This is a genomic window from Brachymonas denitrificans (genome assembly GCF_907163135.1).
Lineage (GTDB): Bacteria > Pseudomonadota > Gammaproteobacteria > Burkholderiales > Burkholderiaceae_C > Brachymonas > Brachymonas denitrificans_A.
Window position 1 is genome coordinate 1,821,725 of sequence record NZ_CAJQUA010000001.1, and the last position, 54,994, is coordinate 1,876,718.

Genomic DNA, 54,994 nt, shown 5'->3' on the forward strand with positions numbered 1-54,994 from the left:
CTGGTGTGCCGGCGGGGGAATGTCCTGCGCACCATTGTGCGGTTGCCCGAAGATTTTCCGTCAGCGCTTCGCTTGTCCGAAAAACCGCAGTTCTACAATGAACTGTTCGCCCCCCCGGAAAGTGAAATCCCCCATGAACTCCCATGCCCTGATGCTGATGGCCATTCCTGCGCTGGTGGCGCTGGCTGGCGGGGTTCTCGCGGCGGTCTGGGCCCCGAGCCACCAGACGCGCAGCATGATCCAGCACTTTGCGGCAGGCGTGGTGCTGGCAGCGCTGGCCGTCGAGCTGCTGCCGGAAATCGCACGCGAGCATCCGGCCCCCTGGCACGTATTGGCGGCCTTTGCAGCCGGCAGCATGTTCATGTACGGACTCAAGCTCTGGACCATGAAGCTGGAACATGCCGAAGAGCAGCGCGCGATTGCCAGCGGCCAGGCCGCTGCCGGCATGGCCACCGGCCTGCTGCTGGCCACCTTCATCGACGTGGCGGTGGACGGCTTCATCATTGGCGCCGGCTTTGCCGCGGGCGGCGAAACCGGCATGATCCTGGCGCTCGGTCTGTCGGTGGAACTGCTGTTCCTCGGCCTGGCGCTGGCCTCCGACAGCATCCGCGGCTGGAAGATCATTGCCGTGTCCGGCGCGCTGGGGCTGACGGTGCTGTGCTGCGCCCTGGCGGGCAGCCTGCTGCTGGCGCAGGCTTCGCACGACACCATCGGCACAGTGCTGGCCTTCAGTGCGGCCGCCCTGCTCTACCTGGTGACGGAAGAGCTGCTGATGGAGGCGCACGAGGTGGAAGAAAAACCGTTCTTCACGCTGGTGCTGTTTGCAGGCTTCCTGGTGTTCTGGGCCATCCAGTTGTTCGGGCAAGGCTGAACCCCGCCTCAAGAGGGCGCAACGGCGGCTGGCGTTCGGCCAGCGTGCGCGCGGAGGCCTCCCGTCGCCAGTGGGCGTTTAAGACTCGGCCAGCAGCGCTTTCACATCCGCTGCCACCAGTTCCGGTTTGGCGCCGTAGTTGCTGTGCAGGCGCATGCGGCCCTGCTTGTCGATCAGCAGCGTGCCGGCGGTGTGGTCCATGGTGTAGTGCTCGGGCTTGCTGCCCGGCACTTTCTTGTAGTACACGCGGTAGCCGGGCGCAATGGTCTTGCGCAGCTCTTCCGGCGTGGGCACCAGCGCCAGAAAATCCGGGCCGAAGTTGGCCATGTATTCCTTGAGCAGCGCCGGCGTATCGCGCTCGGGATCGACGGTGACGAAAATGACCTGGAAACGGTCGGCATCGGCGCCGAGCAGCTGCTTGACCTGCACCATTTCGGTCAGCGTGGTCGGGCACACATCCGGGCACTGCGTGTAGCCGAAGAACATGCCGATCACCTTGCCGCGGAAGTCGGCGACGCTGCGGCGCTGGCCGTTCATGTCCAGCAGCGAGAAGTCCTTGGCGTATTTGCCGCCGCTGATGTCCAGGCTGTTGAACTTGGCATTGGGCAGGCCGCCGGCCTTGCCCAGCTCGCTCACGCTGCCGACATCGCAGGCAGCCAGCAACAGGCCGCCGGCACCGGCGCCGATCCAGCGCAGCGCAGCGCGCCGTGGCTGCCCCGCGGCAGGGGCGCTTGGGGAATGGAGGCTTTGCATGCACGCATTGTACGGGCGGTGCCGGCTCCCTGCCGCCGGCCCCGCGCGCAACCGTGTTAAGGTATGCCGTTTTCTTGATCAGGATTGCCTTGCCATGTCCCAGCAGCCAGACCTTCCGCCAGCCGCTCCGGCCCCGGTGCACCAGCCCCATGCACCGTTGACCGCCTATTACGGCGACGAGAACGAACGTGCCGGCTTTCTGCGCGGCATCTTCGACAGCACAGCTGCCGATTACGATCGCGTGGAGCGCATGCTGGCCTTCGGCACCGGCCCCGGTTACCGCGGCAAGGCACTGGAGCGCGCCGGCCTGCAGCGCGGCATGCAGGTGCTCGATGTCGGCTTCGGCACCGGTCTGGTCGCGGCGCAGGCCATCCGCATCGTGGGCGATCCGGCCCTGGTGACCGGCGTCGATCCCAGTCCCGGCATGATGCAGGCCAGCCCGCTGCTGGAAAAGGTGCGCCTGCTGCAGGGCAAGGCCGAAAAACTGCCCGTGCCCGATGCCAGCGTGGATTTCGTCAGCATGGGCTATGCGCTGCGCCATGTGGGCGATGTGGAGGCCGCCTTCAGCGAATTCCACCGCGTGCTGCGCCCGGGCGGGCGCGTGTGCATTCTGGAGATCACCAAGCCGGAAAGCGCGCTGGGCACCGCGCTGCTCAAGGGCTATATGCGCGGCTGGGTGCCGACGCTGGCCTGGCTGAGCCGCGCCAGGGCACATACACCGCGCATGTGGCGCTACTACTGGGACAGCATCGAGGCCTGCGCGCCGCCAGCGCAGATTCTGGCGACCCTGCAGGGCTGCGGCTTTGCCGGTGCGCGCCGGCATGTGGAACTGGGGATCTTCTCGGAATACCAGGCCATCAGGGACTGACTCGCAGCGACGGCGCGGGAGCCGGTTGGGGGCCGTTCCGTACAGGCACCCTGCATCGCCGTTGCCCCAGCCGGATCAGCCGCGCGGCTTGCGCAGCATCTGCTGCATCTGGTCCAGCGGGATGGCAGTGGTGCCTTCCACCACCTTGTGGCGCGGCTCCGGCTGCAGCGCGTGGCCGTAGATCACCTCGAAGGTCAGCGGGATGCTGCCTTCGCGCTCCAGCGTGCGCAGTGCCTGGTGCAGCTCGCGCAGCCAATGGCGCCCGCGCGTGAGGCTGCCGCGTTCCACCGACACGTTGCGTCCCAGCTCGCGCAGCTCCTGCAGCAGCCGCTCGGGCGAATTGAACGTCAGCGTGATGCGCTCCATGTCCATCACCGGCTCCGCAAAACCGGCCTGCACCAGCATGTCGCCCCAGTCGTGCATGTCGGTGAACTGGTGCGTGGGCGCCGGCCAGCCGAGGCGCTGGTACAGATCGCGGATTTCGCGCAGGGTATCAGGGCCGAGCGCAGAAAACATCAAGAAACCGTTCACCGCGAGCAGGCTGCGCCATTGCGCCAGCAGCGCTTGCGGATCGGCAGCGCCATGCAGCGCCATGTTGGCCCAGAGCATGTCGATGCTGCCGGGGGCAATCGCATCGGTCCGGGTGCCCAGACGCTGGCCACGCAGGCGCGACAGGGTACGTTCCAGCCAGCCGGATTGCCCCTGGGAGGACTCCAGGCGCTGCTGCAGGAGGGACTGCACGTCAGGAGCCGCGTCGGGCTCGATCGCCCAGGCCGTGGCTTGCGGGTAGCGTTGCTGCAGCAGCGCATGCGCCTGCGTGCCCCCCTTGAGCGGCTGCCAGTGCAGCCAGCTGGCAGGTTGCAGCGTGATCCACTGCAGGCGCTCCTCCATGCGGCGCGCGACTTCCTCATGCAGCCAGGGGCTGTGCGGCAGGGATAACTGCTGCCAGCGGCGGGCAGCGACGGGGTCGATGGAAGGGGGCGTGGTGCTCGGTTTCACTGATCGCGGAGTATATAGTTCGGGCATGAACATTGTTCCAGAAAAGGATGAAAACTCCCGCCCGCTGCGCCTGCACCCGGCCGCGCGCAAGGGCTGGCTGCAGCGCCTTGCCGGCGAGTTGCGGCTGCCCGCACGCTGCGCGGTCTGCCATGGCTGGCCGCGCGAGCTGATCTGCAGCGAGTGCATTGCCGGACAGGGACAGCCAGTGTTGCGCTGTGCCGGGTGCGCCATCCGCTTGCCCGCTGAGGCTGCATCGGCTGCATCGGCTGCATCGGCTGCATCGGCTGCGTCGGCTGCGTCGGCTGCGTCGGCTGCGTCGGCTGCGTCGGCTGCGTCGGCTGCGTCGGCTGCCATGATGCCCCCACTCTGCGACGACTGTCTGGCCGAACCTCTCGATGGTCTGGATGCCGTGCACGCCGCCCTTTCCTACCAGTGGCCCTGGCAGGGCTGCATCGACGCCTTCAAGTTCGGCCGGCAGCCCGGCTGGGCCCCGGCGCTGGCCGAGCGCATGGCGGCCCAGCCAGGCATCGCGGCAGCGATCCGGCAGTGCGACGTGCTGGTCCCGCTGCCGCTGCACCGCGAGCGTCTGGCCGAGCGTGGTTTCAGCCAGACGCTGTTGCTGGCCCGCGCCCTGCGGCGCCAGATTGCACGCAGATACGGACTGGCCCCGGAGCTCGCCCGCCTGCGTCACGACTGGCTGGTGCGTACCCGGCATACGGTGGCGCAAAGCACACTGCCGCTGGAAGAGCGCCTGCGCAACCTGGAAGGCGCCTTTGCCGCCAAGGCACTGCACGCACCGCGCCTGTATGGCGCACGGGCCGTGCTGATCGACGACGTGATGACCAGCGGCAGCACGCTGCAGGAAGCCGCGCTCGCCCTGCAGCGTGCCGGCTGTGCGACCGTGGTGGGCGTGGTGCTGGCGCGCACCGAAAAGCCGGGCTTCGAGCGCCCGCCGCCACAACCCGGCGCCAGCCCGGCCGTGGTGCCACTCCCCTGAACCGGGTCTCGCCTCAGGAAACGATGTAAGAGGCCGTCCCCAGCGACAGCACCTTGCCCTCTTCCGACAGAAACTCCATGCGCGTGCTGGCCAGCCTGGCCCCCAGCCGCAGTACCTCGGCACGCATGCGGAAGCGCGTGCCGATGCCGGGATGCAGGTAGTCCACGCGCAGGTCGATGGTGCCCAGGCGCGAGAAGTGCTGCAGGCGCTGCTCCACCGGCTCATGGGCATAGCGCGCACCGATGGCATTCATCACCGCCAGGCCGGCCACCGTATCCAGCGAGGCACTGATCACGCCACCGTGGATGCGATTGTGGCCATAATGTCCGATCAGCTCGGGGCGCATCTCCAGCACGGCTTCGCTCACCAGCGGGGTGCAGAGCGTGGCGCGCAGGCCGAGCACCTTGTTGAAGGTGATCCGCTCCTCGAAGATCTCGACCGAGGCACGCACAAACGCGTCCTCCAGCTCCACCTGGGCCAACTGGTCAAAGGAAAGGGGTCGGAGGCTCGTGGTCATGGTGGAGATGTCCTGCATGGGTATGATTGCCATTGTGTCAAATTGTAGGCGGCGCGTGCGCGGCCTTTCCTGTTCGCTGCCTTGGCGGCCTGTTTCATGAAACGTATTCTGATCACCTGCTCCACTGTCGATGGCCATACGCTGGAAATCGGTCGCCGCCTGCACGCGCAGCTGGCAGCCAGCGGCCATGCGCCCGAGCTGATCCGGCTGGAAGAAACGCCCGCACTGCCGCTGGCTGACTATGACCAGATCGTGATCGGCGCCAGCATCCGCTACGGCCATTTCCGGCCGGCGCTGTACGCATTTGTCGAGCGCCATGCCGCCCTGCTTGCCAGCAAGCCGACGGCCTTCTATGCCGTCAATGCCGTGGCGCGCAAGCCGGCCAAGCAGACCGCCGAGACCAACCCCTACACGCGCAAGTTCCTGGCCAAGGTGCCGTGGAAGCCGGCGCTGGTCGGCGTGTTCGGCGGCAAGATCAACTACCCGCAACTCGGCACGCTGGACCGCAACGTGATCCGCTTCATCATGTGGATGACCAAGGGCCCGACCGACCCGCGCTCGGTGACGGACTTTACCGACTGGGCGCAGGTGGAGGCCTTCGGGCGCAAGCTGGCGGAGCAGTAAGGATCAGCACTTGCTGAAATCGGGTGCGCGCTTCTCCATGAATGCCGTGAACGCCTCCTTCGCCGCCGGCTCCTGCAGCATGCGGCCGAAGCTGCTGGCTTCCTCCGCCATGCGCACCTGAATGTCCCTGGCCTGCGTCTGCTTGAGCAGGCGCTTGGTTTCCAGCAGCGAAGACATCGGCTTGCCGGCCAGCTTGGCGGCCTGGCGCTGGGCCAGTGCATTCACTTCGGTCGGCGGCACGATGCGGTTGACCAGGCCCATTTCCAGCGCGGCTTCGGCCTGGAACGGTTCACCCAGCAGCAGTGCCTCGGAAGCGCGCGCATGGCCCATCAGGCGCGGTGCGAGCAAGCTGGAGCCGGCCTCCGGGCACAGACCCAGGTTCACGAAGGGCATGGCAAAGGCCGCGTTGTCGCCGGCGTACACCAGATCGCAGTGGAACAGCAGCGTGGTGCCGATGCCCACCGCCGGGCCGGCCACGGCGGCCACCACCGGCTTCGGAAAGGCGCTGATCTGCTGCAGGAACTGGAACACCGGTGCCTCCGGTGTGGAAGGCGGATTGTGCAGGAAGTCGGCAATGTCGTTGCCGGCCGAAAACACCGTGGGATGGCCCTGGAACACCACCACGCGCACGGCGTCGTCCTGCGCGGCCTGCTCGAGGAACTGCGCCATGGACGCATACATGGCGGCAGTGAAGGAATTCTTCTTTTCGACGCGGTTGAAGGTGATGGTGGCCAGGCCGTTTTCGGTATGGAACAGGATGTCGCTCATGGAATTGCTTTCTGGGAAGACAGACAACAACGCCCCGCCTCCAGCCCGTGCCAGATGCGGGGCGCGTACAGCCAGTGTACTTACACGCGCTCGAAAATGCCCGCAGCACCCTGCCCCATGCCCACGCACATGGTGACCATGCCGTATTTGAGCTTGTTGCGGCGCAGCGCGTGCACCACGGTGGCAGAGCGGATGGCACCGGTGGCGCCCAGCGGGTGGCCCAGCGCAATCGCGCCGCCCATCGGGTTGACCTTGGCGGTGTCCAGGCCCAGCGTGTTGATCACGGCCAGCGACTGCGCGGCAAACGCCTCGTTCAACTCGTACCAGTCGATGTCTTCCTGCTTCAGGCCGGCATAGCGCAGCGCCGCCGGAATCGCCTCGATCGGGCCGATGCCCATGATGGCCGGCGGCACGCCCTTGCTGGCGAAGCTGACGAAGCGCGCCAGCGGCTGCAGGTTGTACTTCTTCACCGCGGCTTCGCTGGCCAGAATCAGCGCACCGGCGCCATCGCTGGTCTGCGAGCTGTTGCCGGCCGTGACGGTGCCACGTGCGGCAAACACGGTGCGCAGCTTGGCCAGGCCTTCCAGGGTGGTATCCGGACGGGCGCCCTCGTCCAGATCGACGGTGCGCGTGCTGATATTCACCTTGCCGCTGGCCAAGTCCAGATTGCGCTCTTCGATCTCGATCGGGGTGATTTCGTCCTTGAACTGGCCGGACTGCATGGCGGCGATGGCGCGGCGGTGCGACTCGACCGCGAAGGCATCCTGCGCCTCGCGGCTCACTTTCCACTGCTGGGCGACCTTCTCGGCCGTCAGGCCCATGCCGTAGGCAATGCCCACGTCATCGCTCTTGAAGATGTCCGGGTGCAGCGACGGCGCGTTGCCCATCATGGGCACCATGCTCATGCTTTCCACACCGGCGGCGATCATCACGTCGGCTTCACCCACGCGGATGCGGTCGGCTGCCATGGCCACGGCGCTCAGGCCGGAGGCGCAGAAGCGGTTCACGGTGATGCCGCCCACGCTGGTCGGCAGGCCGGCCAGCACGGCGCCGATGCGGGCCACGTTCAGGCCCTGCTGGGCTTCGGGAATGGCACAACCGCAGATCACGTCCTCGATGCTGTTCGGATCCAGGCCTGGCGCCTGGGCCAGGGCCGACTGGATTGCCTTGACCAGCAGCGTCTCGGGACGGGTGTGCTTGAAAAAGCCCTTGTGCGAGCGGCCGATGGGGGTACGGGTTGCCGCAACGATGTAAGCGTCTTGCATTTGCTTGCTCATGGTGATTCTCTGTCCTCGCTCAGTTGCGCAGCGGCTTGTTGGTGTTCATCATGTACATGATGCGATCCTGCGTCTTGGGATGACCCAGCAGCGTGGTGAAGGCCTCGCGCTCGAGCTGCATCAGGTAGTCCTCGTTCACCAGCGTGCCGGGGTCGACGTCGCCGCCGCAGACGATGTGGGCGATCATGCCGGCAATGTCGTAGTCGTGCTGGCTGATGAAACCGCCGTCACGCATGTTGACCAGCGAGCCCTTGATGGTTGAGATGCCGTCGCGGCCGGCGACCTTGAACAGGCGCTTGTGCGGCGGGCGGTAGCCCATCTGGAACATGGCCTTGGCCTGCTGGATCGCCACGTAGAGCAGCTCGTCCTTGTTGGCCACGATCACGTCGCTGTCCAGCACGTAGCCGAGCTTGCGGCTTTCCAGCGCACTGGTGCCGACCTTGGCCATGGCGGCGCTGGTGAAGCCCTCGGTCAGGAAGGGCAGCAGGTCCTTGCCGGTGCTCTTTTCGGCCATTTCGGCGGCGCGGCGGGCGATGTAGGTCAGGCCGCCGGCACCCGGGATCAGGCCCACGCCCACTTCCACCAGGCCGATGTAGCTTTCCATGGCGACCACACGGGCGCTGCTGTAGACGGCCATTTCGCAGCCGCCGCCCAGCGCCAGGCCGCGCACGGCGGCAATGGTCGGCACCTGGGCATAGCGCAGGCGCAGCATCAGTTCCTGCAGCTCCTGCTCCATGCCGTTCACGGTGATGGCACCGCCGGCCATGAAGGCGGGCAGCACGGTCTGCAGGTCGGCGCCGGCGCTGAACCACTCGTCGTTGGACCAGATCACCAGACCCTGGTATTCCTTCTCGGCCAGTTCCACCGCCTGCGCCAGGCCCTCGCCCACGTCGGGGCTGATGGTGTGCATCTTGGTCTTGATGGTGGCAATCAGCACCTCGTCATCCAGCGTCCACAGGCGCACGGCGCCGTCTTCGTGGATGGTCTTGCCTGCGGTGGCCGGATCGGCCGCCTGGCTGCCCAGCACGTTCTCGGGGAAGTGCTGGCGCTGGTACACCGGCAGGCTGGAGCGCGGCTCGAAGGCGCCCGTGGTCGGGTTGAATGAGCCTTCGGGCTGGTGCACGCCGCCACGCTCTGCCACCGGGCCGTTGAACACCCAGTCCGGCAGCGGCTGGCTGCTCAGGGTTTCGCCCTTCTCGATGTCTTCCTGGATCATCTTGGCCACGTCGAGCCAGCCGGCTTCCTGCCACAGCTCGAACGGGCCCTGCTTGCTGCCGTAGCCCCAGCGCATGGCAAAGTCCACGTCGCGGGCGTTGTGGGCGATGTCCTTGAGGTGCACGGCGGCGTAGTGCATCTGGTCGCGCAGCACGGCCCAGACGAACTTGCCCTGGTTGCCCTCGGCATTGCGCAGCAGCTTCAGGCGCTCGGCGGCAGGCTTCTTCAGCATGCGGCCATACACCTCGTCGCTCTTCTCGCCGGCCGGCACATACTCGTCTTCGGCCAGGTCGTAGCGCAGGATGTCGCGGCCGACCTTCTTGAAGAAGCCGGCCTTGGTCTTCTGGCCCAGGTTGCCCTTCTCGATCAGCTTGGCCACCACGCCCGGCGTGCCGAAGTGGCGGTAGAAGGAGTCGCTCTCTTCCGAGAGGTTGTCCTGCATGGTCTTGATCACGTGCGCCATGGTGTCGATACCCACCACGTCGGCGGTGCGGAAAGTGCCCGAGGCGGCGCGGCCCAGCTTCTTGCCGGTCAGGTCATCCACCACGTCATAGGTCAGGCCGAACTTCTCGGCCTCGACCATGGTGCTCAGCATGCCGAAAATGCCGACGCGGTTGGCGATGAAGTTGGGGGTGTCCTTGGCGCGCACCACGCCCTTGCCCAGCACGCTGACGGCAAAGGTTTCCAGGTCGTCCAGAATCTGCGGTTGCGTGCCCGGGGTGGCGATCAGCTCCACCAGATACATGTAGCGCGGCGGGTTGAAGAAGTGGATGCCGCAGAAGCGCGGGCGGATGCTCTCGGGCAGCGCCTCGCTCAGCTTGGTGATGGAGAGGCCGGAGGTGTTGGAAGCCAGGATGGCGTGCGGCGCCACGTGCGGCGCGATCTTGTGGTACAGGTCCGTCTTCCAGTCCATACGCTCGGCGATCGCCTCGATCACCAGGTCGCAGTCCTTGAGCAGGCCCATGTGTTCTTCGTAGTTGGCCGGCTGGATCAGCTCGGCATCGTCGGCCACGCCCAGCGGCGAGGGCTTGAGCTTTTTCAGGTTCTCGATGGCCTTGAGGGCGATGCCGCTCTTCGGGCCTTCCTTGGCCGGCAGGTCGAACAGCACCACCGGCACCTTCACGTTGACGAGGTGGGCGGCGATCTGCGCGCCCATCACGCCGGCGCCCAGTACGGCGACTTTCTTCACTTGGAATCGGGACATGGCTCTCTTTCTGATCCGCCGGGCGGGCTGTCAGCCCATGCTGCAGCACCGGCTCCGGCAGTCGGTTGTCGGTTGTGTCAGGGGCGCGGCCTTACTTCACACGCACCCAGGTCTGCGTACGGCCGATGCCCAGCACCGAGCCACGCACATCCAGCTTGCTGCCGCCGTCCTTCGGGGTCAGGCGCAGCGTGTAGTTCTTGCCGCTTTCGGGGTCAAGAATCTTGCCGTCTTCCCACACGTCCTTGCCCTCGGCCTTCTTGGCACCGCGGATGATCTCCAGGCCCACCATGGGCTTGCCCTTGCGGTCATCGGTGCACTTCTCGCAGACGGCGTTCGGGTCAGCCTCCTTGCGCAGCAGCTTCTCGATGCGGCCGGTGAGCACGCCGCCCTTGTCGCTGATGACAATCTGGGCCTTGGCCGCGCCGGTCTTGTCGTCGACGCTGCGCCAGGTGCCCACGGGCGTCATGTCGGCAGCGAAGGAAACGCCGGCCAGCAGCAGGCCGAGTGCGAAAGTGGTGATCTTTTTCATCCTTGTCTCCTGGAAATATGTCTGTGGTGTGGTGGGGGATGGAAAGGGAAAGGGGAAGCGCTCCGCAGGCAGGCGTGCGCCCGCCTGCGGCAGTGATCGATCAGGCCAGGGCCGCGTCGGTATCCAGCAGCACCTTCACGCCGTTGCGCGCCGTCTTCATCAGCGTCAGCGTTTCGGGGAACAGCTTGGCGAAGTAGAAACGTGCCGTCTGCAGCTTGCCCTGGTAGAACGGATCGGTATTGCCTTCGGCGATCTTCTGCAGGGCCACCTGGGCCATGCGGGCAAACATGTAGGCAAACACCAGATGGCCGGCGACCTTCATGTAGTCGAATGCCGCACCACCCACTTCGTCGGCGTTCTGGAAGCCGCGGAAGCCGATCTCGGTGGTGAACTTGGTCATCTGGTCAGCCAGCATGGCGAGCGGGTTGATGAACTCGGCCATTTTCTCGTTAACGCCTTCGGATTCGATGAACACGGCGATTTCCTTGCCGAACTTCTTCAGCGTGGCGCCCTGGTTGCCCAGCACCTTGCGGCCCAGCAGGTCCAGCGCCTGCACGGTGTTGGTGCCTTCGTAGATCATGTTGATGCGGGCATCGCGCACGAACTGCTCCATGCCCCATTCCTTGATGTAGCCGTGGCCGCCGAACACCTGCTGGCATTCCACCGTGGCCTTGAAGCCGTTCTCGGTCAGGAAGGCCTTCACGATCGGAGTCAGCAGGGCCAGGATTTCGCCGGAGTCCTTGCGCACCTTCTCGTCGGGGTGGTTGTGCTCCTTGTCGAGCAACATGCCTGCGTACACGCTCAGGGCACGGCCGCCTTCGGCATAGGCCTTGGCCGTCAGCAACATGCGGCGCACATCGGGGTGCACGATGATCGGGTCGGCCGGCTTGTCCTTGGCCTTCACGCCAGACAGGCTGCGCATCTGGATGCGGTCCTTGGCGTAGGCCAGGGCGTTCTGGTAGGCCACTTCGGTCAGGCCCAGGGACTGGTTGCCCACGCCCAGACGCGCCGCGTTCATCATCACGAACATGGCCTGCAGGCCCTTGTTCGGCTGGCCGATCAGGGTACCGCGTGCCTTGTCCAGCACCAGCTGGGCAGTGGCGTTGGAGTGGATGCCCATCTTGTGCTCGAGGCCGGCACAGTAGATGCCGTTGCGCTCGCCGATATTGCCTTCGGCATCGACATTGAACTTGGGCACGGCGAACAGGCTGATGCCCTTGCTGCCGGCCGGCGCATCGGGCAGGCGGGCCAGCACCAGATGCACGATGTTGTCCACCATGTTGTGCTCGCCGGCGCTGATGAAGATCTTCTCGCCACTGATCAGGTAGCTGCCGTCGGCCTCGGGCTCGGCCTTGGTGCGCAGCAGGCCCAGGTCGGTACCGCAGTGGGGCTCGGTCAGGCACATGGTGCCGGTCCACTCGCCGCTCACCAGCTTGGGCAGATAGACCTTCTTCTGCCAGTCGGTGCCGTGGGCCAGCATGGCTTCGTAGGCGCCGTGGCTCAGGCCGGGGTACATGGTCCAGGCCTGGTTGGCGCCGTTGAGCATCTCGTAGAAGCAGCCGTTGATGGTGGCAGGCAGGCCCTGGCCGCCGAATTCGGGATCGCAGCTCAGCGCCGGCCAGCCGCCTTCGACGTACTGCTGGTAGGCTTCCTTGTAGCCCTTGGGCGGCGTCACCTCATGGGTCGCCTTGTCCAGCGTGCAGCCTTCGGTGTCGCCGCTGATGTTCAGCGGCTGAATCACCTGGGAGGCGAACTTGCCGCCCTCTTCCAGCACGGCATTGATGGTGTCGGCATCCACCTCGGCAAAGGCAGGCATCTGCCGGAAGTCTTCGGTCACGTTGAAGACCTCGTGCAGCACGAATTGCATGTCGCGCAGCGGCGGGTTGTAAGTAGGCATCGTTCAGTCTCCTGTTGCTGTATGCGGGTCGATCAATCCAAACGTGGTGCCATCCGGCCAGCCCGGCTGCACGCACGCACTGTCAGGTGCCGCTGCCAGGGGCAGCAGCGGGCGAGGCGTAATACGCCACGATTCGTTCAAAGCCGCGATGGATGCGGTCGATGGCAGCCGGGTTCTGCAGGAAGCGGGCTTCGTAGTGCGCGGACAGAATCAGTCCGTGCACCTCGAAGACCATCTGCAGGGCATCGGCATCGGGGCGCAGGTGGCCCTCCTGCTTGGCCTGCTCGACGGCGCGCTGCAGGGCGGCAAGCCAGGTATTGATGGCGCGCTGCAGCGCGTCATGCACCGGGCCCTCGCGGTCATCGAATTCCACCGCACCGCTGATGAAGATGCAGCCGGACTGCACTTCCTCCTCGGTCACGCGGCGGATCCAGTTTTCGAACATGGCGCGCACGCGCGGCAGGCCGCGCGGCACTTCCAGCGCGGGCTGGAACACCTCATGCTCGAAACGGCGGTAGTACTCGTCCACGATGGCAATCTGCAAATCTTCGCGCGAGCCGAAATGGGCAAACACGCCGGACTTGCTCATGCCCACCATTTCCGCCAGGGCACCAATGCTGATGCCCTCCAGGCCGAGCTGGCTGGCCAGCGACAGGCCTGCGTCCAGCAGCACCGCACGGGTCTGCTGACCTTTTTGCAGGACGCGTCGCTTGGCGCCGTCGGCGCTGTCAGCGGTTTGCGAAGAAAGGTGCTTGGGGTTGGACATGGCTGGAGACTATAACAAAGAATGCGAACGGTCGTGCTATTTATGAACGCCAACCGCGAAATTCAGGGTTTGTCCCGATCTGCTCGCGTTGCATCGGGATGACGTCCAGGACACTGCCCACGGCTTGTGCAGATACAACATGCGAGATGTAACAGTGATCCAGGATGCGATGGTAAAGCACGTACGGCCGTGCGGGGGATGGGGTTAGCCCACCCTTTTGGTCTACATCACCGGCTGGCGTACACTTGCGGCCCATGTTCCACATCGTCCTGGTCCACCCCGAGATTCCGCCCAACACCGGCAACGTGATCCGCCTGTCGGCCAACACGGGCTGCCAGCTGCACCTAATCGAGCCGCTGGGCTTCAGCATGGAAGACAAGCAGATGCGCCGGGCCGGGCTGGACTACCACGAGTACGCCAGCGTGCAGCGGCATGCGGACTGGAGCAGTTTTCTGCGGGATGCGCAGCCCGATGCCGCACGCCTGTTTGCGCTCACCACCAAGGGGTCGCAGCCGGCGCATGACGTTCACTTCCAGCCGGGCGACTGGTTGGTCTTTGGCTGCGAAACGGCCGGTCTGCCGCCGGAAATCCGCGATCAGTTTCCCGCCGGACAGCGGCTGCGCCTGCCCATGCTGCCGGGGCAGCGCAGCCTCAATCTGAGCAATGCGGTGGCGGTGGTGGTGTATGAGGCGTGGCGGCAGTGCGGATTTGCCACGCGCTGACAGACAAGCCTGGCGCCCGGACACGCTGTGACCGTTCGCCTGCCTCAGCCGCAACGCGCGAAGCAATGGCGGATCACCCGATCAGATGTTTCGCGCCATCCCACACCAGCTTGCAGCCGGTCAGGAACATGCCCGCGTACACCAGCCGGTAGAACCACAGCGGATCAATGCGGTGCGCGATGCGCACGCCGATGAACACGCCGATCGGCGCAAACGGCAACAGCGCCAGCGAGGTGCCCAGATTCTCCCAGTTGAGCAGGCCGAGAAAGCCGTACGGCACCCACTTGCTCAGGTTGATGATGAAGAACATATAGGCCATGGTGCCGGTGAACAGCAGCGGCGGCAGCCTGAGCGGAATCACGTAGGCATTGAGCGGCGGCCCGCCGGCGTGCGCCACGAAGCTGGTGAAACCGGATGTGGTCGTCAGCAGATGGCCCAGCCAGTGCGGGGGCGCCGGGCTGTCGGCACGCGGCGGGAACAGCAGGCGCTGCGCCAGGAACAGCAGGGTCAATATGCCGACGATGCCCGCCACCACCGGCGCACTCAGATAGCCGAACAGCACGGTGCCGATGACCGTGCCCAGTAGCGCCCAGGGAATCAGCCGCCTGAACAGCGGCCAGTCCACATGACGCCGGAAGGCGTGGATGCCCATCAGGTCCATCACCAGCAGCAAGGGCATGAGAATGGCAGCCGCCTTGGGCACGCTCACGCTCATGGCCATCAGCGGCACGGCGAGCGAGCCGAAGCCGGCGCCGAAGCCGCTCTTGCTGATGCCGAGCAGCAGCACGGCGGGGATGGCGAAGGCGTAGAAATGCCAGTCGGTGATCAGGGGCAGCGGCATCGCAGCAAACCGGTCACAGCACCTGACAGGCGTCGTCGAAGCTCAGGCGCGGGTTGCGCGGAAAAGTCTTGCTGTTGTCGATATGGCCCAGGTTGAGCAGGAAGTTGGCCTGGAAGCGGCCATCCGGGAAGAACTCGCGGTTGACGCCGGCGGCGTCGAAACCGCTCATCGGGCCGCAGTCCAGCCCCAGGGCGCGTGCGGCCAGCATGAAGTAGGCACCCGAGAGCGTGCCGTTGCGCTGTGCCGTGGCGGCAGCCAGCGCCTCGTTGCCGGCGAACAGCTGCTGGCCGGACGGGTCGTGCCAGGTCTTGTCCATGTGTGCATGGAACCGTGTGTCGGTGGCGACAATCACGCAGACCGGGGCCGCCAGCGTCTTGGCCTTGTTGCCCTCCATCAGGAAGGGCAGCAGGCGCTGGCGTGCCTCGCGCGTGGTCAGGAACACATAGCGCGCGGGCTGGCAGTTCATCGAAGTGGGCCCCATCTTGGCCAGATCGTAGATCTGCTGCAGCAACTCGGGCGCTACCGGCTCATCGGTAAAACCGTTGGCGGTGCGGGCATCCAGGAACAGTTGCGCCAGGGCGGCGTCATTCAGGCGGTTGGAAGACATGGGTCGTGCGGAATCAGTGACAAAACCTGCAGTATGCGCAGGGGCTTCGCGCTTGCGCACGACGCCCTGCCGACATCCCCGCAGCGGCGTAGGGGCATCCGGGCGATACGGCTGCGGAACCGGCCAGCGCCGGACGCCGTATGCCGCCCTGCCCGCCTGCCGCAATCAGTACCAGGCGTTCGGATCCGAGGCGTGCTTGCCCGTGCCCGTTTGCGGCCGGGCCGGCTCGTCCAGCCAGCGCGTGATCGGCCCCCACTGTTGCAGGTCGCGCTGCACGCGGCCGGGCGTCACGTCGAACAGGGTGAGGCCCTGGGCGGCCAGGTGCACGTAGTTCTGCGTATCGCGCACGGCACCCAGCAGCGGGAACGGGAGCTCCTTGCAGAAGTCCTGCAGGTGCTGGAAGGAATGCGTGTTGTCCTTGACGCGCATGGCCAGCAGGCCGATGTCGATGCGGGCGGCCTTCTTGTAGTCGGCCAGGTCGCGCAGGAATTCGTGCGTGGCGTGCATGTCGAACACGCTGGCCTGCAGCGGCACGATGGCCTTGGTGGCGAGCTTGAGCACTTCCTTGAGTGCCTTGCCGTCCAGACCGGCGGGGGTGTCGAGCACCACATGCGTCACGCCCTTGGGCACTTTCAGCTTGTGCTCGTCGTCGATGTCCCAGGGAAGGATGGGGTTGGCATGGGCCGGGCGGTGTTCCAGCCACCAGCGCGAGGTCTGCTGCTTGTCCACGTCACCCAGCATCACCTGGGCGCCCTTGGACGCAAAATACCCCGCCACGTTGGTGGACACCGTGGACTTGCCGACTCCCCCCTTGGGGTTGATCACAACGACGACTGGCATGGAAACGACCTCCTCGTGAACACGGCACCCGCGCCTGCGTGCCGGCCATGGACAACGGCACCCGAACCGGCCGGGCGTCGCCCCTGCGGGGCATCAGCGCACTGTACCCCCTAAACGGCGTTGTCATCTACCGCAAAACGGTCGTTCGGGATTGCTTTTTGCTGTTTTTCGTTTCTGCCGGCAGAAAACAGGCCAGCCGCCGCCGCTGTCGCGCCCTGCACAGCCTGCGCAAGCATGTAAGAATAGACGCAGAACCCATTGCGAGAGCCGTTTCCCATGTTGATGCAACCCAGCCAGACCGATGTGCGCCGCTACTTCTGCGCCACCTACGCCAAATGGCGCGCCAGCCAGCCGCTGGACGCCATGGAAACGCTGATTGCCGGCTGGATGGACGAACATCCCGAATACCACGCCGACTTTGCCGACGTGGACGCCGCCATCGCCAGCATGCACCAGCCCGACGAGGCAGGCAGCACCAATCCCTTTCTGCACCTGTCCATGCACCTCACCATCAGCGAGCAGTGCAGCATCGACCAGCCGCGCGGCATCCGCCAGGCCGTGGAGCTGCTGGCCGCGCGCCGCGGCGATCTGCACGATGCGCACCACGCCGTGATGGACTGCCTGGGCCGCATGCTGTGGGAAAGCCAGCGCGCCGGCCGCCCGCCGGACGGGCAGTCGTATATCGACTGCGTGCAGCGCAAGGCCACGCAGGACTGATTTATTGTGAGCACAAGGACATTCACCATGGCCAACAACAAGAACGGCAAGCTGCTGAAGGAATGGCAACCCGCGCCCGCCAAGGGCGGTGATGCCGGTGAAGGCTACGGCGCCTATGCACAGGCCAGGCCGGTCAACCTGAAGGATTACGACCCCGGCGCCAAGCCCTACTCCAGCGGCGACAAGGAGATGGACAAGGCGCAGGTCGAGGTGCTGGCCGAGGAGATCAACCAGCTGCAGGACGTACTGCTGGCCTGCCGCTGCCACAAGGTGTTGGTGGTGCTGCAGGGGCGCGATGCCGCCGGCAAGGACGGCACGCTGCGTGGCGTGTTCGCCCGTACCAGCCCGCTGGGCGTGCACACCGTGGGCTGGAAGGCCCCCACCGAGGAAGAGCGCGCCCACGACTACTTGTGGCGCATCCACCAGGCCATGCCGCGCGCCGGCGACATCGTGGTGTTCAACCGCAGCCATTACGAAGACGTGCTGGTGCCGGTGGTCAAAGGCTGGATCGACGAGAAGACCACGCGCCAGCGTTTTGCCCAGATCAACGACTTCGAGCGCATGCTGACCGAGACCGGCACCGTCATCATCAAGTGCATGCTGCACATCAGCAAGGAAGAGCAGCGCGAGCGCCTGCAGGAACGCGTGGATGATCCGACCAAGAACTGGAAGTTCAACTTCGACGATCTGGAAGCGCGCAAGCAGTGGAATGCCTACAGCGATGCCTACGGCGCCCTGCTCGGCGCCACCAGCACGCCCTGGGCGCCCTGGACCATCATCCCTTCGGACAGCAAGACGCACCGCAACCTGATGATCGGCACACTGGTGCGCGACCGGCTCAAGGAGCTGAAGCTCGACTATCCGCCGCCGAACAAGGAGCTGAAAGGGCTGACAATCGAATAAGCCTGCGCTGCCGCCGTGCGGCACCATGCCGGCAAGCGGTGTGCAGCATCGTGCGGGGCAGCTTTCACTACCGTGCGAATGGCAACACGTACCGACACACCGCGATGCCTTTCCTCACCTAACCCATTCTTATCGCCTGATCAACGGATTCTCCACCATGCAGAAATTCCAGGGTTCTTCCCACTACGTCGCCACCGACGACCTGAAACTCGCGGTCAATGCCGCCATCACTCTCAAGCGCCCGTTGCTGGTCAAGGGCGAGCCCGGCACCGGCAAGACCATGCTGGCCGAGGAAGTCGCCAGCGAGCTGGGCATGCCGCTGCTGCAGTGGCACATCAAGTCCACAACCAAGGCGCAACAGGGCCTGTACGAGTACGACGCGGTCAACCGCCTGCGCGATTCGCAGCTGGGCGACGACCGCGTCAAGGACATCCAGAACTACATCGTCAAGGGCGTGCTGTGGCAGGCCTTCACCGCCGACCAGCCGGTCGCGCTGCTGATTGACGAGATCGACAAGGCCGACATCGAATTCCCGAACGACCTGCTGCGCGAGCTGGACCGCATGGAGTTCTACTGCTACGAGACGCGCGAGCTGATCAAGGCCAAGCACCGCCCGCTGGTGTTCATCACCTCCAACAATGAAAAGGAATTGCCGGACGCCTTCCTGCGCCGCTGCTTCTTCCACTACATCCAGTTCCCGGATACGCCCACGCTGGAAAAAATCGTGGAAGTGCACTTCCCCAACCTGCGCCAGGAACTGCTGGGCGCGGCAATCGAATCGTTCACCACGCTGCGCAGCATTCCCGGCATCAAGAAAAAGCCTTCCACTTCCGAGCTGCTGGACTGGCTCAAGCTGCTGCTGGCCGAAGACGTGCCGCCGGCGGCGCTCAAGGCGAGCGAAGGAGGCAAGATGCAGGTGCCGCCCATGCTGGGCGCGCTGCTGAAGAACGAGCAGGACCTGGCCCTGTTCGACAAGCTGGTGGCGATGCAGAACCGCAACCGCTGAGCCGCGCAGGCGAAGCAGGCGGCTGCGTCACAGAACCGTCATCGCTGCTCAGCAGGATGCGCTGACCAGCAACCCGTTTCGCCATCACCGGAGCCGCGCCATGAACAACGCCACGACCTGGACCTTTCCCATCACGCTGCGCCGCAACGGCGTGCGGCTGGAACCGCTCGAACCCCGGCACGCCGAGGGACTGGCTGCTGCTGCCCGCGACGGGGAGCTCTGGAAGCTGCGCGTCACCAGCGTGCCCGCTCCCGGCGAGGAAGCGGCCTACATCGACACCGCCCTGCAAATGCTGCAGGCCGGCACGCGTCTGCCGTTTGCCGTGGTGGATGAGGCCAGCGAACGTGTGCTCGGCACCACCAGCTACCACGACATCGACGCCCCCATCCGCCGCCTGTGCATCGGCCACACCTGGTACGCGCGCAGCGTACAGCGCAGCCATGTGAACACCACCGCCAAGCTGATGCTGATGGAGCATGCCTTCGAGACGCTCAAGGCCGCCATGGTGGGCTGGCGTACCGACAACTTCAACTTCGCCAGCCAGCGCGCCATCGAGCGCCTCGGCGCGAAAAAGGATGGCGTGATCCGCCACCACGCGCTGCGCCGCGACGGCACCGTGCGCGATACCGTCATGTACAGCATGGCGGCCGGCGAATGGCCCGAGGCCAGGGCGCAATTGCTGTACCGCCTGGCCTTCTACAAGGATTCCCCATGCTGATCCCCTTTTTCCAGGCGTTACGCAACGCCAAGGTACCGGTGTCGGTACGCGAATTCCTGACGCTGCTCGAAGCGCTGCAGGCCAATGTGGTCGGCCCCGAAAGCGACGCCTGCAGTATGGACGACTTCTACTTCCTGGCCCGCACCTGCCTGGTGAAGGACGAGCGCCATTTCGACAAGTTCGACCAGGCCTTCGGGATGTATTTCAAGGGCATCGAGCATGTGGGCGAGATCCTGAAAGAGATCCCCGCGGACTGGCTGAAGCAGACCTTCGAGAAGCTGCTCACGCCCGAGGAAAAGGCCAAAATCGAGGCCATGGGCTGGGACGAGCTGATGGAAACGCTGAAGAAGCGGCTCGAGGAACAGAAAGAGCGCCACGCCGGCGGAAGCAAGTGGATCGGCACCGGCGGCACCTCGCCCTTCGGCCACGGCGGCTACAACCCGGCCGGCATCCGCATCGGCGGCGCCAGCCGCAACCGCAGCGCCGTCAAGGTCTGGGAAAAGCGCGCCTACCGCGACTACGACGACAGCCAGGAACTGGGCACGCGCAACATCAAGATGGCCCTGCGCAAGCTGCGCAAGTTCGCGCGCCAGGGCGCGCACGAGGAACTGGCGCTGGACGCCACCATCCGCGCCACCGCGGCCAATGCCGGCTGGCTCGACATCCGCATGCAGCCCGAGCGCCACAACACCGTGAAGGTGCTGCTGCTGATGGACGTGGGCGGCACCATGGACGACCACATCCAGCGCGTGGAAGAGCTGTTCAGCGCGGCCAAGACCGAGTTCAAGCACCTGGAGTTCTACTACTTCCACAACTGCGTCTACGACTACATGTGGAAGAACAACCACCGCCGCTATGCGGAAAAGTTCCCGACCTGGGACATCATCCGCAAGTACAACAAGGACTACAAGCTGATCTTCGTGGGCGACGCCACCATGAGCCCGTACGAGATCCTGCAGCCGGGCGGCAGCGTGGAGTACAACAACGAGGAAGCCGGCGCGGTCTGGCTGCAGCGCCTGCTGCAGGCCTTCCCCAAGCACATCTGGATCAACCCCGAGCCGCAGGGCGTGTGGCAGTACCGGCAGAGCATCGACATCATCCAGCAGATCGTCGGGCACGGAAAGATGGTGCCGCTGACGCTGCAGGGGCTGGAAACGGGGATGAAGACGCTGTTGTGAGCGCGGGGGCCTTGGGCCCTCCTGGCTCAGAAGTGGTATTCCGCGCTCACGTAGGGCGTTTTCGCGGTCGCGCCCGGCACGCTGACGGGGTTGCCGAACTTGGCGCGCCAGTATTCATAGCCGAAACCGGCCTTGAGCTGGCCCTGGCGCAGGCCGAATTTCGGGCCGAGGTCATACATCAGGTTCGCATTGACATGGGTTTCGGGCGAAGTCGGGCCGCCGAACTCGTTCTGCCCCTTGGCCGCGATGTACTGCCCGTAGCCCCCGAACTGCCAGTTGCTGTTGCCCAGCGGAATGCCCCAGGACAAGTCCAGCACCGGGTGCGTCTTGTACCAGTAGCGGCTGGGCAGCTTGGCTGCGGCCGGGTCATTGCTTTCCCACATCGCCAGCACGCTCAGGTTCAGAAAGCCCTGCGGCACGTCCATGATGAAGGTCGGGCCGGCCACGAAGGTGCGCGTGCGTGAGCCGTATTCGGGGCTGTTCTTGGTGTTCAGGTCGAAACCCACCGTGGCGCCCACGCTCTTGACCGGGCCGAAGCTCAGGTCCTTCTGGCTGATCTTGCCGAAATCGAACAGGCGGCGATAGATCAGATAGGCCTCGGTGGCCTTGTTGTCGACCGCGTCGGATTTCAGCAGGTCGAGGTTGACGAAGTTGCCGCCCCAGCTGTCGCCATCCACATAGCGGGCGGTGACGATGTTCTTGGCGATGGGCGCGCCATCGGCCACATAGGGTTCCTTTTAGCGCGTGCCGTAGGTATAGGTGAGCGAGAAATCGCTCCATTCGGCGGCGCTGGCGGCCAGCGTGGTCATGCTCAGGGCGGCAGCAAGCGCTGCTCGCGTGGGGGTAAAGAGGGACATGGTGTGTTGAGGGAAAGAAAACGGGGCATCCGCATGCCCCGGTGAATCGCGCCGGGCATTGTGCCAGCCGGCACCTTGCGCTTGTCTGCTTCGTCAGACAAATTGCGCTGTCAGGACGCTCGCCCTATCGGGCAAGCAACAGGCAAGGAGTCCGTCAGCGCGGGCAGAAGCCTGGTCCGCGGTCGGCACCGCCACTGCCGCCTGCGTAAACGGTGACTGAAAGGATTCCTGTTTACATCTGGGCACCAGACAGGCACGCAGAATGCGCTACAGTGTGCGTTGCCCCGAGGCAGGGTCGCGCGTGCGTGCTTTTTTCTTGCAGCGCGCTCGATGGCCACTGCTCCAGCCACTGCCCGCCTGTCCAGTCCCTTGCAATCCACGCTTTCGTCCTGCCGCTTTCTGCCCTGGCCCCTGCCCCTCCCCTTGCTGGCTGGAGCCGTGCTGGCGGGTGCGTGCACGGGCGCTCATGCCCAGGCGGCCACGGCCAGCGAACTGGCGCCACAGCCCGCCAGCACAGAAAGCACCCGTTCCGCCCAGCCGCAGCCGGCTGCCGATCTGGCGCAAACCGGTGCGGAGGGCACGACGCCCGCGAGCGAAGACCCTGCCTTCTCCCCCGTTTCGCAAGGCAAGTCCTTCGACATCCGCATCGAATCGCCCGACGACGATATCCGCACGCTGCTGGAGCGTCATCTGGAACTCAAGCGCTACCAGAAGGTGTCCGACCTGGACGATGCCGAACTGCGCCAGTTGCTGAGCAACTCCGAAACCAATATCCGCCAGCTGCTGGGCACGCAAGGCTATTTCACGCCCGAGATCCGGCAGGAACTGCAGGCCCACGTGGCCAGTACCACCGCCGAAGCGCGCGGCCCGCTGCCCGAGGTCGTGATCACGGTCGAGCCCGGCCCGCGCACCGTGGTGCAGCAGGTCGACCTGACCTTTGGCGGCGCCATCACCAATTACCCGCCCGCCCTGCCCCAGCTCGGCGAGATCTACAACGGCTGGGGCCTGCCGCAGGGCGACCCGTTCACGCAAACGGCCTGGAGCGATGCCAAGACGCTGGCCCTGCGGGGTCTGCAGGCTGAGCGCTTCCCCACCGCCAAGCTGGCCGAGAGCCAGGCCGTAATCGACCCCGATACCAGCAGCGCCAACCTGCGCATCGACTACGACTCCGGCCCGGTGTACAAGTACGGCCCGGTGCAGATCAAGGGCGCCGAGCGTTACGATCCGGTCATCATCGAACGCCTCACGCGCGTGCGGCCCGGCGCCGACTACAAGCAGCGCGACATGGTCGATGCGCAGCAGCGCCTGCTCGACAGCGGCTACTACACCGGCGCCTTCGTCAGCATCGACACCACCCCCGAATCCAACCCGGAAAACGCCCCGGTTCTGGTGCAGGTGCAAGAGGCCAAGCTGCAGAAGCTGGTGCTGGGCGTTGGCTTCAGCACCGATCGCGGGCCGCGCGTCTCGATCGACCACACGCACAACAAGGAGCCGGTTTTCGGCTGGCGCGGCATCAACAAGCTGCAGGTGGACAAGGTGCGCCAGGCCTTCAGCACCAGCCTGCTGGCGCCGCCCGATGACAAGCTCTGGCGCTGGCTGGCCAACGCCTCGGTCACGCGCGAGAAGTACGACGACATCATCTTCAATACGCAACAGCTGCGCTTCGGCCGCACCAAGCTCGAGAAGAGCATCGACCGCACCTACTACCTGCAGTACGACCACGGCAGCACCCGCTTCAGCGATGGGGAGAAGGAAGCGTCGCAGGCGCTCAGCGCCAACTATGTGTGGACCTACCGCCGCTTCAACAGCCAGACCTATCCCACCAGCGGCTACGGCATCGGGCTGGAGGTGGGCGGCGGCTTTACCCTGCAGCCGCAGCGCACACCATTTGGCCGCTTTGCCGCACGCTACCTCGGCTTCCTGTCGCTGGACGAGGGCCTGCGCGAAGGCGTGGGCAAGGCACTGCCGCTGCGTCAGGACCTGAAGGCCATCGCCACCGGCAATGCCGCAGGCCTGAGTGCGCAACCGCTGCTGCAGGCGCCGACAGCTTCCAGCGTGCTAAAGCGCCGCAACGGCGAACTGGTGGTGCGGCTGGAAGGGGCAGGGCTTTATGCCAAGCAGGACGCCGTCATCCCCTACAACCTGCTGTTCCTGACCGGCGGTGATGCCACCGTGCGCGGCTATGGCTACCAGGATATCGGGGTGGACTCCGGCGACGGCTACGGCGAACCCGGCCGCTACATGGTGGCCGGCAGCCTGGAATACCGCCGTCCGCTGTTCCTGCGCGGCAAGCCGTCGGACTGGGATACGGTGGTCTATATGGATGCCGGCTCGGTCGCCAACCGCCCGCAGGACCTGCGCCCGCTCAAGGTGGGCGTGGGTGCCGGTGCGCTCTGGCGCAGCCCGGTGGGGCCGGTGCAGATGTCGGTGGCCTACGGCATCCAGAGCAAAAAGGTGCGGCTGCACATGAACCTGGGATTCACGTTCTGATGGCAAAGGCGCCTCTTCCTCCCGTCGACCCTGCAGCTGCCAGCGACGCACCGCCCGCGCTGACGCGCCGCCAGCGTCTGGGCCGCGCCGCCCGGCGCACCGCGCGCTGGAGCGCCTGGTCCATCTTCGGCCTGATCCTGCTGATCGGGCTGGTCGGCACCGGCGTCTGGTACTGGTCGGCACGCGACCAGTCGCTGGCTACCGTACTGCACATCATCCAGGGCTACATGCCCTCCACCATGACGCTGCAAGCCGACGGCGTGAGTGGCACCGTGCGCCAGGGCGGCCATATCGACCGCCTGATCTGGACCAGCCAGGGCACCGACGCAGGCGGCTACACCGGCGGCGAACTGGTGGTGACACTCGACAATGTGGACGTGGGCTGGGAGCTGGCCGCCCTGTGGGACCGCGCGACGCGCTTCAGCAAGGTGCACGTGCGCACCGCCACGCTGCAGGACACTCGCATCGCCAAGCCGGTCACTGCGCCCAAGCAAGCCTTGCAGTCGTTCACGCTGCCGGTCAGCGTGGAACTGCCGTTCCGGATCGACACGCTGCGCATCGTCGGCAAGCAGCAGGATGAGGATATCAAGTACCAGTCGCCCGAAGAGGCAGCAGCCAAGGCTTCGGCCGCCAAGCGCGCCGAGGACAGGCGGGAGCAGTCCGTCCAGCGCAAGCGCCTGCAGGCGCCGGCCGTGTCCGGCAGTGCCGCCACACCGGCAGAGCTGGTCGCCTCTGCGGCCGGGCTCGCCGCCTCGGCAGCCAGCGGCGAGGAACTGTTGCCTGCAGAGGCAGCGCCCGCACCCACCGTCCCCGCGCGCGATACCGTCATCACCAACCTGCACGGGCGCTACGACTACGACCGCGTCACGGCGCAGCACACCCTGCGCCTGGATGGCCTGACCGTAGCCAACGGCACTTACGAGGCCGATGCCAGAATCGATGGCAAGGCTCCCATGCGCACCGACATCAGCGCCCGGGGCTTGCTGCACCTGCCTGCCAGCAACAGCATGCCGGCGCAGCGCCTGCAGGCCAGCGCACAGATCCGCGGGACGCTGGCCGGGCCGGATGCGCTGCTGGATGTGGATGCGACCGTGGTGCCCTTGCAGCTGATTCCTGCGGCGACCGGGGGCCAGGCGTCGGCCCCTGCCCCCGCCGCCAAAGCGCAAGCCGAAGTCCCTGCGACGCAAGGCACGCGCCTGCAGCTGCAGGCCGGTGTCCATCCCTGGAAAACCCAGCCGCTGGCCCGTGCCCGCGCCCAATGGCAGCAACTGGACGTGCAGGCCTTCTGGCCGAGCGCACCGCGCACGCGCCTGCACGGGGCGCTGGCGCTGGAGCCGGTCGCGTCCGGCAAGGTGGCGCAAGCCACACCCCATGTTCCCCGCTCCCCCGCCTCGGCCCCGCCAGCGAGCCAGGCTCCCGGCATGCTCGGCTTCCTGGGTGACACGCAATGGAAAGCCTGGATCCAGGCCAGCAACGACGAAGCAGGCGCCTGGGACAAGGGCCTGCTGCCCCTGAGCCAGCTCGATGCCCAGCTGCACTACCAGCGCGGCGCGCTCGACATCCAGCGCCTGCTGCTGAACCAGGGCCGCAACGGCGGCACGCTGCAAGGCAGCGGCCGCTACCTGCCGGAACAAGGCTGGACCGGCGACGTCACCGTCAGCCACCTCAACCCCGGCCTGATCGACACGCGACTGGCCGCCGCCCCGATCAGCGGAGCGCTGAAAGCCAGTTCGCCGCTGACCAGCGGCCAGGCGCTGGCCCAGGTGCCCGTCGATTTCACCATCCTGCTGCGCTCGGACGGCGACAGCAAGGGCCGCGCCGCGCAGGCGGCCAAGGGCCTGGCCGTCGATGTGATCGACGTGCAGGGAAAGTGGCAGAACGACACCGTCACCCTGCCACGCATCCTGGCCCGCTCGCACGATGCCGAACTGAAAGGCAGCGGCAGCTACTCGGTGCCGACCAAGGCCGCGCAGGCCGATCTCGACCTCGCGCTGCCCGGCACCCGTGGCAGCGTCAAGGGCATGCTGAGCGAGGCTAACGGACAGGGCAGGCTGCAACTGGCCATCGCCAATCTGCAGCAAACCCTGAACTGGCTGCAGCAATGGCCGGGCACCGAAGGCCTGCGCAAGCAGATCGCCAGCGGCAGCATCCGGCTGGACGGCAGCTGGCGCGGCGGCTGGCAGAACAACGGGCGCAACCTCCAACTGAACGCCCTGCTCGACGCCCCCGCCCTCACCCTGAACACCGCCGGTCAGCCGGCAGAATCCGCCACCTACCTGCGCAACACGCGCCTGAGTGTGAACGGCACACTGGCCAACGCCGCCATCGAGGGCCGCAGCGAGATGCAGCAAGGCACGCGCGACATGCGCGTGGCGCTGCGCGGCAGTGGCGGCAAGCTGGCCAACGGCTGGCAGGCCAACCTGCAGGCCACGCAACTGCAGCTGCGCGATACCTTGCAGAACAAGGCCTGGCAGGCTGCCCTCGCCAACCCGGTGCAGATCCGCCTGCTGCAATCCGGCAACACCCTGCAAGCGACAACCGGCGCCTTTCGCATCGACCTGACCGGCTCCGTACCGGGCAACGCACACATCCTGGCCGAGCCGATCCACTACGTGCGAAGCGGCGGTGGCTACACGCTGAGCAGCAAGGGCCGCCTGAGCGAAGTGCCGCTGGAATGGGTGGACGCACTGATGAGCAGTTCCATCAGCGGCTCCGGCCTGACGGGCGACCTCACCCTGGCCGGCAACTGGGACGTGCAGCTCGGCAACGCCATGCGCATCAACGCCACGCTGCAACGCAGCCAGGGCGACCTGATCGTGCAGGCCGGCGGCATGGGCGCACGCGGCCGCGTGCAGGCCGGCATACGCACCGCGCGCCTGGACATCACAGGAAACGGTGGTGCCATCCAGGGCAAGCTGACCTGGGACAGCAGCAATGCCGGCACCGCCAATGCGCTCGTCAACACCCGCCTCACGCGCGCCGGTGGCGGCTGGACGCTGTCCGACAACGCCCCGCTCAGCGGCAGCCTGCAGGCCAACCTGCCGCGCATGGGCCTGTGGAGCATGTTCGCGCCGCCGGGCTGGCGCCTGCGCGGCACGCTGCAGGCCGACACCACGCTGGGCGGCACCCTGCGTGCTCCATTGGTGCACGGCACGCTCAATGCCGATGACCTGGGCGTGCGCTCGGTGGTGGACGGCATCGAGTTCAGTCGCGGCCGCCTGCGCACGCGCCTGAGCGGCCAGCGTCTGGACATCGACGAATTCTCTCTGCAAGGCCCCACGGTCAACCGCCGCGCCGGCGGCTCGGCCACCATCACCGGCAATGTGCAATGGGGTGGTGGCGGCGCGCTGCTGCAATCCATGCGCATGGACCTGAACGCGCAGCTGCGCGAACTGCAGCTCTCCAGCATGCCCGAGCGCCAGATCGTGCTCTCCGGCAACGTCAGCACACAATTGGCCAACCTGCGGCTGGTGATGCGCGGCGGCCTGAAGGTCGACCATGCGCTGATCGAGCTGCCGACCGATACCGCACCCAAGCTCGACAATGATGTGGTGGTGCTGCCCAGCCGCAAGCACCCCAAGGCCGTGCTGGCGCAGCCGGCGCAAGCGGAGCGGATGGCTGCCGCGGCCGAAAGCAGCGATATCGTGATCAAGCCGAGCCGTTCGGGCGCCAATACCGGCACCAGTGGCGGTACCCGAGCCGCCTCCGGCAACGGGAACGCAACAACCGACACGGCCGCCAGTACCGGCACTGCACCCCGCACTGGCTCGAAGGCCGCCTCGCCGCAAACGCGCACCCTGATCGCCACCAACTCCGAAGCCCGCGCCGTGCTGCAGGATCCCAGGGTCAAGGCCGGCATGGCCCGCACCAACGCCACCATCACGCCCGACATCAACATCGAGATCGACCTGGGCGATGACCTGCGCGTGCGCGGCCGCGGCCTGGACACGCGCCTGCGCGGCAAGCTCAGCGTGGTGAACGGCCCCACGCTGCAGTCCATGCCGCGCCTCACCGGCACCATCCGCACCGACCGTGGCACTTTCCGTGCCTACGGACAGGACCTGCAGGTCGAGCGCGGCCACATCACCTTCAACGGCGCGCTCGACAACCCCACGCTGGACATCATTGCCATCCGCCCGCACCTCGACGAGATGCGCGTCGGCGTGCATGTGCGCGGCACCGCGCAGCTGCCCTGGGTACAGCTGTTCTCCGACCCCGCCATGCCGGATTCCGAAAAACTCTCCTGGCTGGTGCTGGGCCGCTCCTCCGCCGGCGCGGCCGATGCCGCGCTGCTGCAGCAGGCAGCGCTCGCCCTGCTCTCGGGCAGCGGCCGCGGCATTACCGGCGAACTGGCGGATGCGCTGGGCCTGGACGAACTCTCCTTCAAGGGCGGCGAAAACGGCGTGGCCTCCGGCAGCGTCACGCTGGGCAAGCGCTTCTCGCGCAACTTCTATGTGGCCTACGAGCGCGGACTGGATGCCACCATGGGCACGCTCTACTTCTTCTACGACCTGAGCCGCCGCCTCAAGCTGCGTGGCGAAACCGGCACGGAAAGCGCCATCGACCTGATCTACACCATCAGCTATGACTGAGCGGCCGCAGACGGACAGACGCATTGACACATTGACGTGTTGGGCAATGGTTCCCAAAAATGGGCAAAGAGTCTATCATGGGCCCAATGAAATAGCTTGAAATGAAGATACTATGACACCCGCCGCACACCACAAGCAGTTTGACTCGCTCGACCTCATCCTCAAACACTGGGAGCGTGAGCGTCCCGATCTGGATGCCCGCCCCATGGGCCCGATCGGCCGCATCAAGCGCTGTGCGGCCCTGCTGGAACAGTATCTCGAAGCCGGCCTGTCGCAGTTCGGGCTGAGCTACTGGGAGTTCGACATGCTGGCCACGCTGCGACGCAGCGGTGCGCCCTACTGTCTCACTCCCACCACGCTGTTTTCCACACTGATGGTTACCTCAGGCACGATGACGCACCGCCTCAAGCGCATGGAACAGCGCGGCCTGGTCGCCCGCGTTCCCAACGAACAGGACGCACGGAGCATGCTGGTGCAGCTGACCGACAAAGGCCTGAACCTGATCGACCGCGCAGTCGAAAAGCATATCGAGAACGAGCGCCGCCTGCTTTCGGTCATGCCGCCGAACATGCTGGCAGAACTCAATGCCCGCCTGTCCACCCTGCTTGTGGCCCTCGAGAACCCCGGCGAACTGAGCCTGCTCCCCGCCGCCTGACCCTCCGCGTCTCCAGACCGTCTCCTTCGCTGCCCAGGCACTGGCGCAGCCATTTCCTCGCGCCGAAAATTCCCAGCCCCACCCGGCCAGACACAAGGGGCATCTCTCCATCACGCCCTCCAGCTCCATGGCAACCCGGTGTTGCCCGGTAGCAGCAGATAAAAAGTTCCGCCCATTTATCTTGATATCAAGATAAATCCGGAGCATCATGAACGCACTCAGAGTTCGTATTCAACCAACACCAGGAGATCAGAGATGAGTACCAAGACAGCTATTCGCGGAGCCATGCTGACGTTCAAGAAGGACCCGTTCTTCCACGACATGTCCGAATGCATGGTGTACGAGTCCGACGCCATCGTCGTCATGGAAGACGGCAAGATCGTGCAGGCCGGAGCCGCCAGCGCGATCCTGCCCACGCTGGGCGATGTCCCCGTCAAGGCCTATACCGACAGCATCATCGTTCCCGGCTTCATCGACAGCCACGTGCACTATCCCCAGACCGAGATGATTGCCGCCTACGGCGAGCAGCTGATCGACTGGCTCAACAACTACACCTTCATCGCCGAGCAGGGCTTTGCCAACAAGGACCATGCCGCCGAAGTCGCCGAAGTGTTCATCAAGGAGCAGTTCCGCAACGGCGTTACCTCCTCCACCGTGTACTGCACCATCTTCCCGCAGTCGGTCGATGCCCTGTTCGAGGAAGCCGCCAAGCACAACATGCGCGTGATGGCCGGCAAGGTCTGCATGGACCGCAACGCCCCGCCGGAGCTGCTCGACACCGCCCAGCGCTCCTATGACGAATCGAAGGCCCTGATCGAGAAGTGGCACAAGAACGGCCGCGCCGAATACGTCATCACCCCGCGCTTCATCCCCACCTCCACGCCCGAGCAGATGGAAGCCGTCGGCGCGCTGGCCATGGAATTCCCCGACACCCTGATCCAGTCGCACGTCTCCGAGAACGTGAACGAAGTGGCCTGGGTGAAGGAGCTGTGCCCCGACGCCAAGGACTACACCGACGCCTACGCCAAATACGGCCTGCTGCGTGACCGCGCCATCTACGGCCACGGCATCCACCTGACCGAGCGCGAACTGAACGTGTTCAGCGAAACCGGCGCCGCCATCGCGCACTGCCCGACGTCCAACTTCTTTCTGGGCTCCGGCTGCCTGAACGTGAAGAAACTCAAGAGCACCGAGCGTCCCGTGCGCATCGGTCTGGCCACCGACCTGGGCGCAGGCACCAGCTTCTCGATCCTGCAGACCATGAACGAAGCCTACAAGGCCGCGCAGATGAACAACGCGCCCTACAGCTCGCTGCACGCCTTCTACCTGGCCAGCCGCGGCACCGCCGAGGCCCTGCGCCTGGCCGACAAGATCGGCTCGATCGAACCCGGCATGGAAGCCGACCTGGCCGTGATCAACCTCAAATCCACGCCCATCATCGACTACCGCATGCGCTACGCCAAGAGCCTGGAAGAAGTCCTCTTCATCCAGATGACGCTGGCCGATGACCGCGCCATCGCAGCCACCTACGTAGCCGGCAAGGAAGTCTACGCCGCGCAGTAAGCGCGTGGCGTCGCCCGGACAATAACAAGGAGTAAAACCATGAACCAGGCCAACGTGGCCATCGCCCTGAGCTGGCTCGGCCTGGCGCTGGGTGCCCCGTTCTTCAGCTGGCTCGGTCGCAACTGGCATGACGACGTGCGCGCGCTCGGCTATGGCCTGGCCGGACAGCTCCTGCTGCTGCTGGTGCTGGTCGGCATGCCCATCCAGCAGATCGGCGTGGCCGGACCGGTGCTGTTCCTGTTCGGCTTCTTCACCGGCACCTCCATGCTGCCCTTCGCCATCGCCGGCAGTGCCGTCGACGTGCGCTACATCGGCACCTCGGCGGCGCTGGTCAACGGCAGCCAGTTCCTGGCCGGTGCCTTCCTCGTCTTCATCCCCGGCTACCTGATGCGCCATGGCGATACGCTCGCCGTGAGCCAGACCCTGTACGTGCTACCGCTGGCCATGCTGCTGGCCACCCTTCTGTACGTATACTGGCGCACCTCGCGCAAAGCCGCCTGACTCTTGATTTCAATACTCCCATGCAAGCTGTTTCCGGCACCTTCGTGGCGCCCACCCTGCCCCGCTTCCTGATCGCCGCAGCCTACATGGCCGCAGTGGTGCTGGCCTCCAACATCCTGGTGCAATACCCCATCAACGACTGGCTGACCTGGGGCGCCATCACCTATCCCTTCGCCTTCCTGGTGACCGAACTGATGAACCGCGCCCACGGCCCGCACGCGGCACGGCGCGTGGTCTGGGTCGGCTTTGCCGTGGCTGTGGCCGCCTCGCTGGTGCTGGCGCCGGTGCGCATTGCCGTCGCCTCGGGCACGGCCTTCCTGCTGTCGCAATGGCTGGACGTAGGCGTGTTCCACCGCCTGCGCGCGGGCAGCTGGTGGCGCGCACCGCTGGTGGCCACCCTGCTGGCCGCGCTGCTGGACACCTTCCTGTTCTGGAGCATCGCCTTTGCCGGCGTGGCCGAGCCCTGGGTCACCTGGGCGCTGGGCGACCTGGGCGTGAAGCTGGTGCTCGGCGTGGGCCTGCTGCTGCCGTTCCGGCTGCTGATGGCGCGGGTGATGGTCAAACCGGCTGCACACTGACCCTGCACCCTGAGACGACAGAATGGCGTTCGTTCACTCCCCAATCAACAACGGCCTTACAATACGCGCTTGTTGACGCCCGAGCGGCGCCATCTGGTATGCCGCCGTAGTTCAATGGATAGAACGAGCGCCTCCTAAGCGCTAGATACAGGTTCGATTCCTGTCGGTGGTACCACCCTGCAAGCCGGAAGCCTCCATGCTCTCCGGCTTTTTCGTTCAGGCAACGACATTCCGAGAGGTGCAGTCACTCGGTATACCCCACCCCAGCCACATTCCCCACCGGGTCGGCCGCCTCATCCTCATAATCCTGCCCCGCGTGCACGGCAAAGGCCACGGCTCCCGCGCGCAGGGCATCGGCAAACACGGCATAACTGCCTTCCGATTCGGCATGCATGATCATCTCGTTGCCATCCCGCTCCACGATGACCCACTCCCACTGTCCCTCAATGTCCGGATCGGGTTGCACCGTGAGGTAAAGGGGGTGGCGGTCCCAATTGCGCTCGGGCCTGAGGAGGTCGTGTTCGGTGGCGATCGGATGGGCAAGCGTCATGACTAGCTCCTGCAATGGATTCGATACGGGAACATCATGCCGTGGCCTGCTGTCCTTCCGGATGAGGATAACCCCAAGCACAGTCGCCGCACGGCACTGCAGCGGGCTCGCGGCAACGTCCTACAGTACCGGCCGACACCGCAGGTTTACGGTAGAAGCTCCTATCCCGACCGAGGAGCCCCTCATGCAACACGCCCCCCATACGCTTTCTCCCGCCATGCAGGCCTGTATCGACGCCTGCAATGCCTGCGCCCAGGCCTGCGATTTCTGCGCCGCTTCCTGCCTGCAGGAGGCCGACGTCACCGCCATGGCGGCCTGCATCCGCAGCGATATCGATTGCGCCCAGATCTGCCGCCTGTGTGCCGCCTTCACCGCCCGCGGCCGCCAGCATGCGGCTGCGCTGTGCGAACTGTGTGCCCAGGTGTGCGATGCTTGCGGCGCCGAATGTGCCCGCAACGACATGGAGCACTGCCAGGCCTGCGCCAGTGCCTGCCGCGCCTGTGCCGAAGCCTGCCGTGCCATGGCTGCCGCACACTGACGCAACACAGCGACCCTCTGCCGGCCACGCTTTGCACTGGCAGCGGCTCCATGAACAAAGCGGACCCGTGTCGGCGTCCCTGCCGCCATCAAATCCGGCAGGAATCGGTATCCTCCGGCGCGCCGCGCAGCAGCGCATTGAGTTCGTCCACAATCGGTGCCCAGGCCGCATCGCAGGCGATTTCCTCGCGCAGGAAACGCGCCTGGGATTCGCTCCAGAAGGCGGCCTGATGCAGCGGCAGACCGTCGGGCAGCTTGTTCTGTGCGCAGAAGCATTCGATGGCCGCATCGCTGCTCTCCAGGCCCAGTTGGTCAAACAGGGCGCGCATGTCGAGATTGTCGGTATACATGGTGATCTCCTTGTCATGGCCGGCCAGGCCGAACGGGGCCGGTCACACGCACCACTCTACGCGGGGGTCCTGCCGCCGCGTGTCAGACAGAATCGCATCCGGCTGCCGGCAGGCAGCAGCGCAGACGCTCCGACAGTTCGTCCACCACTGTGGTCCAGGCCGCATCGCGCGCGATTTCCTCGCACAGGAAACGCGCCTGGCTTTCGTTCCAGAAGGGAGCCTGGTGGATGCGCACCCCTTCCGCCAGCGGGTTGTGGCGACGGATGAACGCATCGATGGACGCCTGGTCATGCTCCAGACCCAGTTGCTTGAACAGGTCAGGCATATCGTAGCCGGATGTGTACATAAGCTCTCCTCCATGCAAAGGGCTCGCCACCACAGGCGCATGCCCCGATACTAGGCGGCACACGCGGCGCTGCAAACCGGGCCTGCAATAACGCCATGGAGATTGGGGATACTCGCGATGCCGGATGCCGACAAGAGTTTCAAGAAAAGCCGGCAGGCGCCGGGAAGCAAGGCCTGCTGACGAGCGGAACTCCTTCGCTCACGCCATCTCGGGCGCCGGCGCACTGCCCGCCACCAGCGGATAACGCACCGCCAGCAGCTCCTGCAGCCCGAACTGCTGCACGATGTCGTGCATGCGCTGAGCCGCGCTGCGCTTCTTCTGGCCGGTGTACTCGGCCAGGATCAACTCGTTCTTCAGGCTGTGCTCCCAGCCCACCAGCTCGGTCACCGTCACGCTGTAGCCCTGCGATTCGAGGTAGAGGCAGCGCAGCACGTTGGTCAGCTGGCTGCCCATCTCGCGCGTATGCAGCGGATGGCGCCACAGCTCGGCCAGCGGCGTGCGCGACAGGTTCAGCGCCTTGTGCCTGCGCAGAAAGCCGGCCGTTTCAGCCTGGCAGCACGGCACCAGCACCATGTGGCGCGCCTGCTTCTGCAGGCCGAAGGCAATCGCATCGTCGGTGGCGGTATCGCAGGCATGCAGCGCCGTCACCACGTCGATCTGCGCCGGCAATGCGTCGCTCTGTGCCGACTGCTGCACCGTCAGCGGCAGAAAACGCATGCGCGCAAAACCCAGCCGCTCGGCCAGCTCGCGCGACTTCTCGACCAGTTCCTGCCGCGTCTCGATGCCGTAGATGGTGCCCGCCTCGCGCTGGCGGAAGAACAGGTCGTAGATGATGAAGCCCAGGTAGGACTTGCCCGCGCCGTGGTCAGCCAGCGTGATGTCGGTTCGACCGCTGCTTTCCAGCTGCAGCAGGATTTTTTCGATGAAGCCGAACAGGTGGTATACCTGCTTGAGCTTGCGACGCGAGTCCTGGTTCAGCCCACCCTCGCGCGTGAGGATGTGCAGCTCCTTGAGCAGTTCGACCGACTGCCCCGGCCGCAGCGCTTCCTGCACCTGACGGGCCATGGCGTCGCTCTTGGACAACCTGGCCCCCTTTCCTCGTGCGCCGGAAGCAGCACCTCGCTCAGCGGCTGCAGCTCCGGTGCCGCGCTGCGTCCGGCCACCTTGCTCCGGCTTAGCCATGGCGACCTTCTTCGTCCGGCGTATCCGGCTCCTCCACACCCGCGGCCTGGCCATGCACCGGGCAATGCTTCACCCACTCGTCCGCACTCACGCGCGTGACGATGCCCAGCTTGTTCCAGCCTTTCACGCCCAGGTGCTCAAGCAGCTCGATGTTGCGCTCGGGAATCTCGTCCACCTCGGGATAGGTCTCGACCGCACGGTCGATGCTTTCCTCGCGCAGCAGGTGCAGGATGGGGTACGGCGCCCAGTTGGTGGCGTTGCTGATTTCCTCCGGCTCGGTGCCGTCGAACTGGAAGCGCGGGTGGAAGTAGGCAATCTGCAGTTCGCCCTCCAGCCCCAGATCGGCCAGGATGTCGTCGGCCGCACCGGCGAAATCGTTGAAATAGAGGAAGTCGTCGAACATCGCCGGGAAAATCATCAGCGTGGTTTCACGCTCGTCCATCGGCGTTTCCATCAGCGCGATCAGCTCGTCGTGCACGGCCTGCAACGCCTCGTCCTCGGTCTGCGCACCGCACACGGCATAGTGCACCTGCTCCTTGACGTAGGTGGCCTTGGCAAAGGGGCACAGATTGAGGCCGATCACGGCCTGTTCCAGCCAGTGGCGGACATCTGCGACGACGGTGGCGGCGAGTTCGGTAGTCATGCGCGCATTGTGCCACGCAGCGGGTTCGGTGGGGCATAGGCTGCCTCGGCGCCGAGCGCGTTCGCCACAGCCGACCTCAGCGGCGTACTGGCGATCCGCTGCGCAGCCTGCCGAAACGCGTGGCCAGCAGGCAGCCCAGCACCGCGCAGGCACCGGTCGCCGCCCAGGTCCAGTGCCAGCCGCCCACCAGGCCCGACAGCCAGGCCACGGCCGGCGGCCCGGAAAACTGCCCGAGCGAAGAACCCTGCAGCATCCAGCCCACCGTGCTGGAAATCAGGCTGCCGTCCGGCGCCAGCCGGGGCACCAGGGCGAACAGCGTGCCCGGCACCAACCCGCCAAACAGCGAGAACAGCAGCATGCCGCCATAGCGCACCGCCGTGGATAGCTCCAGCCCGGCAAATGCCAGCCAGGCCCCCAGCGCCATCACCGCGAAACCCGTGATCAGCAGCGTGCCCGGCTCCGCCCCGCGGTGCAGCAGTTGCCCCGCCGCCACGTTGCCGAAGATGTTCATCGCCGGCACCAGCGCCATCAGCACGCCCAGCGTCCAGCCGCTTACGCCGGCCTGGGCATAGATGGTCGGCAAAAAACCGATCACCGCCATCCACTGCGCGGCATAGACGCAAAAGGTAAGAAACAGCAGCCACGGCCCCGCGCTGGACAGCGTCAGGCGCAGCTTGCCCGTCCAGCCTCCGGCACCGGCTGGCTGCGCCGACTGCGGCGGATCGGGCGGCACCCAGCGCCACACGGCCAGCAGGCAGAGCGCGCACAGCAGCGCGATCAGCCACCACCAGCCCTCCCAGCCCGCCGCCAGGATCACCGCCGGCCCCAGCAGCATCGCCAGCGCCGTACCGAACGGCACATAGGCGCCCCAGATGCCCATCACCTGCGTGACCCTCTCCGGCGGCACCAGCCGGCGCAGCACGGCCGGCGCCGACAAGGAGGTCAGCAGAAAACCCAGCCCCTCGAACGCACGCAGCACCAGCAGCACGGATGCGCTGTGCGCCCAGCCGCCGGCAAAACTGGCCAGCGTCATCAGACCCAGACCGGTGAGCATGGAGCGGCGCAGGCCGAAGCGGTCGCTCGCCAGCCCGAGGAACAAGCCCATGCTGAGCGACGCCACCTGCACCAGCGACAACAGGAAGCCCGCCTCCATCAGCGTCATGCCCAGCTCGCGCTGCAGGGCCGGTACGGCCGGCGGCAGTTTGCCAATGATCATGGCGGCACAGACGCCCGTGACCATCACGATCCACGCGGCGCGCATGCCGCCGGGCGCCTCCGCGGTCACATCGGCACCTGCTGGCCGGTCAGGCGCGCATGCTCGCGCAGCGCGAAACGGTCGGTCATGCCGGCGATATAGTCCGCCACGGCGCGCTCCGTATCCGGGCGGGCGGCAAAATCCGGCTTCATCTCGCCCGGCTGCTGCAGGTAGATCGCAAACAGCTCGCGCACCACCTGTTGCGCCACGCCCATTTTCTGCATCACCTGCGGATGGCGGTACAGCGCATGCAGCAGCAACTGCTTGAGTTGCAGCGACTCGGCCCGCATGCCGGCGCTGAAGCCGACCAGCGGCGGGCATTGCCGCACCTCGTCCACATGCTGCGGCCGGTGCCGGCTGATCGCCGCGCGCGTGGCTGTCATCACGTCATAGACCTGCTCGCTCAGCATGCGGCGGATGGTTTCGTAGAGCAGGCGGCGCCCCGTCAGTTGCGGATGATCGCGCTGCACGCTGGCATGGTGGCGCGCCACCAGCGGCACTGTCAGCACCTGCTCCCAACTCAGCAGACTGCTGCGCAGGCCATCGTCGATATCGTGGGCGTTGTAGGCGATCTCGTCGGCCAGATTGCACAGTTGTGCCTCCAGGCTGGGCTGCGTGCCCTGCAGGAAGCGCAGTCCCACGCCACCCGGCTCGCGCTCCTCCAGCCAGCGCGCATTGCGCGCCGAGCAGTGCTTGAGAATGCCTTCGCGCGCTTCGAAGCACAGGTTCAACCCGTCGAACTCCGGATAGCGCAGCTCCAGCACATCCACCACGCGCAGGCTCTGCATGTTGTGCTCGAAGCCGCCGTAATCGGTCATGCAGGCGTGCAGGGCGTCCTGCCCGGCGTGGCCGAACGGCGTATGTCCCAGATCGTGCGCCAGCGCAATCGCCTCCACCAGATCCTCGTCCAGCCCCAGCGCACGCGCAATGCTGCGGCCCAGTTGCGCCACTTCCAGCGAATGCGTCAGCCGCGTGCGGAACAGGTCGCCTTCGTGGTTGAGAAACACCTGCGTCTTGTACACCAGCCGCCGGAACGCGGAGGAGTGCACGATGCGGTCGCGGTCACGCTGGAACATGCCGCGCGTGGGCGCTTCCTGCTCTGCATGGCGGCGTCCGCGCGATTGCAGCGGATGCGCCGCCCAGGGGGCATGCGCCTGCGCAGGCGCATTGCCGCGCATGGTATCAGGCAGGTCCGGAACGAAGATCGCCACGGCGTACTCAGCGCTGCATCAGGCAGGCATGCGGGTTGCTGTGCGCGGCGATCACCTCGGCAACCAGTGCATCGGGCGCGGTCGCCAGCGCCGCCTCGCCCGGCTGCGCAATCACCACGAACCGGATCTGGCCGGCTTCGGCCTTCTTGTCCACGCGCATGTGGTGCAGCCAGGCTTCGGCGTTGGCATCGATGCCCGACCCTGCGCCGGCATCACCCGCGGCCCCGGCAGTTGCATCATCCTCCAGTTGAGGCGCCAGCACCGGCAGGCCGGCGCGCTGCACCAGGCTGCGCACGCGCTGCACAAAGGCGGCATCCACCAGCCCCAGCCGCGCCGACAGCTCGCTCGCCAGCACCATGCCGCAGCCCACCGCCTCGCCGTGCAGCCAGGTGCCGAACCCCAGCCCCGCCTCGATCGCATGGCCAAAGGTGTGCCCGTAGTTCAGGATGGCGCGCATGCCGCTTTCCTGCTCGTCCTGCCCCACCACCCAGGCCTTGATCTGGCAGCTGCGGCGCACCGCCACGCGCAGCGCATCGGCATCGCGCGCACGCAGCGCTTCCATGTTCTGCTCCAGCCATTCGAAGAAGGCCATATCGGCAATCGGACCGTACTTGATCACTTCCGCCAAGCCGGCGCTCAGCTCGCGGTCCGGCAGCGTCGCAAACGAGTCCATATCGCATACCACGCGGCGCGGCTGATAGAAGGCGCCGATCATGTTCTTGCCCAGCGGATGGTTGATGGCCGTCTTGCCGCCCACCGAAGAATCCACCTGCGCCAGCAGCGTGGTGGGCACCTGAACAAAAGGCACACCGCGCATGTAGCAGGCTGCAGCAAAACCGGTCATGTCGCCCACCACGCCGCCGCCCAAAGCAAACAGCACCGTCTTGCGGTCGCACTGGCCACCCAGCAACGCATCGAAAATCTGGTTCAGCGCTTCCCAGGTCTTGTACTGCTCGCCATCCGGCAGCGCCACCGTGCGCACCTGGGCGTAGTGCGGTGCCAGCGCATGCTCCAGTTGCGCGGCGTACAGGGGCTGCACCGTGGTATTGGTCACAATCACCGCCTGCCGCGCCTTCGGCAGATCGCTCCAGGTTTCCGCCTGCCCCAGCAGCCCGCTGCCGATGCGGATCGGATAGCTGCGCGCATCCAGCGCAATCGGTACGGTATCGCCGCCCCGGGCAGGAACGGGATCAAAGTCGGGAAGCGAGGCGGTGATGTCGAAACGGGTCAGGGCGGATGCAGCATTCATGCCATCATTGTGACGCAAGAATGTGCAGCCGCCGCCCTGTCAGCAATGGGGCGCCGTGTTCGGCACACCGTTACCGGGCATCGCTCCGGGGGGCCTGTCCGCGCTGGCCACGCGCCGGCAGGACACCCGCCACTTCCAGCTGCATCGCAATATGGTGCACCAGCCCCTGCACCGAGCTGCGCCCGGTCTCGATCACGTAGTGCGCCGTCTCTCTGTACAGCGGATCACGCGCCTGGAACAGTTCCTGCAGCTTGGCCCGCGGATCGGCCACCTGCAGCAGCGGGCGCTTGGTGTCGTGGCGCAGGCGGCGATAGATTTCCTCGGGCGAGGCGCGCAGATATAGCACCGTGCCCTTCTCGCGCAGCAGCGCACGGTTTTCGGGACGCAGCACCGAGCCGCCGCCGGTCGACAGCACGCACTGCCCCGGCCGCTCGCCCACCCGGCGCAGCGTGGCCGTCTCCAGATCGCGGAAGGCCTCCTCGCCATGCCGCGCAAAATAATCCTTGATCGGCATGCCGATCTCCGCCTCGATCAGGTGGTCCGAATCGACAAAGGGCAGGCCAAAGCGGCGCGCCACCTGCCGCCCTGCCGATGATTTGCCCGATCCGGGCATGCCTACCAGTACGATCATTCTTGCCTCTCCTGTGCCTTCAGCGCATCGCCACGCCTCCTGACAGGATTTTAGGCGTGATGAAGACCAGCATCTCCTTCTTTTCGGTGGCCTGCGTGCGCGTCTTGAACAGATTGCCCAGCACGGGGATATCGCCCAGCACCGGCACCTGGCTCACATCGTTGCGCTCGCTCATCTCGAAAATGCCGCCAATCGCCAGCGTGCCCCCATCCTCGATCAGCACATTGGTCTGGATGTGCTTGGTGTCGATGGCAAAGCCGTCCAGCGTGGAGCGCCCCACCGAATCCTTGTTCACATCCAGATCCAGGATCACATTGCCTTCCGGCGTGATCTGCGGCGTCACTTCCAGCTTGAGGTTGGCCTTGCGGAAGGCCAGCGAGGTGGCGCCGCTGGCCGTCGCCACCTGGTACGGCAACTCGGTGCCCTGCTCGATCAGCGCCTTGGTCTGGTCGGCCGTCACCACCCGCGGGCTGGACACCAGCTTGCCCTTGCCATCGGCCTCCAGCGCCGAAATCTCCAGGCTCAGGAAGCGCGCCGCCGCCGGGCTGAAAATGCTCAACCCCAGCGTCGCCGGGCTATAGCCGTTCTGCCCGATCGCCGGCAGGTTGTACAGCGTCGTCTCCGCTGCGCCGGGCCGCGATGCCACACCCACCCGGTAGTCGCGCCCGTTCCACGAACCAATCGAGGCGCCACTCTGCCCCTGCCCCAGGATGGACAGCCGTGCGCCCAGCGATTTGCCCCAGCTGTCGCCCGCCTCCACGATGCGCGCCTCGATCATCACCTGCCGCACCGGGATGTCCAGTTTCGCCAGCAGCCCCTGCACCTGCTCCAGCACCGAAGGCACATCGGTCACGAACAGCTGGTTGGTGCGCGGCTCGGCAAAGGCATGGCCACGCGCACTCAGCATGCGCGAGCCGCTGGTGCCACTCCCGGCCAGATGCCGCACCAGTTCCGACGCCCGTGCATAGTTGAGCGAAAAGCCCTGCGTTCGCACCGGCTCCAGCCCCTGGATGGCCGAACCGGCTTCCAGATCCAGTTTCTGCCGCGCCGCCAGCTCTCCCTGCGGCGCCACCCACAGTACATTGCCCTTGCGCTGCATGGCCAGCCCGCGCGTCTGCAGGATGATGTCCAGCGCCTGCTCCCAGGGCACCTCCTTCAGGCGCACCGTCATGCTCCCCGTCACCGAATCGGAGGCCACAACGTTCAGGCCGGTGAAGTCGGCAATCACCTGCAGCAATGCCCGCACCTCGATGTTCTGGAAATGCAGCGAAATGCGGTCAGTGCGCATGCGGTCACGCTTTCGCTGCGCTGCCGGCTCCACCACAGCCTCACCGGCCGACATGGTATCTCCCGGGACGCCCGTCGCAGGGCTGCTCGCCCTTGCCGGTCCCTGTACCAGCAGCAGGACCAGAAGCCCTGCTGCCATCCAGCGGCCATTCCCCGCCTTGCGCCTGTCGCTCATTGCATTCCATCCTGTTCCAGCGGCAATTGCTGCACGCCCGTTCCCTTTGCGTCGCGCCCGCTGGCACCCGCTGCGTGCAGCGTCAGGGCTTGTGTGCCGATGCCGGCCACCCGTGCGCCATCCTTTCCGATGCGCTGCCCGATCCGCACCAGTTCCACGCTCTCGCCCGTGCGCACCACCGCGGCCCTGTCCGCACCACGCTGCAGCATGCCCAGATAGACCGGACCTGCCGTGCCTGCCTGCCCGCCTGCCCCCGCTGCACCAGCCGGAAAAGCCGCAGAAGCCGGATCGCTGATTCCGCCCAAAGCCTGCACCGCAGCAAAGGGATCATGCAAAGCCTGTGCCTTCGCCGCCCCGTCCTGTCCTGCCACGCCAACCTCGGCCTCGATGGCCGCATCGGGCCACGGCTCCGGCGCCTTCGCCGGTTCCGCCTTTTGCGCCTGCACCCAGGCCCGCATCCGGGCTTCCGGATCCTGCTGTCCGGAACATCCCGCGAGCACCGCCGCAACTGCAAGGATCGCCCCTGCCTGCTCCACCTTCATGATGTTTTCCCTCCCGTCTTGCGCCCCTTGCGCACCGGACGCTCTCCCGCCAGGGCAAAGCGGTACACGGCAAACTTGCCTTGCCACACCAGCGCGCCCCGGCTGCGCCCCGAACGGCTGCGGTCGGGGGCCAGGCTCCAGCGCTCCGGCACCACGCTCCATGGCAATCCCTGCAGGGCCGCCAGCATGCCGGTCACGCCCTGGTAACCGCCCTCGGCGCGCAACTGCAGCCACTGGCGGGCGTAAGCTTCCTGCAGCTTCTCCTTGCCGGGCTGCAGGCGCCCCAGCTGCAAGCCCTGAGCCGCGGCCGCCCGGTGCCAGGCCGACAGCAGCTCTCCCTCCTGCGCGGCCCTGGGCGCCAGCGCGGCATGTGCAGCCTGTTGCTGCTCCATGGCCTGCATCCGGGCACGCAGGGCCGGCAAGGCGGCCACCTCGGCAAGATGCTTGCGGTAGTCCGACTGCAGCGCCTGCTGCCGCGCCTCATGCCCGGCCAGGGCCTCCTGCTCCATGCGCAACAGCACCAGCCCCGCCGCCACAGAGAGGCCGGCTGCCAGCAGCAGCGCCGCTCCGAACTGCGCCTGCACCGGCCATTGCGCCATGGGGCGCCCCTGCAGCCGCTGCCAGGCAAGCAAAAGACCTGCGCGCTCGCCTTGATCCGCCATCATTCAGCAACTCCATCCGCCGCGGCAACAGGAGGCTGTCCCGAGCCCACCGGCGCCAGCGGCAGCACCAGGCGAAATACCACCCCGTCCTTTTCGTCCCGCATATCTGCCAGCAACGCCGGTTGCGCCAGCAGGCCGCTTCCGTCGATCAACTCGCGCAGGGCAGTCGCCGCCTCGCGCGACACGGCCAGCCCCTGCAGCACCATCTGTCCCGGTTCCTGCTCCACCCGCGTCAAACCGGTGCCCGGCGGCAGCTCGCGCGCCAGCAACTCCAGTAGACGCAAGGGTTGCCGGGCGGATTGCTGCCAGGCCTGCCATTGCTGCAGGCGCGTGCGCCCCTCGCGCAGGGCAGCGTCCAGCTTGCGCACCTCGGCCAGTTGCGGTCCCAGCCGGGCGACGGCCTCTTCCAGCACCGCCGTGGCCCGCTCCTGGCGGCCCAGGCGCTGCTGTCCCTGCGCATACAGGGCAACACCTGCCAGCACGGCAACGCCAAGCGCAACCCCCAGCATGCCGTGCCAGTGCCGCCGCTGGCGCCAGCGGGCCTGCTCCCGGTGCGGCAGCAGATTCAGCAGGACCATGCATCCACCCCGCGCAAGGCCAGCCCACAGACGGTCCACCAGCCCGATGCCTGCGCGAGCAGCCGTTCGTGCACACCCGCATCACCGAACGCCATGCCGCACCAGGGCTGCAGCCACTGCACGGCCGGCTCCGCCTCATCCCTGCAGGCCATGCCAATCCCCTGCCGCAGCGCCTCATACAGCCGCAGCAACCCGGCCTCCGCCATCGGCACATCCACCGCCAGCCAGATCTGCTGCAGTTCCACCCCACGCACCCGGCAGTGGTGGGCAAAGCCTGCCGCCAGCTCCGGCGTTTCGCGTACCTCCAGCCCTTGCTCTTCCAGCAGCACCCCGTCCAGCATCCACAGCAGGGTCGCCACCTCCTCTTCCCACAACACAATGCAGTGACAACCCGTGCCTTCCCCGGCCTGGCAGCGCCAGGCCCGCAGCACGGCCGCCTTGGCCGCATGGGCAGCCACCTCCAGCATCTGCAGCGGCAGCCCGGCCGAATGCAGCCCTTGCTGCCAACCCTCCACTTCAGCCCGGGGCGCTGCTGCCACCAGCAGCTCCACACCCTCGTCCATCCGTGCAGCAGGCCCGAGCACGCCAAAATCCACACACCAGGCTTCCCCGGAAAGCCCGTGCCGGCCCTGCGCATCCAGCAGAGCCATATGCTCCATGTCCTCTGCGTCCAGTCCAGCCGGCACCTGCATGCGCCACAGGCGCAGGGCCGAGCGCGGCAAGCCTGCCACCACCGTGGAGGCCACCACCCCGCAGTCGCCCATCCAGGCCCGCAGGCGCAAGCCCTCGGGCTCCGCCCCGGGGCGCCCCTCATCCGCCGCATCGCGCACTGCCAATACGCCAGCCGCATGCACGCGCAAGCCGCCTTCGCGCCCGCGCACCAGTTGCAGCAGGCGCCACTCCTGCGTACCGCGATACAGCCCCAGCGCCATCACCGGGGCCGATTGGCGCTTCCATGGCCACCCAGCCCCTAGCCTGATCCATTTCATGATTAAAATTAATAGTACTTTTTATCTATTTTATACTCCATATTTGAACACCAACAACCCAAACACCACTTTCTCCCCCGAGTGGCAATCACCCCACAGCCGCAAGCCCTTGTTACAAGCGCCATCCAGAGACGTGATGCAGATGCCAGCCCTCTGATGCACAATGTCGTGATCCGGCGGGGGCCTGGGCCTGCCCGTACCCTTGCCATGCGCGCAGTGTGCAGTCTTGCGCTCCGTACCCCATGCACCCATGACATCACCGATCGATCCCGTTTTCTCCGGGCCGTCCAACCCGGCACAACCTCCTTCCCCTCCCCCACCCAAGAAGCGTCACTGGCTGGTTCGCCTGTTTCTGTGGCTGATCGGCCTGGCCGTGGCGGGAGCCGCCACCCTGGCGCTGCTGGTGCTGGTCGCCCTCTCCGTGGCCTACCCCAACCTGCCCGACGTCTCCAGCCTGCAGAACTACCAGCCCAAGCTGCCGCTGCGCATCTACAGCTCCGAAGGCAACCTGATTTCCGAATTCGGCGAGGAGCGCCGCAGCTACGTGCCCTTCAATGAAATTCCCAAGGTCATGAAGGACGCCGTGCTCGCCATCGAGGACGCCCGCTTCTACGAGCACGGCGGCATCGACTACGTCGGCGTGGCCCGTGCCGGCTTGGCCAACTTCAGCAAGTCCAAGAGCCAGGGCGCCTCCACCATTACCATGCAGGTGGCGCGCAACGTCTATCTCTCCTCCGAAAAGACCTTCACGCGCAAAATCTACGAGATGCTGCTGGCATTCAAGCTCGAGCACTCGCTGACCAAGGACCAGATTTTCGAGATCTACCTCAACCAGATCTTCCTGGGCAATCGTGCCTACGGCTTTGCCGCGGCTTCCGAAGCCTATTTCGGCAAGTCGATCAAGGACGTGAGCATTGCCGAGGCCGCCATGCTGGCCGGCCTGCCCAAGGCCCCCTCGCTCTACAACCCCATCGTCAACCCCAGCCGCGCCCGCACGCGCCAAGTCTACATCCTGGAACGCATGGTCGAGAACCGCTTCATCACGCCCGAACAGGCCGAGGAAGCCCGCAATGAACAGCTGGTGTACAAGCGCGCCAGCTTCGGCGATACCGTGCACGCCGACTATGTGGGCGAGATGGTGCGCCAGCTCATCTACGACCAGTACGGCCCCGAAGCCTATACGCGCGGCCTGAACGTCTACACCACCATCTCCACCCGCGACCAGAATGCCGCCTACGAGGCCGTGCGCCGCGGCATCCTCACCTATGATGGCCGACGCGCCTACCGTGGCCCCGAGCACTTCGTGACGCTGCCCAAGGACAAGGAGCTGCTGGAAGAAGCCATCTCCGATGCCCTGACCGACTATCCGGATGCCGGCGAAATGGTCGCCGCCATCGTCACCGAAGCCTCGCCGCGCAAGGTCGTGGTGCGCCGCAGCGACAACGAGGACATCGCCATCACCGGCAACGGCCTGCGCTTTGCCAGCTTTGCGCTGTCGTCCAAGGCCTCGGCCACGCAGAAGATCCGCCCCGGTGCCGTCATCCGCATCGTCAAGGGCAAGGGCGGCTGGGAAATCCGCCAGCTGCCCGAAGTGGAAAGCGCCCTCGTTGCCATGGACCCGCGCACCGGCGCCATCCAGGCCCTGGTCGGCGGCTTCGACTTCAACAAGAACAAGTTCAACCACGTCACGCAGGCCTACCGCCAACCGGGCTCGAGCTTCAAGCCCTTCATCTACTCGGCCGGCCTCGAAACGGGCATCATGCCGGGCACCATCGTCAGCGACTCGCCCCTGTACTTCGGCTCCGACGTCACTGGCGGCAAACCCTGGGCGCCCAAGAACTACGATGGAGGCAACGGTCCGCCGCTGTCCGTGCGCCAGGCCCTGGCCAAGTCCAAGAACATGGTGTCCATCCGCATCCTGCAGTCCGTGGGCACGCAGAAAACCCAGGAATGGGCCGGCCGCTTCGGCTTCCCGGCCGAACGCACCCCGCCCTACCTGACCATGGCGCTGGGCGCCGGCACCGTCACGCCGCTGGAAATGGCGGTGGGCTACTCGGTGTTTGCCAACGGCGGCTATGCCGTCAATCCCTACATCATCTCGCTGATCAAGGACCAGCGCGGCAACACCATCTCCGAAGTCAAGCCGGTCGAACTGACCGAAGACCGCCGCGCCATCCCCGAGCGCAATGCCTTCGTCATGAACAGCCTGATGAACGAGGTGACCACCCGTGGCACCGCCGCACGCGCCACCGGCACGCTGGGCCGCTCCGACCTGTATGGCAAGACCGGCACGACCAACGACTCGAAAGACGCCTGGTTTGCCGGCTTCCAGGCTACCCAGGTCGCGGTGGTCTGGATGGGCTTCGACAACCCGCGCAACCTGGGCGACCGCGAAACCGGCGGCGGCCTGAGCCTGCCGATCTGGATCCAGTACATGCAGACGGCGCTCAAGGGCGTGCCGGTCACCGATCTCAACCGCAAGGCGCCGGAAGGCGTGACGCGCCAGGGCGACTGGGTCTATGAGGAATACGCCGGCGGACGCGGCATCAGCCGGATCGGCGTCTCCAACTACAACCCCAATCCCGGCCGTTCCAAGTCGGGAGGCCAGGGCAGCGACAGCAGTGACGGCGAACCCCAGGGAGCCGACCCGGCCGGCGCCCCCTCCAACAGTCCGCTCGCCACCGATGACGTTTTCCGCGGCAACTGAGGCCGCACCCCTTCAGGCAGCCCGCGGGCTGCCTGATTCGTCTGGGCAGGGTTCAGGCAAATTCCAGCGCCAGGCCCGCCTGCTCGCTGGCACAGCGGCTCAGGTGGGCAAAGAATTCGCCATGGCCCTTGGTGTCCTGCCATTGGCTGCCATCAAACTTGTAATGGAAACCGCCCGCACGGGCCGCCATCCAGATCTCGTGCAGCGGCTTCTGCAGGTTGATCACGATCTGGCTCTGGTTGGGGAACACCAGCGTGATCATGCCGCCCACGCGCTGGTTGTCGATATCGGCGTCGGTGTCGTCATTGATGCGGTCGCATGCTGCTTCGATACGGCGCAACACCTGCTCCGCCGCTTCCAGGTATTCCAGGTCAGTCATTACAATTCCAGCCTATGTTGAATGTCCGAATCATTGTAAACAGCGCCCTGCTCGGCCTGTGCTGTACCCCGCTGATGGGCTGTGGCCAGAAAGGGCCTCTGTATCTGCCCACCGCGCCGGAAGCGGCCCACCGTGCCACGCTGCCCGAAACACTGCTTGGCCCGGTACTGCCACGCGCCAGGGCAGCCACGCCCGCCGCCAGCGCGGCGTCCGCTTCCGTCACGGCTTCGGGCGCCACGCCGGCCGTTGCCCCTCTACCGGCCCCCATCCTCGCGCCAGACGTTGAAGCAGACCCGCTGCAACACGACGACATCCGCTGACGCCCCGTCCCCTTTCGGCCTTCGGCCCCGATCCCCTTCCCTCCTGCGAAGCACCGCCATCATGACCACCCTGCAACTCCCCGGCGCCCCTTCCCTGGCCTACGATGCCAACAACCAGCTTTGCGTCGACGGCGTGTCCGTCGCCGATCTGGCGCGCGAGCACGGCACGCCGCTGTTCATCTATTCCAAGGCCACCATGCTGCGCGCGCTGCAGGCCTACCAGCAGGGCTTTGCCGGCCGCAACGCCCTGATCTGCTTCGCCATGAAGGCCAACTCCACGCTGGCCGTGCTGCAGGTGTTTGCCCAGGCCGGCTGCGGCTTCGACATCGTCTCCGGCGGTGAACTCGAGCGCGCCTTGGCAGCCGGGGCCGACCCGGCCAGGATCATCTTCAGCGGCGTCGGCAAGAAACGCAGCGAAATGCGCCAGGCGCTGCAGGCCGGCATCGGCTGCTTCAACGTCGAAAGCATCAACGAACTGCACGTGCTCAACGAGGTTGCCGTGGAGCTGGGCTGCCAGGCGCCCATCAGCATCCGCGTCAACCCCAACGTCGACGCCCGCACCCATCCCTACATCTCCACCGGCCTCAAGGGCAACAAGTTCGGCGTGGCGCACGAGGAAGCCCTCTCCGCCTACCAGCTGGCCGCCAGCCTGCCCGGCCTGCGCGTGGTGGGCATCGATTGCCATATCGGCTCGCAGATCACTCAGTCCGGCCCCTACCTGGACGCCATGCAGCGCATGCTCGATCTGGTGCAACTGATCGAATCGCATGGCATCCCGCTGCCGCATTTCGATTTCGGCGGCGGCCTGGGCATCACCTACGCCGACGAAACCCCGCCCGCCGCCAACGAGCTGTGGCAGGCCCTGCTGGCCGAAATGGACGCCCGCGGCATGGGCGAGCGCCAGATCCTGATCGAACCCGGCCGCTCGCTGGTCGGCAACGCCGGCATCTGCGTGGCCGAGGTGCTCTACCTCAAGCATGCAGAAGCCAAGAACTTCTGCATCGTCGATGCCGCCATGAACGACCTGCCGCGCCCCGCCATGTACGAGGCCTACCACCAGATCGTGCCGGTCGGCCCGCAACAGCCGGAGGCCATCAGTCTGAATTACGACGTGGTCGGCCCGGTCTGCGAAAGCGGCGACTGGCTGGGCCGCGACCGTACCCTGGCGGTCCAGCAGGGCGACCTGCTGGCCGTGCTCTCCGCCGGCGCCTACTGCATGAGCATGTCCAGCACCTACAACAGCCGCGGCCGTGCGGCCGAAGTGCTGGTGGCCGATGGCCAGGCGCACCTGGTGGCCGAGCGTGAAACCGTCAGCGCCATTTACGCGCGCGAACGGCTGCTGTAATAGGCGGGCAGGCATGTGCACTGCATGCCGCCGGCCGGATCAATGCCCGCAAGCCCCTGCCGCCGGCTGGTTGCGGTTCCAGTACCACAGCCGCCAGCCGAGCAGCAGGCCCAGAATCGCGGTATACACCCAAACCTCGGCCGTATCGTTCTTGCCGGCCCGCATCCACAGGAAGTGCAGCACCGCGGTGCCCGCGGCCACATAGATCAGGCGGTGCAGCGCCTGCCAGTTCGAGGCACCCAGCGCGCGGATCGCGGCGTTGTTCGACGTCAGCGCCAGCGGCAACAGCAGCCCAAAGGTCAGCATCCCGGCCAGGATGAAGGGGCGCTCGCCGATGTCACGCGCCACCTCGCCCAGGCTGAAACCCATGGCCAGCCCCGCGTAGAGCAGCAGGTGCACAACCGCATAGCTGAACATCAGCAGCCCCAGCACGCGCCGGAAACGCAGCACCTGCGGCAGCTTGAAGGTCACGCGCACCGGCGTGACGGCCAGCGTCAGGCACAGGAAGCGCAGCGCCCAGTCGCCCGCACCGCGCACCAGCGACTCTTCCGGATTGACATACGCACCCTGCGCCGTCTGCCACACCATCCACGCCAGCGGCAGCAAGCCCAGCAGCCACAGCAGGGGCTTGGCCTTGCGGCTGGCCAGCAGGCCCTTGATTGCACTCATTCTTGTCCTTTCAGAAATTCTTCGCCAGATCCATGCCGGCATACAGGCTGGCCACCTGCGGAGCATAGCCGTTGAACAGCTGCGTCTTGCGCCGCGGCGTCCACAGGCTGTCGCCAATGCGCCGCTCGGTCGCCTGGCTCCAGCGCGGATGCGGCACGGACGGGTTCACATTGGAATAGAAACCATATTCCGTGGGCGCCACCTTGTTCCACGCCGTGCGCGGCATCTGCTCCGTCAGGCGGATGCGGACCAGGCTCTTGGCGCTCTTGAAGCCGTACTTCCACGGCACCACCAGACGCACCGGCGCGCCATTCTGGGCCGGCAGCACCTCACCATACATGCCCAGCGCCAGCAGCGTCAACGGATGCATGGCCTCATCCAGCCGCAACCCTTCGGTGTAGGGCCACTGCAGCACGGACGAACGCAGCCCCGGCATCTGCGCGGCATCGCCCAGCGTCTCGAACTCGACGAAACGCGCACTGCCGTTCGGCTCCACCCGCCGCAGCAGGTTCGAAAGCGAATACCCCACCCACGGAATCACCATGCTCCAGCCCTCGACACAGCGCAGGCGGTACACGCGCTGCTCCAGCGGCGCCAGCCTGAGCAGGTCCTCGATGCCCAGCGTCAGCGGCTTGTGCACCGCCCCTTCGATGCGCACGGTCCACGGCGAGGTGCGCAGACGGCCGGCATTGCGGGCAGGATCGGACTTGCCGGTGCCGAATTCGTAGAAATTGTTGTAGCTGGTCGCGTCGCGGTAGCTGGTCCGGGTTTCGCTGCTGCTGGCGCCCGGCACCCGGGATGCGCTGGCTGACAGCTTGCGCGCCCCTGTGCTCCCCTGCGGCGCCGGGGCTGCCATTGCCGTACCAGAAACCCCCAGCCCGCCCGACACTGCCACCGTTGCCAGCAAGCCCGCCTCCCGCAGCCATTGCCGGCGCACAGCGTATTGCTCTGGCGGGGTGATATCGCTCGGGATCCGGTGTTCGAACCCCCGTTCGCGGAGGAAATGCATGGTGGGCTCCTTCTGCCATAGGTCATGGCATTCTTGCAGACCGGCGGCTCTGCGCGCCGTTCGCAGGACAGAGTCCCCACCCTCGTATCAGGGATCAGCCCTCAGCGGCAAACGGTGCGCTGCGCATCAGGATAAGCGGACAGGGGAACGAAACCTGCCGCCTCTGCAGCCTGCGTGCGTCCAGCGGGAATCGTGAAAATGCCCAAATGTCCGGTCGCCCCGCCACAAACGGCCGGATACATGCGACCATCGGTGCCGCAGGTCGATGCGAGCACCGGTACACCTGCTGCTTCCAGCCGGCGCTGCTGGTACAGCAGCGTTTCGCCGCCGCGTTCGCACTGTCGCTCACCTGTCAGGCGTGCCACCTCCGTCACCGGACGCTGGCTCCCGTCGGGAACGCGCGGATGGTCCGGCACCACAATACACCCCGCCATCATTACACCGCCCAGCAGGGATCCCAGAAGCGTCTTGCCGTGTTTCATGATCGTCTCCTTGTGTCAGGAACACGCCATCCAGCATGCTCCACCCACCTCTTTGCCACGCGTAGGACCGGGACGAAATCCTCTGCCAGAAAAAACGGGCATCCGTTTCCGGATGCCCGTCCTGCTGAGTGCTGGCGTGTTCCTTACAGCGTACCGTAGCTGTGCAGGCCGCTCAGGAACATGTTCACGCCGATGAAGGCAAAGGTCGTCACCGCCAGGCCGGCCAGCGCCCACCAGGCCGCCACGGTGCCGCGCAGGCCCTTCATCAGGCGCATGTGCAGCCAGGCCGCATAGTTCAGCCACACGATCAGGGCCCAGGTTTCCTTCGGGTCCCAGCTCCAGTAGCCGCCCCAGGCTTCAGCGGCCCACAGGGCGCCCAGCACGGTGGCGATGGTGAAAAAGGCAAAGCCCACGGCGATGGACTTGTACATCACGTCATCCAGCACCTCCAGTGCCGGCAGGCGCGCCGCAATCGCCTTGCGGCCCAGCAGGATGCCGGCCACGATCAGCGCGGAAATGCCGAAGTAGATCGCCCAGTAGGTGCTCAGCGTCTTCATGCCGCTTTGGCGGAACACCACCGGTTCCAGGCACAGCACGATGCCCAGCAGCCACAGCGGCGCCAGCTTGTACCACTGGGTTTCGGTGGCCTGCTTCTTGATCAGGTAGGCAAAGGCCACCATTGCCGCCAGGGCAAAGGTGCCGTAACCGATGAAGTTGGCCGGCACGTGCAGCTTCATCCACCAGCTTTGCAGCGCGGGCACCAGCGGCTGGATCGCCTGCGCTTCACGCTCCAGCGTGTACCACAGCAGGAAGCCCACGGCCGCACTCACCACCAGCATCACGAAGGCGCCCAGCGCCCGCGTGCGGTACTGCATCTCGTAGTACAGGTAGAACAGCGCCGTCATCCAGCAGAACAGCACGAACACTTCGTACAGGTTGCTCACCGGGATGTGGCCGATGCCGGCACCGATGTGGTGGCTCTCGTACCAGCGCACCATGGTGCCGACCAGCGCCATGCCGATGGCTGCCCAGGTGATGCGCGAACCCAGCACTTCCATGGTGTTGCTGCGGTAGGCGTCGCCGCCGGCCGTTTCCACCTTGCCGGTGAACATGCCCACCCAGTAGAACAGCGTGCTGATGAAGAACATCATGCACATCCACAGGATGGCGGACTGGCTGGAGAGGAAATACTTCAGCAGGAACACGCTGTCGGCGCGCTTGAGGTCGCCGTCATAGAGCGAGATGGACAACAGCGAGAATGCCGCCACCACCAGCATCAGCACCGCCGCCGGGCGCCAGAACCAGCCCAGCCAGATCAGCACCGGCACGGTACCGATCAGGATGCCCTTCTCGTAGCCATCCATGGCGTGGTTGTATTGCAGGAAGGCAAACACGCCGCCTGCCACGACCAGCAGGGCAAACAGCCAGTCGAACCAGTTGCGCCGGCTGAAATAGCCTTCGCTCAGCGTGATGGTGACCGGAGCGCCAATGGGCGCCTGCGGACTGGTGGTGCTCATAGGGGTACTCATGTCATCGGACTCCCAGCAGTTTGTCTTTAAGCACTGCAAATTCCTTGTCGCTGTCGATATTGCGACGGTTGCTGGACAGCGCCATGGTAGCGCTGCTCGCTTGTCCCTGCTCACCTGTCGGGGTAATCCACACCCACACGCGGCGCTCGCGGATATAGAGCATGGCAAACACGCCCAGGATCAGGAACAGGCAGCCCAGATAGACCACCCACTTGCCCGGGCTGCGCGTCACCTGGAACACGCTGGCCTGCACCTGCTTGAATTCCTTCATGTGGAACAGCAGGGGTTCAGGATACAGTGGCGCGTCGCTCAGCGCCACCACGGCCTGGGCCATGAAGGCCCGGTTCTGTTCCTTGTTCAGGTCCAGCTCGGGCAGCCCGGCCCTGGCACGCTCCACCTGCAGCAGCTCGATCAGCGTGCCATTGAGAATGCGCAGCAGCACATCGCCAAAGCGCGTCTGCTGGTCCGGGGGAATGGTTTTCTCGATGAAGGCGGCAATCGCCTGCAGGCCGAAGCTGCGGGCGGCCTCGCTGTTGGGATCGAGGCGCGCCTGCGGCAACAGCGCCGGGTCGCCGGCGAACAGCGACAGCACGCGCTCGGCCGAGGCGGTGAGCTGCTCGGTCATTTCGGGGCTTTCGGTGCCGGCATTGGCCGCCACGTAGCGCTTGACGGCCTCGGCGCGCAGCGCCGGATCCATCAGCGCCTCGCGCAGGCGCAGGAATTCGTTCAGCTCGCCCTTCTCATCAGCCGGAATGCGCAGGTAGCGGAAGGGCTCGGCGGTATTGGCGCGCACCCCGAACATGAACTCGGGCACGCCTTCGCCTGAGTTGATCGGCAGCATGTAGTTGTTGAACTCGCGCGCCTGGCCAGAAGAATCACGCAGCTTGTAGGTCACGCTCGGGCCCACGTTGCGCAACTGGTGTTCCTTCTTGTTCTGCGCCGAACCCAGGTTCTGCTTCAGGGTCTGCTGCAGGTCGACCTTGCGCACGTCCACGCCACGGTCGCCCTTGCCATCGTCGCCGAAGTTCTCGACGTTGATGGTGCGCAGGTTGGTGATCTCCAGCGTGCGCTTGTCATTGCCGCCCACCATGGTCTGCGAGGTGCCGACCGCGCCCTTCACCTCGAAGGGCTGGGTCGGGTTGCCCATGCCGATGGCCTGCAGCGTGATCTCGGAGCCGCCATCCTCGAAGCTGGACTGGTAGATCTCGATGCCCTTGAAGCTGGCCGGCTTGTTCACCTCGATGCGGGCGTCTTCGCGCTTGCCGGTTTCCTTGTCGATGATGACGACCTCGCTGGCAAACACACGCGGCATGCCGGTGGGGTAATACTCGACGATGAACTTCTTCAGCTCCAGGATGAAGGGCAGCTCCTGGATCAGCACGCCATCCTTCTGGTTGAGGATGGCGTTGTCGGCCGCCGTGCCCTCCGGCACGAACAGGTTGCCGCGGAAGCTGGGGTTGCTGGCGCTCAGGCGGTGTTCGGGCTTGATGTCGGCAATCATGCCGCCGCCGGTGTAGGCACTCTTGCCGTTGAACCAGGTCTGGGCACGCACCATCAGGTCGCCATCGAACAGGCCGCCGATGCAGATCAGCACGATGGCGCTGTGCGCAGCCAGATAGCCGATCTTGTTCATGCCGCCCGCCTTGGCCGCCACCATCCAGCCTGCGCCCTGCGCGGTCTGGCGCTGCTGCAGCTTCACCTTCCAGCCGCCGCTGGCCAGGGTGCGGCCGATACGCTGGGCCGCCTGTTCGGGCTGTTCGCCAAACTGCGCTGTGGCTTTCTGGCCGAAGGCATTGAGCGCCTGCTCGCGAATGTTTTCCTTGTAGTTGCGCAGATCCTGCACGATCTTGGGCAGGTTGCGGGCAATGCACAGGCTGGTGCTCACCACCAGAAACGCCAGGATCAGCAGAAACCACCAGGCGCTGTACACGCTGTACAGGCTGAGCGCCTCGAACACGCGCGCCCAGAACGGGCCGAACTGGTTGATGTAGTTGTTGAACGGCTCGTGCTGCTTGACCACGGTGCCGATTACCGACGCCACACAGATGATGGTCAGCAGCGCAATGGCAAAGCGCATGGACGACACCAGTTCGACGGCAGAGCGCCACCAGCGTCCGCCGCTGCGTACCTGCAGGCCTTGTGTGGAAAAAGTCGTCATGCTCGGGAAAATCTGTGGTCTGGGGCAAACATCAGGCGCGCACCGCACCCGCGCACATGATACGGGTATTCACTGAAGCCGGTCTTAACCAGATTCAAAAAACACAAAAGCGGGCCGCAGCCCGCTCTTGAGGTATGGCAGGAGCCCTGCACCTGC

Annotated in this window: 53 protein-coding genes and 1 tRNA gene; 21 read left to right on the top strand and 33 right to left on the bottom strand. The window is 65.9% G+C overall.

Annotated features, from left to right (window positions below):
* Positions 1–133: 133 nt before the first annotated feature.
* On the top strand, positions 134–871 hold the full coding sequence (locus KKQ75_RS08455; RefSeq protein ID WP_213361507.1) for a ZIP family metal transporter: 738 nt from the start codon (positions 134–136) through the stop codon (positions 869–871).
* Between the two features lie 78 nt (positions 872–949).
* Here the strand turns inward: KKQ75_RS08455 and KKQ75_RS08460 are convergent, their stop codons facing one another.
* Positions 950–1,624 carry an SCO family protein gene (locus tag KKQ75_RS08460; protein ID WP_213361508.1) on the bottom strand — a complete coding sequence of 225 codons (675 nt, stop codon included), beginning with the start codon at positions 1,622–1,624 and terminating at the stop codon, positions 950–952.
* A gap of 94 nt (positions 1,625–1,718) precedes the next feature.
* Here KKQ75_RS08460 and KKQ75_RS08465 point away from each other — a divergent pair, with 94 nt between their 5' ends.
* Complete coding sequence (locus KKQ75_RS08465; protein WP_213361509.1) at positions 1,719–2,492, top strand: class I SAM-dependent methyltransferase; 774 nt, start codon at positions 1,719–1,721, stop codon at positions 2,490–2,492.
* Positions 2,493–2,567: 75 nt separating this feature from the next.
* On the opposite strand, the gene KKQ75_RS08470 is transcribed toward KKQ75_RS08465, so the two are convergent.
* Entirely contained in the window at positions 2,568–3,518 is a 951-nt protein-coding gene (locus KKQ75_RS08470; protein WP_213361510.1) for a biotin synthase, read from the bottom strand.
* Here KKQ75_RS08470 and KKQ75_RS08480 point away from each other — a divergent pair.
* Positions 3,517–4,488, top strand: coding sequence for a ComF family protein (locus KKQ75_RS08480; protein WP_250131042.1), 972 nt, complete (start codon positions 3,517–3,519; stop codon positions 4,486–4,488). The two genes, KKQ75_RS08470 and KKQ75_RS08480, sit on opposite strands and share 2 nt — an antisense overlap.
* Positions 4,489–4,501: 13 nt before the next feature.
* Here KKQ75_RS08480 and KKQ75_RS08485 read toward each other — a convergent pair whose 3' ends face one another.
* Positions 4,502–5,005, bottom strand: a complete 504-nt coding sequence (locus KKQ75_RS08485) for a thioesterase family protein (protein WP_213362731.1) — start codon at positions 5,003–5,005, stop codon at positions 4,502–4,504.
* Positions 5,006–5,101: 96 nt separating this feature from the next.
* Between KKQ75_RS08485 and hemG the strand changes: the two genes are divergently transcribed.
* Positions 5,102–5,629, top strand: coding sequence for a menaquinone-dependent protoporphyrinogen IX dehydrogenase (gene hemG, locus KKQ75_RS08490; RefSeq protein WP_213361513.1), 528 nt, complete (start codon positions 5,102–5,104; stop codon positions 5,627–5,629).
* Positions 5,630–5,632: 3 nt separating this feature from the next.
* Here the strand turns inward: hemG and KKQ75_RS08495 are convergent, their stop codons facing one another.
* The 6 genes from KKQ75_RS08495 to KKQ75_RS08520 form a co-directional block, all read right to left on the bottom strand.
* A complete protein-coding gene (locus KKQ75_RS08495) occupies positions 5,633–6,397 on the bottom strand; it encodes an enoyl-CoA hydratase (RefSeq protein ID WP_213361514.1) in 765 nt (254 codons plus the stop codon).
* Between the two features lie 80 nt (positions 6,398–6,477).
* Positions 6,478–7,674, bottom strand: a complete 1,197-nt coding sequence (locus KKQ75_RS08500; protein ID WP_213361515.1) for an acetyl-CoA C-acyltransferase — start codon at positions 7,672–7,674, stop codon at positions 6,478–6,480.
* A 19-nt stretch (positions 7,675–7,693) separates the two neighbouring features.
* Entirely contained in the window at positions 7,694–10,093 is a 2,400-nt protein-coding gene (locus tag KKQ75_RS08505; protein ID WP_213361516.1) for a 3-hydroxyacyl-CoA dehydrogenase/enoyl-CoA hydratase family protein, read from the bottom strand.
* A 91-nt stretch (positions 10,094–10,184) separates the two neighbouring features.
* Entirely contained in the window at positions 10,185–10,622 is a 438-nt protein-coding gene (locus KKQ75_RS08510; RefSeq protein ID WP_213361517.1) for a DUF2147 domain-containing protein, read from the bottom strand.
* 100 nt (positions 10,623–10,722) lie between these two features.
* Positions 10,723–12,519 carry an acyl-CoA dehydrogenase C-terminal domain-containing protein gene (locus tag KKQ75_RS08515; RefSeq protein ID WP_213361524.1) on the bottom strand — a complete coding sequence of 599 codons (1,797 nt, stop codon included), beginning with the start codon at positions 12,517–12,519 and terminating at the stop codon, positions 10,723–10,725.
* A gap of 82 nt (positions 12,520–12,601) precedes the next feature.
* On the bottom strand, positions 12,602–13,285 hold the full coding sequence (locus tag KKQ75_RS08520; protein ID WP_213361531.1) for a TetR/AcrR family transcriptional regulator: 684 nt from the start codon (positions 13,283–13,285) through the stop codon (positions 12,602–12,604).
* A gap of 254 nt (positions 13,286–13,539) precedes the next feature.
* Between KKQ75_RS08520 and trmL the strand changes: the two genes are divergently transcribed.
* A complete protein-coding gene (trmL, locus tag KKQ75_RS08525; RefSeq protein ID WP_213361535.1) occupies positions 13,540–14,007 on the top strand; it encodes a tRNA (uridine(34)/cytosine(34)/5-carboxymethylaminomethyluridine(34)-2'-O)-methyltransferase TrmL in 468 nt (155 codons plus the stop codon).
* 73 nt (positions 14,008–14,080) lie between these two features.
* Here the strand turns inward: trmL and KKQ75_RS08530 are convergent, their stop codons facing one another.
* The 3 genes from KKQ75_RS08530 to KKQ75_RS08540 form a co-directional block, all read right to left on the bottom strand.
* Positions 14,081–14,848 carry a sulfite exporter TauE/SafE family protein gene (locus KKQ75_RS08530; RefSeq protein ID WP_213361537.1) on the bottom strand — a complete coding sequence of 256 codons (768 nt, stop codon included), beginning with the start codon at positions 14,846–14,848 and terminating at the stop codon, positions 14,081–14,083.
* Between the two features lie 13 nt (positions 14,849–14,861).
* Positions 14,862–15,455 carry a malonic semialdehyde reductase gene (locus KKQ75_RS08535; RefSeq protein WP_213361539.1) on the bottom strand — a complete coding sequence of 198 codons (594 nt, stop codon included), beginning with the start codon at positions 15,453–15,455 and terminating at the stop codon, positions 14,862–14,864.
* A gap of 165 nt (positions 15,456–15,620) precedes the next feature.
* A complete protein-coding gene (locus KKQ75_RS08540; protein ID WP_213361541.1) occupies positions 15,621–16,295 on the bottom strand; it encodes a ParA family protein in 675 nt (224 codons plus the stop codon).
* Between the two features lie 279 nt (positions 16,296–16,574).
* On the opposite strand from KKQ75_RS08540, the gene KKQ75_RS08545 reads away from it, so the two are divergent.
* The 5 genes from KKQ75_RS08545 (at position 16,575) to KKQ75_RS08565 (ending at position 20,817) form a co-directional block, all read left to right on the top strand.
* Entirely contained in the window at positions 16,575–17,012 is a 438-nt protein-coding gene (locus tag KKQ75_RS08545) for a DUF1841 family protein (protein WP_213362733.1), read from the top strand.
* 27 nt (positions 17,013–17,039) lie between these two features.
* On the top strand, positions 17,040–17,915 hold the full coding sequence (locus KKQ75_RS08550; RefSeq protein ID WP_213361542.1) for a PPK2 family polyphosphate kinase: 876 nt from the start codon (positions 17,040–17,042) through the stop codon (positions 17,913–17,915).
* A 157-nt stretch (positions 17,916–18,072) separates the two neighbouring features.
* Complete coding sequence (locus KKQ75_RS08555; RefSeq protein WP_213361544.1) at positions 18,073–18,921, top strand: AAA family ATPase; 849 nt, start codon at positions 18,073–18,075, stop codon at positions 18,919–18,921.
* A gap of 100 nt (positions 18,922–19,021) precedes the next feature.
* Positions 19,022–19,639, top strand: coding sequence for a GNAT family N-acetyltransferase (locus KKQ75_RS08560; protein ID WP_213361545.1), 618 nt, complete (start codon positions 19,022–19,024; stop codon positions 19,637–19,639).
* On the top strand, positions 19,633–20,817 hold the full coding sequence (locus KKQ75_RS08565) for a vWA domain-containing protein (RefSeq protein ID WP_213361546.1): 1,185 nt from the start codon (positions 19,633–19,635) through the stop codon (positions 20,815–20,817). The genes KKQ75_RS08560 and KKQ75_RS08565 overlap by 7 nt, the downstream gene beginning before the upstream one ends.
* Before the next feature lie 26 nt (positions 20,818–20,843).
* On the opposite strand, the gene KKQ75_RS08570 is transcribed toward KKQ75_RS08565, so the two are convergent.
* Positions 20,844–21,542: an outer envelope protein gene (locus tag KKQ75_RS08570; RefSeq protein ID WP_349772152.1), complete on the bottom strand. Its 699-nt coding sequence runs from the start codon at positions 21,540–21,542 to the stop codon at positions 20,844–20,846.
* A gap of 462 nt (positions 21,543–22,004) precedes the next feature.
* On the opposite strand from KKQ75_RS08570, the gene KKQ75_RS08575 reads away from it, so the two are divergent.
* The 7 genes from KKQ75_RS08575 (at position 22,005) to KKQ75_RS08605 (ending at position 32,228) form a co-directional block, all read left to right on the top strand.
* A complete protein-coding gene (locus tag KKQ75_RS08575; RefSeq protein ID WP_213361547.1) occupies positions 22,005–24,164 on the top strand; it encodes an autotransporter assembly complex protein TamA in 2,160 nt (719 codons plus the stop codon).
* Positions 24,164–28,756: a translocation/assembly module TamB domain-containing protein gene (locus KKQ75_RS08580; RefSeq protein WP_213361548.1), complete on the top strand. Its 4,593-nt coding sequence runs from the start codon at positions 24,164–24,166 to the stop codon at positions 28,754–28,756. Before KKQ75_RS08575 ends, KKQ75_RS08580 begins: the two co-directional genes overlap by 1 nt.
* Positions 28,757–28,868: 112 nt before the next feature.
* Positions 28,869–29,411 carry a MarR family winged helix-turn-helix transcriptional regulator gene (locus KKQ75_RS08585; protein WP_213361549.1) on the top strand — a complete coding sequence of 181 codons (543 nt, stop codon included), beginning with the start codon at positions 28,869–28,871 and terminating at the stop codon, positions 29,409–29,411.
* Positions 29,412–29,666: 255 nt separating this feature from the next.
* A complete protein-coding gene (guaD, locus tag KKQ75_RS08590; RefSeq protein WP_213361551.1) occupies positions 29,667–30,974 on the top strand; it encodes a guanine deaminase in 1,308 nt (435 codons plus the stop codon).
* Positions 30,975–31,013: 39 nt separating this feature from the next.
* Complete coding sequence (locus KKQ75_RS08595; protein ID WP_213361553.1) at positions 31,014–31,475, top strand: hypothetical protein; 462 nt, start codon at positions 31,014–31,016, stop codon at positions 31,473–31,475.
* A gap of 20 nt (positions 31,476–31,495) precedes the next feature.
* Positions 31,496–32,053, top strand: coding sequence for a VUT family protein (locus KKQ75_RS08600; protein ID WP_213361555.1), 558 nt, complete (start codon positions 31,496–31,498; stop codon positions 32,051–32,053).
* 100 nt (positions 32,054–32,153) lie between these two features.
* Positions 32,154–32,228: transfer RNA gene (locus tag KKQ75_RS08605), tRNA-Arg, on the top strand.
* Positions 32,229–32,297: 69 nt separating this feature from the next.
* Here the strand turns inward: KKQ75_RS08605 and KKQ75_RS08610 are convergent.
* The gene (locus KKQ75_RS08610) at positions 32,298–32,603 is read right to left on the bottom strand and encodes a hypothetical protein (RefSeq protein WP_213361556.1); all 306 of its coding nucleotides are present in this window, start codon (positions 32,601–32,603) and stop codon (positions 32,298–32,300) included.
* A gap of 184 nt (positions 32,604–32,787) precedes the next feature.
* On the opposite strand from KKQ75_RS08610, the gene KKQ75_RS08615 reads away from it, so the two are divergent.
* The gene (locus tag KKQ75_RS08615; protein ID WP_213361557.1) at positions 32,788–33,141 is read left to right on the top strand and encodes a four-helix bundle copper-binding protein; all 354 of its coding nucleotides are present in this window, start codon (positions 32,788–32,790) and stop codon (positions 33,139–33,141) included.
* A gap of 88 nt (positions 33,142–33,229) precedes the next feature.
* Here KKQ75_RS08615 and KKQ75_RS08620 read toward each other — a convergent pair whose 3' ends face one another.
* From KKQ75_RS08620 to pilM, 13 genes are all read right to left on the bottom strand, one after another.
* On the bottom strand, positions 33,230–33,490 hold the full coding sequence (locus KKQ75_RS08620; RefSeq protein WP_213361558.1) for a DUF2789 domain-containing protein: 261 nt from the start codon (positions 33,488–33,490) through the stop codon (positions 33,230–33,232).
* Between the two features lie 82 nt (positions 33,491–33,572).
* Complete coding sequence (locus KKQ75_RS08625) at positions 33,573–33,836, bottom strand: DUF2789 domain-containing protein (protein WP_213361559.1); 264 nt, start codon at positions 33,834–33,836, stop codon at positions 33,573–33,575.
* A 198-nt stretch (positions 33,837–34,034) separates the two neighbouring features.
* Complete coding sequence (locus tag KKQ75_RS08630; protein WP_250131044.1) at positions 34,035–34,901, bottom strand: class I SAM-dependent methyltransferase; 867 nt, start codon at positions 34,899–34,901, stop codon at positions 34,035–34,037.
* A gap of 109 nt (positions 34,902–35,010) precedes the next feature.
* The gene (locus KKQ75_RS08635) at positions 35,011–35,661 is read right to left on the bottom strand and encodes a DUF1415 domain-containing protein (protein WP_213361563.1); all 651 of its coding nucleotides are present in this window, start codon (positions 35,659–35,661) and stop codon (positions 35,011–35,013) included.
* Positions 35,662–35,737: 76 nt separating this feature from the next.
* Positions 35,738–36,922 carry an MFS transporter gene (locus tag KKQ75_RS08640; RefSeq protein ID WP_213361564.1) on the bottom strand — a complete coding sequence of 395 codons (1,185 nt, stop codon included), beginning with the start codon at positions 36,920–36,922 and terminating at the stop codon, positions 35,738–35,740.
* 20 nt (positions 36,923–36,942) lie between these two features.
* Entirely contained in the window at positions 36,943–38,094 is a 1,152-nt protein-coding gene (locus KKQ75_RS08645; protein WP_213362735.1) for a deoxyguanosinetriphosphate triphosphohydrolase, read from the bottom strand.
* 40 nt (positions 38,095–38,134) lie between these two features.
* Positions 38,135–39,376, bottom strand: a complete 1,242-nt coding sequence (gene aroB / locus KKQ75_RS08650) for a 3-dehydroquinate synthase (protein ID WP_213361567.1) — start codon at positions 39,374–39,376, stop codon at positions 38,135–38,137.
* A 70-nt stretch (positions 39,377–39,446) separates the two neighbouring features.
* Positions 39,447–40,007, bottom strand: coding sequence for a shikimate kinase (locus tag KKQ75_RS08655; RefSeq protein ID WP_250131045.1), 561 nt, complete (start codon positions 40,005–40,007; stop codon positions 39,447–39,449).
* A gap of 19 nt (positions 40,008–40,026) precedes the next feature.
* Positions 40,027–41,295, bottom strand: coding sequence for a type IV pilus secretin PilQ (locus KKQ75_RS08660; protein ID WP_349772153.1), 1,269 nt, complete (start codon positions 41,293–41,295; stop codon positions 40,027–40,029).
* A gap of 170 nt (positions 41,296–41,465) precedes the next feature.
* Positions 41,466–42,011 (bottom strand): hypothetical protein, encoded by a 546-nt coding sequence (locus KKQ75_RS08665; protein ID WP_213361573.1) that lies wholly within the window; start codon positions 42,009–42,011, stop codon positions 41,466–41,468.
* Positions 42,008–42,676 (bottom strand): type 4a pilus biogenesis protein PilO, encoded by a 669-nt coding sequence (gene pilO, locus KKQ75_RS08670; protein WP_213361574.1) that lies wholly within the window; start codon positions 42,674–42,676, stop codon positions 42,008–42,010. The genes KKQ75_RS08665 and pilO overlap by 4 nt, the downstream gene beginning before the upstream one ends.
* A complete protein-coding gene (locus KKQ75_RS08675) occupies positions 42,673–43,251 on the bottom strand; it encodes a PilN domain-containing protein (protein ID WP_213361577.1) in 579 nt (192 codons plus the stop codon). The genes pilO and KKQ75_RS08675 overlap by 4 nt, the downstream gene beginning before the upstream one ends.
* The gene (pilM, locus tag KKQ75_RS08680; RefSeq protein ID WP_213361578.1) at positions 43,239–44,240 is read right to left on the bottom strand and encodes a pilus assembly protein PilM; all 1,002 of its coding nucleotides are present in this window, start codon (positions 44,238–44,240) and stop codon (positions 43,239–43,241) included. Before pilM ends, KKQ75_RS08675 begins: the two co-directional genes overlap by 13 nt.
* Positions 44,241–44,490: 250 nt before the next feature.
* On the opposite strand from pilM, the gene KKQ75_RS08685 reads away from it, so the two are divergent.
* Positions 44,491–46,947, top strand: a complete 2,457-nt coding sequence (locus KKQ75_RS08685; protein WP_213361583.1) for a penicillin-binding protein 1A — start codon at positions 44,491–44,493, stop codon at positions 46,945–46,947.
* Between the two features lie 52 nt (positions 46,948–46,999).
* On the opposite strand, the gene cyaY is transcribed toward KKQ75_RS08685, so the two are convergent.
* Complete coding sequence (cyaY, locus tag KKQ75_RS08690) at positions 47,000–47,326, bottom strand: iron donor protein CyaY (protein ID WP_091813068.1); 327 nt, start codon at positions 47,324–47,326, stop codon at positions 47,000–47,002.
* A 14-nt stretch (positions 47,327–47,340) separates the two neighbouring features.
* On the opposite strand from cyaY, the gene lptM reads away from it, so the two are divergent.
* Together lptM and lysA are read left to right on the top strand one after the other, a co-directional pair.
* Complete coding sequence (lptM, locus tag KKQ75_RS08695; RefSeq protein ID WP_200785694.1) at positions 47,341–47,646, top strand: LPS translocon maturation chaperone LptM; 306 nt, start codon at positions 47,341–47,343, stop codon at positions 47,644–47,646.
* A gap of 61 nt (positions 47,647–47,707) precedes the next feature.
* The gene (lysA, locus tag KKQ75_RS08700; RefSeq protein WP_213361584.1) at positions 47,708–48,991 is read left to right on the top strand and encodes a diaminopimelate decarboxylase; all 1,284 of its coding nucleotides are present in this window, start codon (positions 47,708–47,710) and stop codon (positions 48,989–48,991) included.
* A gap of 39 nt (positions 48,992–49,030) precedes the next feature.
* Here the strand turns inward: lysA and KKQ75_RS08705 are convergent, their stop codons facing one another.
* From KKQ75_RS08705 to KKQ75_RS08725, 5 genes are all read right to left on the bottom strand, one after another.
* A complete protein-coding gene (locus KKQ75_RS08705) occupies positions 49,031–49,660 on the bottom strand; it encodes a sulfite oxidase heme-binding subunit YedZ (protein WP_213361585.1) in 630 nt (209 codons plus the stop codon).
* 10 nt (positions 49,661–49,670) lie between these two features.
* A complete protein-coding gene (gene msrP, locus KKQ75_RS08710; protein WP_213361587.1) occupies positions 49,671–50,669 on the bottom strand; it encodes a protein-methionine-sulfoxide reductase catalytic subunit MsrP in 999 nt (332 codons plus the stop codon).
* A 101-nt stretch (positions 50,670–50,770) separates the two neighbouring features.
* Positions 50,771–51,151, bottom strand: a complete 381-nt coding sequence (locus KKQ75_RS08715) for a hypothetical protein (RefSeq protein WP_213361589.1) — start codon at positions 51,149–51,151, stop codon at positions 50,771–50,773.
* A 143-nt stretch (positions 51,152–51,294) separates the two neighbouring features.
* The gene (gene ccsB, locus KKQ75_RS08720; RefSeq protein ID WP_213361591.1) at positions 51,295–52,668 is read right to left on the bottom strand and encodes a c-type cytochrome biogenesis protein CcsB; all 1,374 of its coding nucleotides are present in this window, start codon (positions 52,666–52,668) and stop codon (positions 51,295–51,297) included.
* A 13-nt stretch (positions 52,669–52,681) separates the two neighbouring features.
* A complete protein-coding gene (locus tag KKQ75_RS08725) occupies positions 52,682–54,838 on the bottom strand; it encodes a cytochrome c biogenesis protein ResB (protein WP_213361594.1) in 2,157 nt (718 codons plus the stop codon).
* Positions 54,839–54,994 lie beyond the last annotated feature (156 nt).

Excerpts from the sequence above, each read along its gene's own strand:
- KKQ75_RS08455 (WP_213361507.1), top strand. The coding sequence starts at position 134 with ATGAACTCCCATGCCCTGATGCTGATGGCCATTCCTGCGCTGGTGGCG.
- KKQ75_RS08640 (WP_213361564.1), bottom strand. The coding sequence starts at position 36,922 with ATGCGCGCCGCGTGGATCGTGATGGTCACGGGCGTCTGTGCCGCCATG.
- KKQ75_RS08600 (WP_213361555.1), top strand. The coding sequence starts at position 31,496 with ATGCAAGCTGTTTCCGGCACCTTCGTGGCGCCCACCCTGCCCCGCTTC.
- cyaY (WP_091813068.1), bottom strand. The coding sequence starts at position 47,326 with ATGACTGACCTGGAATACCTGGAAGCGGCGGAGCAGGTGTTGCGCCGT.
- KKQ75_RS08665 (WP_213361573.1), bottom strand. The coding sequence starts at position 42,011 with ATGAAGGTGGAGCAGGCAGGGGCGATCCTTGCAGTTGCGGCGGTGCTC.
- trmL (WP_213361535.1), top strand. The coding sequence starts at position 13,540 with ATGTTCCACATCGTCCTGGTCCACCCCGAGATTCCGCCCAACACCGGC.
- KKQ75_RS08660 (WP_349772153.1), bottom strand. The coding sequence starts at position 41,295 with ATGCGCACTGACCGCATTTCGCTGCATTTCCAGAACATCGAGGTGCGG.
- lptM (WP_200785694.1), top strand. The coding sequence starts at position 47,341 with ATGTTGAATGTCCGAATCATTGTAAACAGCGCCCTGCTCGGCCTGTGC.
- KKQ75_RS08550 (WP_213361542.1), top strand. The coding sequence starts at position 17,040 with ATGGCCAACAACAAGAACGGCAAGCTGCTGAAGGAATGGCAACCCGCG.
- KKQ75_RS08615 (WP_213361557.1), top strand. The coding sequence starts at position 32,788 with ATGCAACACGCCCCCCATACGCTTTCTCCCGCCATGCAGGCCTGTATC.
- KKQ75_RS08610 (WP_213361556.1), bottom strand. The coding sequence starts at position 32,603 with ATGACGCTTGCCCATCCGATCGCCACCGAACACGACCTCCTCAGGCCC.
- pilO (WP_213361574.1), bottom strand. The coding sequence starts at position 42,676 with ATGATGGCGGATCAAGGCGAGCGCGCAGGTCTTTTGCTTGCCTGGCAG.
- KKQ75_RS08565 (WP_213361546.1), top strand. The coding sequence starts at position 19,633 with ATGCTGATCCCCTTTTTCCAGGCGTTACGCAACGCCAAGGTACCGGTG.
- KKQ75_RS08515 (WP_213361524.1), bottom strand. The coding sequence starts at position 12,519 with ATGCCTACTTACAACCCGCCGCTGCGCGACATGCAATTCGTGCTGCAC.
- KKQ75_RS08495 (WP_213361514.1), bottom strand. The coding sequence starts at position 6,397 with ATGAGCGACATCCTGTTCCATACCGAAAACGGCCTGGCCACCATCACC.
- KKQ75_RS08630 (WP_250131044.1), bottom strand. The coding sequence starts at position 34,901 with ATGGCCCGTCAGGTGCAGGAAGCGCTGCGGCCGGGGCAGTCGGTCGAA.
- KKQ75_RS08725 (WP_213361594.1), bottom strand. The coding sequence starts at position 54,838 with ATGACGACTTTTTCCACACAAGGCCTGCAGGTACGCAGCGGCGGACGC.
- KKQ75_RS08465 (WP_213361509.1), top strand. The coding sequence starts at position 1,719 with ATGTCCCAGCAGCCAGACCTTCCGCCAGCCGCTCCGGCCCCGGTGCAC.
- aroB (WP_213361567.1), bottom strand. The coding sequence starts at position 39,376 with ATGAATGCTGCATCCGCCCTGACCCGTTTCGACATCACCGCCTCGCTT.
- KKQ75_RS08675 (WP_213361577.1), bottom strand. The coding sequence starts at position 43,251 with ATGGTCCTGCTGAATCTGCTGCCGCACCGGGAGCAGGCCCGCTGGCGC.
- KKQ75_RS08655 (WP_250131045.1), bottom strand. The coding sequence starts at position 40,007 with ATGATCGTACTGGTAGGCATGCCCGGATCGGGCAAATCATCGGCAGGG.
- KKQ75_RS08575 (WP_213361547.1), top strand. The coding sequence starts at position 22,005 with ATGGCCACTGCTCCAGCCACTGCCCGCCTGTCCAGTCCCTTGCAATCC.
- msrP (WP_213361587.1), bottom strand. The coding sequence starts at position 50,669 with ATGCATTTCCTCCGCGAACGGGGGTTCGAACACCGGATCCCGAGCGAT.
- KKQ75_RS08585 (WP_213361549.1), top strand. The coding sequence starts at position 28,869 with ATGACACCCGCCGCACACCACAAGCAGTTTGACTCGCTCGACCTCATC.
- KKQ75_RS08705 (WP_213361585.1), bottom strand. The coding sequence starts at position 49,660 with ATGAGTGCAATCAAGGGCCTGCTGGCCAGCCGCAAGGCCAAGCCCCTG.
- KKQ75_RS08510 (WP_213361517.1), bottom strand. The coding sequence starts at position 10,622 with ATGAAAAAGATCACCACTTTCGCACTCGGCCTGCTGCTGGCCGGCGTT.
- pilM (WP_213361578.1), bottom strand. The coding sequence starts at position 44,240 with ATGAAATGGATCAGGCTAGGGGCTGGGTGGCCATGGAAGCGCCAATCG.
- KKQ75_RS08595 (WP_213361553.1), top strand. The coding sequence starts at position 31,014 with ATGAACCAGGCCAACGTGGCCATCGCCCTGAGCTGGCTCGGCCTGGCG.
- KKQ75_RS08555 (WP_213361544.1), top strand. The coding sequence starts at position 18,073 with ATGCAGAAATTCCAGGGTTCTTCCCACTACGTCGCCACCGACGACCTG.
- KKQ75_RS08480 (WP_250131042.1), top strand. The coding sequence starts at position 3,517 with ATGAACATTGTTCCAGAAAAGGATGAAAACTCCCGCCCGCTGCGCCTG.
- KKQ75_RS08460 (WP_213361508.1), bottom strand. The coding sequence starts at position 1,624 with ATGCAAAGCCTCCATTCCCCAAGCGCCCCTGCCGCGGGGCAGCCACGG.
- KKQ75_RS08470 (WP_213361510.1), bottom strand. The coding sequence starts at position 3,518 with ATGCCCGAACTATATACTCCGCGATCAGTGAAACCGAGCACCACGCCC.
- hemG (WP_213361513.1), top strand. The coding sequence starts at position 5,102 with ATGAAACGTATTCTGATCACCTGCTCCACTGTCGATGGCCATACGCTG.
- KKQ75_RS08520 (WP_213361531.1), bottom strand. The coding sequence starts at position 13,285 with ATGTCCAACCCCAAGCACCTTTCTTCGCAAACCGCTGACAGCGCCGAC.
- guaD (WP_213361551.1), top strand. The coding sequence starts at position 29,667 with ATGAGTACCAAGACAGCTATTCGCGGAGCCATGCTGACGTTCAAGAAG.
- KKQ75_RS08715 (WP_213361589.1), bottom strand. The coding sequence starts at position 51,151 with ATGAAACACGGCAAGACGCTTCTGGGATCCCTGCTGGGCGGTGTAATG.
- KKQ75_RS08580 (WP_213361548.1), top strand. The coding sequence starts at position 24,164 with ATGGCAAAGGCGCCTCTTCCTCCCGTCGACCCTGCAGCTGCCAGCGAC.
- lysA (WP_213361584.1), top strand. The coding sequence starts at position 47,708 with ATGACCACCCTGCAACTCCCCGGCGCCCCTTCCCTGGCCTACGATGCC.
- KKQ75_RS08625 (WP_213361559.1), bottom strand. The coding sequence starts at position 33,836 with ATGTACACATCCGGCTACGATATGCCTGACCTGTTCAAGCAACTGGGT.
- KKQ75_RS08635 (WP_213361563.1), bottom strand. The coding sequence starts at position 35,661 with ATGACTACCGAACTCGCCGCCACCGTCGTCGCAGATGTCCGCCACTGG.
- KKQ75_RS08505 (WP_213361516.1), bottom strand. The coding sequence starts at position 10,093 with ATGTCCCGATTCCAAGTGAAGAAAGTCGCCGTACTGGGCGCCGGCGTG.
- KKQ75_RS08535 (WP_213361539.1), bottom strand. The coding sequence starts at position 15,455 with ATGTCTTCCAACCGCCTGAATGACGCCGCCCTGGCGCAACTGTTCCTG.
- KKQ75_RS08540 (WP_213361541.1), bottom strand. The coding sequence starts at position 16,295 with ATGCCAGTCGTCGTTGTGATCAACCCCAAGGGGGGAGTCGGCAAGTCC.
- KKQ75_RS08485 (WP_213362731.1), bottom strand. The coding sequence starts at position 5,005 with ATGACCACGAGCCTCCGACCCCTTTCCTTTGACCAGTTGGCCCAGGTG.
- ccsB (WP_213361591.1), bottom strand. The coding sequence starts at position 52,668 with ATGAGCACCACCAGTCCGCAGGCGCCCATTGGCGCTCCGGTCACCATC.
- KKQ75_RS08530 (WP_213361537.1), bottom strand. The coding sequence starts at position 14,848 with ATGCCGCTGCCCCTGATCACCGACTGGCATTTCTACGCCTTCGCCATC.
- KKQ75_RS08560 (WP_213361545.1), top strand. The coding sequence starts at position 19,022 with ATGAACAACGCCACGACCTGGACCTTTCCCATCACGCTGCGCCGCAAC.
- KKQ75_RS08645 (WP_213362735.1), bottom strand. The coding sequence starts at position 38,094 with ATGCGCGGCAATGCGCCTGCGCAGGCGCATGCCCCCTGGGCGGCGCAT.
- KKQ75_RS08685 (WP_213361583.1), top strand. The coding sequence starts at position 44,491 with ATGACATCACCGATCGATCCCGTTTTCTCCGGGCCGTCCAACCCGGCA.
- KKQ75_RS08500 (WP_213361515.1), bottom strand. The coding sequence starts at position 7,674 with ATGAGCAAGCAAATGCAAGACGCTTACATCGTTGCGGCAACCCGTACC.
- KKQ75_RS08620 (WP_213361558.1), bottom strand. The coding sequence starts at position 33,490 with ATGTATACCGACAATCTCGACATGCGCGCCCTGTTTGACCAACTGGGC.